The sequence below is a fragment of the Paenibacillus sp. 1001270B_150601_E10 genome (assembly GCF_015558675.1).
Taxonomy (GTDB): domain Bacteria; phylum Bacillota; class Bacilli; order Paenibacillales; family Paenibacillaceae; genus Paenibacillus_B.
The window spans coordinates 137,009-194,679 of the sequence record NZ_JADMOL010000007.1 but is presented as its reverse complement, the minus strand read 5'-3'; the positions used below and the strand labels follow the sequence as shown (position 1 = coordinate 194,679).

The window sequence follows — 57,671 nt, the reverse complement described above, 5'->3', positions numbered from 1 at the left end:
AATGGCTTCTTAGCTTAAGTGTAGCGGCATTGGGGATGTCTATCTCGCTGCCAGCATACGCTGCGGAATCAAAGACGGATTCCAATGTGACTAGCTTTGAGACAACTTCATTAGTGAAAACAGAAGGCACATTTTGGAACTGGGGGGATACAAAGCCTGTCCCGACACAGGTTGTGGCGTTATCCGATGTGGATCGGATCATTAGCGACAACTTTATTCAAAAAAAGGATGGAACGGTCTGGTTTTATCAGCCGACCTACAGATGGAGTCCGAATAAAGAGAAGCTGTTCCAGCTTGAGGGCGTCCGTGATTTGGTTGACATTGTCGGTGGAAGCCTTTTTTATGTAGCTGTGGGCAAGGAAGGGCATCTGTACATCATCCAAACCAAGAATGCCGAGGAAACGAGCGTTAAGCCGAGCGCTTTGCTGGACGAGGTGGCAGCTGTCAGTTATTACGATCAGACTATTCCTAGACTGGAGCCTCCGTTCGAAGATTATAAAGTGGAAGGAAAGTGGCTGTTCCTCCGGAAGGACGGCACGGTCTGGCAGAATGAAGGTGGAAAGCTCGACAAGGTGAAGCAGGTTCCTGGTCTGCCTAAGGTAAAAAGCTTATCAAACGAGCTTGCGCTGGCTGCTGACGGAACGGTGTGGAGATTCCCTACGCAGGTTGCTGCCGGACAATCCACTGCTCCTGCCAAGTGGAAAGGTATATCGAACATTCAAAAAATCTACTACAATGGTGTGACCACGCTTGCGATTGATGCGAATGCGAAGCTGTGGTTTCTAGGTGGGACGGTAACAGGCGTGTCGGATGGTACGCAGTATCATGAAGGGACCCCTGTACAAATCAAGAGCATCAATAAGGTGAAGGATGCTTTTGTTGTGGAGCGCAGCTTGATCGTTTGGACAACAGATAATAAGGTGTACAGCACTTCGATTGAAAATAAACAGATGTCAGCCAATCCGAAATTTGAGCTGCTTGCTTCAGATGTGGTGCAGATCGCTCCTTCATCTCGCCATTTCTTTATGGAAAAGAAAGATGGCTCCCTCTGGGGATGGGGTGTGAATAAGAATGCCGAGCTCGGCTACGGAGATTATGAATTCATGCACACGAAGCCGGTTCCGTTGCAAAAACCGATTACGGTGAATTTAAATGGAGAAACGCCGCAATTGACTAGCGGAGCGATGATACGCAATGGTCAGGCATTCGTACCTTTGCGTTCGATCTTCAGCAAGCTCGGTGCTGAGATCGGTTGGGATGACAACACGAAGACAGCCACTGTCGTGCAGAAGAAGGACGGCGAGGACAGCCTGATGATTACGATCGACATGAAGACAGGTACAACGAAGCTGGACGGTAAGCCAGTGGAGCTTCAGAATGCACCGTTTACCGTAGCGGGAACCGCTTATTTGCCGCTTCGCTTTATCAGCGAATCGTTGGGAGCGAAGGTTGATTGGCAGCAGGCCAATAACCATATTTCGATTACGATGAAATAAGTACAGTTTGTATGACGAAGAGGGCAGGAGGATCCTGAAGGACTTTCTGCCCCTTTTTAGTTCCAAAACGTGTAGAAGTGGGGAGAATCGCTTTATAGAAAGCTATCATCCTACTTCTCCTGATACACCTCACGATACACTGCTGGCGTAATCCGCTCAAATCGCTTAAACGTCTTGATGAAGTAGCTTGGCTCGCTGAAGCCGAGCTCATTGCTGATTGCCGTGATCGACATATCCGATGTTTCCAGAAGCTGCTTGGCCCATTCCATCTTCAAGCGGGGAAGGAAGATCGAGAAATTCTCGCCTGTTTCCTTCTTGAACATACGGCTGAAGTAGCTTGGACTGACATGGCAAATTTCCGCCATATCTTCAAGCTTGTGATTCGCATTTTTATGCGCATAAATATAGTCAAATGCCGGCTGAAGCATGGAATTCTTGGCGACTCTTCTTTGGCTCGTCATGTGATGAAGCTTGCTGTCAATCAGCGTGTTTTCAAGCTCCTTCTTCAGTGACTCCATCTGGCGGAAGGACTGATCGGTAAGTGACAATGAGCCTGCAAGAGGTTTGTCTACCGCTAGCGCCTGTTTGTACATATCGATCGTTGCATTTTTTTGAATCGCTTCTTCGACGATATAATTGCATAAATGATAGAGCATCTCTGATATAGTGTTGATCTCCTCGTAGGACAACTCGGGGATAGCAGCATATTCATGAGTAAGACTTTGCACGGTTTGATCCGCGCTTGCATGAGGAGGTCGAGTGACGATCTGCTCAAGCTCCATTAACGGCTCCTTAAGCTTGACCTGTCCGGCCATAATCGCCCCAATATATTGATTTTGAACAATGATGGGAATGGCAATGTCAATGATATTAAAGTGACACAAGTACAGATAAGGCTTATTCAGCCTTACCGCCTCAAGGCCGCCGCGTGCATCGCACTTTTGGCAGTACTGTGATAAGACGCTGTCTTTTCGCACGGCCTGACAGAAGCTTTGGCATTTGCTGTGCTTCGTCACGGGGACGCCTTTATAATCTGTCGTAATGATGGCCATGTTCGTGACCAGGGATAGGGAGTCCTGCAGCTTCTGCCACTTTTCCAGATCGATAATGGTGTCCAACTTAAAGTGTGAGCTCATTCATGTTCCCCCTTATATGAAGTGTAGACTCTTAATGACCAACAATCTCAAGCCTCGTAAAAGGCTATCCTGTTTGTTATAGCCATACCTCTATCTGCCGCCATTATAGCATAATCCTATGATCGAAGGACAAGATATTCCTATTCGGCTTGAAAAAGACAATATATTACGATCAGAAAGCGCTTTATATAGCACTCAACGTTCCATGACCTTTGGGCAAGGGCTTCCTATAATGGAGATATAACGACACAGAGGAGGACAATGAAATGAGAAGAGCATTTATTAGTCCATCGAAATATGTACAAGGTGAAAATGAGCTTTTGAACCTCGGATACTTTATTAAGACGTTTGGCGATTCCGCCCTATTGATTGCACATAAAGATGACGCAGCACGCGTGAAAGACAAGCTCGAACATACGATGAAGCAGTTCAATGTCACAATCGTTGAGAGCGGTTTCAACGGAGAGTGTTCCCGCGTAGAAGTTGCAAGACTGCAAGAGCTTGCGAAACAGCATAACTGCGCCTGCACGATTGGCCTTGGTGGAGGGAAAGCTATTGATACGGCAAAATGCGTAGCGCAAGGCGATGCCTTGATCATCGTGCCGACCATTGCGGCAACGGATGCGCCGACCAGCCATTCCGCGGTATTGTATACGCCAGAAGGCGAATTCGACGACTATGCGTACTTCAAGCAAAGTCCTAGCGTCGTCATGATCGATACGAACGTGATTGCCAATGCGCCTACGCGCTTCCTGGTTGCAGGCATGGGAGATGCGATGTCGACATACTTTGAAGCTCGCGCGACAGCCGCATCGTACTCCAATGTCAACGCGGGAATTCCTTGCGGCAGAAATGCAGGCGTTGGCGAACCCGCAAAAGGAACGAAGGCTGCGCTTGGCCTTGCGAAGCTGTGCTATGAAACGCTGCTGGAAGACGGGTTGAAGGCGAAGCTTGCTTGCGATGCGAACCTTGTAACGCCAGCGCTTGAGAATATTATCGAAACGAATATTTTGCTTTCTGGATTAGGCTTTGAAAGCGCGGGTCTTGCGGCCGCTCATGCCATCCATGATGGTTTAACGGTGCTTGAAGGAACCCATCATTATTATCATGGGGAAAAAGTTGCGTTTACGACGATCGTGCAGCTTGTGCTTGAGAATGCGAGCAAGGAAGAAATGCATGAAGTGCTTGGCTTCTGCTTGTCCGTAGGATTGCCTGTATGCCTTGCGGATCTCGGCGTGACCGAGGTGACGAGAGAGGAACTGTTCCAGGTTGCGGCGAAAGCCTGCATCCCAGAAGAATCGATTCATTCCATGCCATTCCCGGTTAAAGAAGAAGACGTCGTGGCAGCGATTATCGTAGCCGACCAGATCGGGCGACAATTTAAAGAGCAGCACACCGTATAGAACCTCTGTAAGGAAAGGATGAGCACGATGAAAAAAATCATGAACAAGCCAGAAACATTAGTAAGGGAAATGTGCAGAGGGCTTGTCCTGGCGCATCCAGAGCTTGAGTTCAACAGCAAGTATAAGATTATCAAGAAAAAAGAAATCAATCCGAACAAAGTGACCCTGATCAGCGGCGGCGGCAGCGGACATGAGCCTGCCCATGCGGGATTCGTTGGCAAGGGAATGCTTGATGCTGCGGTATGCGGAGATGTATTCGCCTCCCCATCTCAGATTCAGGTGTATCAAGGACTCAAGGCATCGGCTAGTCAAAAAGGAACGCTGATGATCATTAAAAATTACAGCGGCGACATCATGAACTTCAAAAACGCGGCACATCTGGCCAGCGAAGATGGCCTGCTTGTTGACTATGTCAAAGTCGATGACGATATTGCAGTGGAGGATAGCCTGTATACGGTAGGCAGACGAGGCGTTGCGGGTACCGTGCTTATTCACAAGATTGCAGGAGCGGCGGCGGAGGAAGGCAAAGAGCTGGCTGAAGTAAAGGCTGTGGCACAGAAGGCCATCGACAACACGAGAAGCATCGGCTTCGCCCTGACCTCCTGTACCGTGCCAGCCAAAGGCACGCCTACGTTTGAGCTGGGCGAAGATGAGCTTGAATACGGGGTTGGCATCCATGGCGAGCCAGGCATTCGCAGAGAGAAGATGGCCTCTGCCGATGAATTGGCGCACAAGATGGTGAACGATCTCCTTCGCGACATGAATCTGCTGGAAGGCTCGACACTGGAGATTGCGCTTCTGATTAACGGTTTCGGAGGATCGCCACTGCAGGAATTGTACCTGCTCGCGAATGCAGTAGTCGCAGCGCTGAAAGACAAGCCGGTGTCGATCGTCAAAGTATTCGTCGGCAACTACATGACGAGCATTGATATGGACGGCGCTTCCGTTACGATCATGAAGCTCGACGAGGAATTAAAGCATTATTTGTCAGCGAACTGTGATACGCCTGCGCTTCAGGTGTCAGGTCCATTTCTGCCGCTTTCTGTGGAAGAATTGATCGCAGAAGAAGCCGTGAACCATAAAGTATCGTATCAGACGGAAACAGATCCTAAGCATGCGGTGATCTCCAATAATACCTTTACCCTTCATAATCTGATCTATCTTGTGGACAAGATGAGTGAGGTTATTATTGAAAATGAGGTGCCGTTCTGCGAGCTGGATTCGCATGCTGGCGACGGGGACTTTGGCATGAGCGTGGCAAAAGGCTTTAAGCAATTGAAGTGCGAATGGGCGGAGATTATGGAACATCATACGGCCTCCATTGGGGACTTCCTGAACGCCTGCTCTCTAGTCATCATGGAGTATTGCGGCGGCGCCTCCGGTCCGATCTGGGGCTCTGCGTTCCGCGCGGCAAGCAAAGCCGCAGGTGAGAAGGTGGAAGTCAGCGTCAGCGAATTCGCAAGCATGATGCAAGCCGTGGTCAAAGGCATTCAGGATACAGGCGAGCGCTCCTTCGGCAGAGGCGCTGTCGTTGGCGATAAGACGCTTGTTGATGCGTTGGCGCCATTTGCGGATCGCTGGGTGCAAAGTGCGAAGGAAGGCGAAGACATCAAGACGGCGGCTGCTAAAGCCGCAGAAGCAGCCGTACAAGGCGCGAAGTACACCGAGACGATCGTGGCAAGAATGGGACGCGCCGGTACCGTAGGCGAACGCAGCCTGGGTTACCCAGATGCAGGAGCCTATGCCTTGGGCGTTATCTTTACAACGCTTGCGCAAGCGATGAAATAAATGCATATTTCCTTCTCGTTTCTCTTTAAATAATGAATAACAAAAACACTCTCTGACAGTATCGTTGGAGAGTGTTTTTTTACCCATTAAAGAAAATGGCCGTGTGCTAAGATAGAATATGATAAACCGTCAAATAAAATCGAACAGCGCGAAGCCTGTTAGGAATAGGATAAGTAAAAGTTAGGTCAGGGGTGTACAGTGTGTGTGAATCAAAAGAAACAAGAAAATCGTTCGCAGCGGGCCATACAAAGCTGCCGATCTTGATCGAACCCTTGGGAGACCAAGCGCTTGTCATCGATTGGGGTGGCGGCATTGCGCTGGAAACCCATCGCCGCATCCACGCTTTTTGTACAGGGTTAGAGAAGAGGAAGCTTCCTGAAATGATCGAGATTATCCCTGCGTACACAACCGTCACGGTGATCTATGATCCGCTGAAGATCTTGTCATTATACGGCAGAGCTTCATTGCATCAGAATCCCGAACATGCCTTCATCTCTCCTTTTGAATACATAAAGATGATATTGGAAGAGCTGCTTGCGAGTTTGGAAGCTCTAGATGATAAAGAACAGAGCGTTATTGATATTCCTGTATGCTATGGCGGTAAGTATGGTCCAGATCTTGATTCCGTTGCAGCGCATGCCGGGCTTTCGGTTGGAGAGGTCATTCACCTGCACACCAAGCAGGATTACCTTGTTCATATGGTAGGCTTTGCTCCGGGCTTCCCTTATCTAGGCGGCATGTCGGAACGGCTTGAGGTTCCAAGAAGGAGCACCCCTAGAGTAAGCATTGCGCCAGGCTCAGTCGGAATTGGCGGCAAGCAGACCGGCATCTATCCCCTATCTACACCAGGCGGGTGGAATCTGATTGGAAGAACACCAAGAAGGCTGTTTCGTCCTGAGTGTCAAACGCCTAGTCTCATCCAAATGGGAGATATCGTTCGTTTTCGATCTATAACAGCAGAAGAATATGCGGAATGGAAAGAGGAGGAGTTATGAGCTTAACGATCATAAAGCCAGGCCTGCTTACGACGGTTCAGGATCTAGGCAGGTGCGGTTACCAGCAGCAAGGCGTCGTTGCCAGTGGGGCTATGGACAGCTATGCACTTCGAACGGCCAACTTGTTGACGGCCAATCCTCAAGGATCGGCAGCCTTAGAGATGACCATGTGGGGACCGACGATACAATTCGAACAAGATATGCTCATTGCGATATGCGGGGCTCCTTTTGAGCCGAAGGTAAATGGGAAGACGGTTCCTTTATGGCGGCCTGTATTGGTACAAGCAGGCGAGATAATGGAGTTTGGTTCCTGTTCTTCCGGGGCACGTGCCTATTTAGCCGTAGCGGGAGGCGTGGATGTGCCCTTGGTGCTGGGAAGCAGAAGCACCTACTTACGAGCGCAGATAGGAGGATTCGAAGGGAGGGCGCTTGCGGCAGGGGATGTTATTCCTGTTGGCAAAGCTGCGAATCTAGCTGTGTCCTACATGGCAAGCCTCTGGCAAGAGCTTGATGCAAAGCCATTTAGCGCAGCTTCATGGTTTGTAGGGGAACGGAATCGTCCTGCCTACCGTGGTGATCCGGTGATTCGTTTTATGCGAGGAAGGGAGTATCATCAATTTACAGAAGGGAGCAGAGAAGAATTTGTGAGTCATCGATTCCGAGTGTCGTCCCAATCGGATCGAATGGGATATCGCTTGGAGGGTCCAGAGATGCAGAGGGAGAGCCAGATAGAGCAGCTGTCTAGTGCGGTCGTGTTCGGAACCGTTCAGGTTCCGCCTGATGGCAGTCCAATTATCCTGATGGCAGATCGCCAGACCGTTGGCGGTTATCCGAGAATCGCTCAAGTAGCCAGCGCGGATCTCTCTGTCTTGGCGCAGGTGAGACCAGGGGATTGGATGCGATTTGAGGAAATATCGCTGCAGGAAGCGGAACGGATCTATCAATCAGTAGAACAGTCTTTTGGAAGACTAGAGCAGGCAATTGGATTCTATTTGAAGCAAGGAGGCTTGTAGGACATGGTATCGGTAGACTTGAACTGCGATATGGGAGAGAGCTTTGGCGTTTATTCGATGGGCAATGATGAAGCGATTCTTGAGCTTGTTACATCGGTAAACATTGCTTGCGGATACCATGCGGGTGATCCAAGTACGATGAGAAAAACAGTAGCTAGTGCGCTTGAGAAAAGGGTTGCCATTGGTGCGCATCCCGGTCTTCCCGATCTGGCGGGCTTCGGCAGACGCAATATGAGCATTGCGCCTGATGAGGCTTATGAGATGACCGTGTACCAGATCGGAGCACTGGGTGGCTTTGTTCGTGCTGAAGGGGGACAGATGCACCACGTGAAGCCTCATGGTGCTCTGTACAATATGGCCGCTCAGCAGGACAAGCTTGCGGAAGCCATTGCGGAAGCGGTGTACAGGGTGAATCCCGAGCTTGTGCTCTATGGCTTATCCGGCAGCAAGCTGATTGAGGCTGGCGCGCGGATCGGCCTTCGAACGGCAAGCGAAGTGTTTGCGGATCGCACGTATTGCCGGGATGGCAGTCTGACGCCAAGACAGGAATCGGACGCGCTCATTCACGATCCTGCTGTCGCGGCAGCGCAGATCCTCCAGATGGTCAAGTCAGGTACCGTCATCTCCCGAGATCAGGTAAAGGTCAAGCTGAAGGCCGAGACCATTTGCATCCATGGCGATGGCGCACATGCGCTGGCATTAGCACGCCAGATTCGAGAGCTGCTGCAGAAGGAAGGCGTACAACTGGCAGTAGTATAACGTGTTGCTATTTTTTTAAAATGAGGTCTGGATGTCATATATGCCTTTGTAAACGAATCTTAAATCAAGATTGATCAAGTGCTAGATTCGTTTCAAATGTCCCTTTACCTCATGGCACGACCAGTGTGCGAATTCATGATAACGAAATGATTGATTCTAAATACAAGGAAGCCGCGATTATCCCTCCGAGCGAGTAATGAGATATAGACTCGAGGGTTAAGAGGCTTTCTTTTTTATATATACGAATGAAAAAAGTGATATTAATATGTTGGAACGATGCCTCTGATCATTGAAGCCTTCAAGACTATTATTTGTATACCTATGCTCCATGTGAAAGGGAATGATTTATACCAATACCATGTAGGCCGACATATAACAATCATATGTGCCATCAGCAACGGTTTGTCTTTCTTATGATCGCAACAACCGCCAAGCGGCACGAAGACGGGGGCGCTTCAAGTGCTTCTCCACATAGCGATAGTCGGCCAATACAACGCCAGCGTCTTGCATCGCATAGGTGAAATCCTCGTCCATCAGCAGACGATATTCCCATACGCGCTTCTCCCAGCTTGGGAGATGGGCCTGCATCCACGGGTCATCAGCGCCAGGATGGAAGTAGGTCTCGCTTATTCCTTCAGGCAAGCGATACAGCCTTGAGAGAATCCACGCTTTGAATGAATCATAGGTTTCCTGCTCCTGCACGTGATAGGGATGGGACAGCAGATAATCCGGAATGGGCACGCCCAAGGCATCCGCTAAAGCAGAGGCCTTTCTTACCGGCTGCTCTAGATTTGGGATTGTGCTAAGAAGCGGGTCGGTATGATCGATGTATCGAAACAGGCGTGCAGGCAGCTTCCAGCGTCGTGCCTTCCACAGCATATGCGGAATATGGCTGCGTCCTGTAGCCATGCCATAAAGACTGCCCATATGATTATCGACATGGCTGAGATTCATTCTATGCTTCAGAGCGCGCTCGTATTGTGCCTCCATTTCTTTAACGATCGCTTGAGTTGATGCCTTCCGTTCAAATTGCTCCACATTCTCATGCAAATACCCTTGCTCATCGTGAAGAGAAGGATGCTCCGTCACGCTTTTCCAGCGCAAATGCAGCGCTTCGCTGTTAAAGGTCAGATGCAGCCCGACATTTGGCTGCCTGCGCTTGGCGCACCACTGGGCGGCCTCCTCAAATCCTGGGGCCGGCACCATGATGGTGGCAGAGGATACTTTGCTCTCCTCCAGCAGATGCATAATGGCTTGATTGGCTGCCTTGCTTTGACCAAAGTCGTCGCAGTTAATAATGAGCCCTTTTCTAATCGTCATGGAAGACGCTCACCTCCGCCAGGCTTTGGAAAATGGAATCGATCCGCATAGGACAACAGGAAGGAAATCAATAACAAGCAGAAGGGGACGACACTCATCAGTACTCGGAACGTCCATTCTGGATAAGGGCCGGGCTCGCTGCCGCTGACATAGCCGAACAGCATGCCGACGACAAAGAAAGCAAGTGCAGAGATCAGACCGCTGGAGCGGGTAATGAATCCGCCAACCGCCGTGTAGATGCCCTCTCTTCGCTGCCCTGTCAGCATCGCATCCTCATCAATAATGCTTCCGCCTAGAACCGGAGGAGTGACAAGGAACCCAGCTAGCCCAAAACCAACGCATATGCCAGCCAAAATGCCGCTGATAAGATCATGGCCGAACCAGAGCGGAATGACTGACAACCCATATACAGCCAGTGAAAGTCTCCAAGCAACCACACCCCGCAAGCGACGAACGATCGGATACCAGACGAACACTAATGGAATGACCGATACAAATACTGATGCGAGCAGGATCGATACCGTTTCTTCAGACAGATGCAGCACGTATTTGGCATAAAACGGGATGATGGAGCTGATAAGTCCATTTACCGTTTGTGCAAAGGAGTTGGACAGGTTGAAGATCCAGAACTTTTTGTTTTTGAGTGTGATTCGGAAGGCTTCGACCAGCCTAAGCGATTCTCCTTCATGCTGAGGGGGCTGTTCTTGTACGGCAAGCATGCATAACAGCATGCAAAGGCCAAACAGCAGGGCAAAGATGATCGCCATCCATGAGAAGCTAAACCAGCTGACAAGCAGGGGGGCAAGCACAGAGGCGAGCAGCAGAGCGACCATTTGATACGATTGCTGAATCGCAGATGCCTTTGCACGAATACGGTCGCCGCGGTACAGTTCGGGAAATAAAGCGCCGTAGTTCACCCACAGTACTGTAGCTACTGCCTCAAAGGCAAGCAGTGAGAGCAGGAACCAGGTAAACAGCCCATGCTGAGACAACTCAGTGGGAGGAGTGAATACCAGCACGAAGGCAATCATAAACAGCGGGATTGCGCCAAATATCCAAGGCCGTCGCCTGCCATAGCGCGACTTCGTGGAGTCTGACCAATAGCCGAACAATGGATTGTTGATCGCATCCCAGATCAGAAACAGCGTACGGGCGAGCGTAGCAAGACCAATGCCGAGCCCCAGCTTCTCCACATAATAATAGCTGTAAAACGTACTGAAAGCCTGACTCGGCACCATCATGGCAAACATCCCGAGCGAATAGCTGTATGGCGAGTTGATCCAGCTTCGCTTCACAACAGACTCCTCCTCAATTAAAAAGTGTGGCTGCCTGGCGACACGCTCGCATGCAATGGTGAACGCTTACACACAAGTGGAGCGAGATACGGTCGGTTATTCTACCTTATTGTTTTAAATTTGAAATCATGTAAGTTCGATATCGATTTACCAAATGGAAAGACAGATCTATCTAAAATGGAGATGTCTTGTATGAGGTTTGGGAGAGATGACTTTAGTGCCTTGAAATGGGTCTTTGCCCGAATACATATTCGTTCAAAGGGAGAATATCATGTCCAGTGATTAGGTGGAACAAAATGTAAACCTTATACGTCTAGAGCGTAAAGGAGGGGTTCAATGAAGAGGGGCATGTTCGGGATGAGCATCGTCATGGTCATCCTGATTCTAAGCGGCTGTGGTGCGGTTGACAAGATCATAGGATCATCACCGCCTCAGCCTAGCATACAGGCGAATGGGAAAACCATTGCTGTTTACCAAAGCTCTTATTGCTGGGGAAATACATGCGCGGACTATGCCGATCCTGAGATGTTGCTGAAGGATAAAGAAGCCGATCAGGTCACAGCTCAAGCAGCGATCACGTTTAAATTCAAAGGCAAGCAGCCGACGGAGACAAGCCTATCCACCTTTCGTGATGGAATCCCATCAGAAGTGAAGATTACGGATCAAGCATTTGAGGCACCTAAAGAAGAAGGAACCTATTATTACGGACTTTCTGCCACTTGGCTGAAAGATAAAGAACAGAGAATTTCGGAAGGAAGCTCCAGCTATGTGTTTGCTCTTAAGGTAAAAGGAACCAAATAGGTTGTCCATTTAGCTGGGCCACTGAAAAGACAAATAAGAACAAAAAGCTAAACCAAGGGATTTAAAGCTGCAATATATGCCGCTATCGCGATCACAATCCACCCAAATGCGTATCGTCTTTCATAAAAGCTGTCTCTGACATGTCGTTAGAGCCGGCTTTTTTTATATCTATCTTACCCCAACTCTCTCCATAGAGAGAGGAATCCCATTTTTGATATAATAGATAGAACAGACTTTACAGCAGGAACAATAGGACTGTACGTGACCATATCTGCTGTATTCATAAATGAAATGAAAAGATGATAGATGCTGTAATGACCAGATTTAAGATAGAAAAGCAAAGCGCTTCGGGGCATGCATAGCTGTTTTTGGAAGCGAAGTATTCAATCATTTTAATAGAGTTGTAACTAGAATATGGAGAGAAAGGGGCGAACATCCATGAAAATCTTCCATACAGCCGATTGGCACCTCGGTAAACTGGTACAAGGTGTGTATATGACGGAGGATCAGGAATATGTGCTCGAGCATTTCATCCATGACATCGAGCAGGACCGGCCGGATGTGGTCATCGTTGCAGGGGATTTGTACGATCGCGCCGTGCCTCCGACAGAGGCCGTACAGCTATTGGATCGGATTCTGGTGAAATTAGTTATGGAGATGGGAATCCCCGTTGTAGCGGTAGCAGGCAACCACGACAGCCCGAGCCGATTGGAATTTGGGAGCAGCCTGATGAGGGCAGCAGGGCTGCATATTGCCGGGGAAATGAACGATCCTTGTGAAACGGTCGTGCTGAGCGATGAGCATGGAGAGGTGCACTTCCATCTCGTGCCGTATGCCGAGCCGGGGAAGGTGCGTCATGTGCTGCAGGATGAGGAGATTCGAACGCATGATGACGCGATGCGCAAGATTACGGAGCAAATTCGAAGCAGCATGAATCCACAGGCAAGGCATGTGCTGGTTGGACATGCCTTCGTAACGCCAACAGGCGAGCCTGAGCGCAATACGAGCGATTCCGAGCGGCCGCTGTCTATCGGTGGAGCGGAGCATGTGAGCGCTAAGCACTTTACAGGCTTTCATTATACGGCGCTTGGTCATCTTCATCAGGCTCATCATGTTGCAAATGAGACGATTCGTTATGCGGGCTCGCCGCTCAAATACTCCATTTCAGAAGAGAATCATCGAAAAGGCTATCTTGTTGTTGAGCTTGATGCTGAAGGCAAGGCGACCGTTGAGAAAAGGGAGCTGAAACCGCGCCGTGATATGAGAAGAGTGGAGGGGTATATCGCAGATATCGAGCGGCAGGAGATCAATGAAGACTATGTATTTGTGCGCTTGCTGGATGAAGCAGCTGTGCTGTCGCCAATGGAGCGTATTCGCACGGTGTACCCGAACGCGATGCATGTGGAGCGGAAGCTGTCAGTCATTGAGAATCACGGAGAAGAGAAGACGAACGAAAGTCGTGCGAAAATGGACGATTTATCTCTCTTCCGCGCCTTTTATAAAGAAGTTCGGGGCAAAGATTTGTCTGAAGATACAGAGCAGCTGTTCATGAAGGTGCTGCATGATATTAACGCGAAGGAGGGAGAGCGACTTGAGACCGCTAAAGCTTAAAATGATAGCCTTCGGGCCGTATAAGGACGAGGAGACGATTGACTTTACGGAGCTTAAAGAGAATCGCCTCTTCGTGGTGTCCGGGCAGACGGGAGCGGGCAAGACCTCGATCTTCGATGCGATCAGCTTTGCTTTGTACGGAGAAGCGAGCGGCGAGGATCGCAATGACAGCAGGCTGCTGCGAAGCCATTTTGCGGATGATCAGGTGCATACGTCCGTTGATTTTGAGTTTGAGCTAAAAGGGCGCGCATACCGCGTATTCCGGCAGATCCCGCACGTGAAGGCAGGCAACAAGGTGGCAACAGGAGAGCGATATGAGCTGTATGAGCTGGTGGACGGCAAAGAAGTACCGCTTACCGATCGTTTTATTGTGACGCAAGTAAACGATAAGATACGTGACTTGATCGGACTGACCAAAGAGCAGTTCAGTCAGATCGTGATGCTGCCTCAAGGCGAATTCCGCAAGCTTCTAACCTCAGAGACGGAGAACAAAGAGGAGATTCTGCGGCGTCTATTCAAGACAGGGCTTTATAAATATGTGGCAGATGCCTTAAATGAGCAGCGAAAGGAGAAGCAGCAAGCCTGCTCCAAGCTGTTCGACATCCGCACCTATCAGCTTCATCAGGTTCGGGATGAGCTTGGCGCTCGCGTAGGCTCTCTGCTCCAAGAGGTATTCGCGCAAGAGCAGTACAACGCCTATCAGGTGATGGGGGCGCTGGTGAAGGAACTCGAGTATACGGATCAGCTGCTTCATCGGGAGCAGGAGCTTCGGGAGCAGGAACTGACGAAGCTTCAGCAGATTACAACGGCTTACCACGAGGCAAGGAACTTAAACGAGCAGTTTGATCAGTTGGAGCAGCATAAGGCAGAAGCCGCAAGGCTTCTTGCCGAGCATCCTGTGATGGAGGAGCAGACGGAGCTGCTCGCCCAAGCCGAGAAGGCGGTCACGATTCAAGTGCACGAGGAGCATGTCGAGAAGCAGGTGCAAGAGCTGCTGCGAAAGCGCGAGCAGTGGAACGCTGCGCAGCATGAGCATGAGCTCGCGAATACAACCCTGCAAGCCGCTGATCAGCAGTACAAGCAGGAGGAGGCCTTGCAGGGACGACGCGATCAGGCGCTCAAGGATCATGATCGCCTCCACGGCTATGTTCCGCTCGTGAAGGAGCTCGCCGCGAAAGAGCAGCAGGTGGAGAAGCTGCGGCGGGAGGCATCGGCACGGCTAAGCAGCCAGGAGGCGTTGACCGCCAAGCTTCAGGCGCATGAAGAGAACCGCCTGAAGTTTGCTCAGAATGTTCGCGAGCTGGAAGGAAGCGTTGCCGGGCTCCCTGCGAAGACGGAGCGACTCAGCTTGCTTCGCCAGCAGGCGCAAAGCATGAAGCATTACTTGCGGCTGCAGGAGGAGCGCACGGCGTTGATGGCACAGGAGGAGAAGCTGCGAGCGGCTTATCAGAAGCTCGAGCGGGAGCTTGTGCATTTCGAGGAGCAATGGATCGAGGGACAAGCCGGCCTGCTCGCGAGCCATCTTCATGATGGGGAGGCTTGTCCTGTATGCGGCAGCAGCGAGCATCCGAAGAAGGCGAAGCTGCAAGATGAGCTTCCAACGAAGGAAGCACTCGACCACATGCGCAAGCAGAAGTCGGCAGCGGAGAAGGCTCATCTTGAGCTTGTAGCCGAGCTGCGCACGAATGCAGCGCAGCAAAAGGAGCGAGAAGCCGAGCTGCTCGAATATGGCTTCGAGCTGGAACATTGCGCGGAGCGCTTCGTCCAGCTTGTTGCTGAAGGCAAGCAGCTGAACGAGGAAGAAGCGAAGCTGAAGCAGTTGGCGGCAAGCTTGGCGCCGCTGAAGGAGGAGCTTGCAGGGCTTGAGCGCGAATGCGAGGAGCTCCGCAAGCAGAAGGAGCTTGCGAGTGCCGCGCTGCTGGAGACAAAGGAAGCCTTTGCTGCGGCAAAAGCTGGCTATGATCAAGCTGTGGCGACGGTGCCGGAGGAGCTTCGAGGGCTTGAACGGCTGGAGCAGGAGCTTCGGGCGTCTGAGCAGCTAAAGGCGAAGCTTGAGGCAGCTTGGAAGCAAGCGCAGGAGGAATACCGCAAGGCAAATGAACGGATGATTGAAGCGTCTGCGAGCCTTCGCAGCACGGAGACGCAGGCGAAAGAAGCTGAGCAGCTGCTCGCGCAGGCACAGGAGCGTTATCTTGAGGCGCTGCGTGAGGGTGGATTTGGCACAGAGGAAGCCTATCGAAGCGCCAAGCTGTCTGTATCTGAGCGCGAACAGTTGAAAGCGAGAATCGAGCAGTATCGCACGGCCTGTGCGGCGGTCGAGAAGCGCGTGGAAGAGCTGACGCAAAGGCTCCAGGGCAAGGAAAGACAAGAGCTCAGCCAGCTGTTCCTGCAATTAGAAGAGCAGGAGCGCATCGTGGAAAAGCAGCGGGAAACGAGCCTTGAAGCGGAAGGCAGATACAAGAAGGGATGCAAGCTTCAGGCCGAGCTTGAGCGAATCGAGCAGGAGTGGCAGCAGGCCGAGCATGAATATGCGCAGGTCAAGGATCTATACGATGTCGTGCGGGGCGAGAATGAGAAGAAGATCTCCTTTGAACGCTATCTTCAGATTGAATTCCTGGAGCAGATTATTCATGCTGCGAACCAGCGGCTGCATAAGATGTCCGGCGGCCAATTCTATTTGGTGCGAAGCGACCGCATGGAGAAGCGGGGACGCCAGAGCGGGCTTGGCTTTGATGTTTATGACAATTACACGGGACAGTTCCGTGATGTGAAGACCTTGTCCGGCGGGGAGAAATTCAACGCGTCGTTATGTCTTGCGCTCGGGATGGCGGATGTCATTCAGGCCTATGAGGGCGGCATCTCCTTAGAAACGATGTTTATCGATGAAGGCTTTGGCTCATTGGATGAAGAGTCGCTCAATAAGGCCATCGATACGCTGATTGATCTTCAGCAAACGGGCCGTATGATCGGCGTCATTTCCCACGTGCAGGAACTGAAGGCGGCCATTCCTGCGGTGCTTGAGGTGAAGAAGACGAAGGAAGGCTACAGCTATACACGTTTCCATGTGAGTTAACGAGGGTAGAATTGAGATTGTAAATGACATACAGATATTCTGTGGAATCTTCAGGGAGTGAGTGAACATGGCGCATGTACACAGATTAGAGCCGGGTATCCGTCGACTGGTCGAGGATTTTATCGAGAGTGGATGTCCATCAGCAAGAAAGCAGAGTATCGAAGAGCGCAGGCAAGGCTATTTGAATACCATTGACTTAGCGGGTGAAGCAGTCCCCGTAAGAGAAATTTTTGAACAAACCATTAAAGGCATACGTCTTCGCCTGTACAAGCCATCGGAACAGACGAACCTCCCTGTTATGATCTATTATCACGGAGGCTGCTTTGTCAGCGGCGACTTTGACACGCACGATCGTCAGCTGCGCCAGTTGGCGAATCTGGGCAACGCGTTAATCATTGCTGTTGATTATCGCCTGGCGCCAGAATACGTATATCCGGCTGCTCATGACGATGCTTTCAAGGCGGCTAACCTTATCCGTGAATATGCTCTGTCTTGGGGAGGGGACCCTGGCCAGATCACGATCGCGGGCGACAGCGCAGGCGGACATCTTGCCATGGTCACTTGTCTGCGGCTGAAGGAGCAGGGAGATTGGCTGCCTAAGCGACAGATTCTCATCTATCCCATGCTAGATGCATCAGGTGCAAGCAGCAGCTACGTTACCAACGGTGATGATTATGTTGTTACTCGGGATACGTTATTAAGCGGGTATGAGGCTTATTTATCGGATCTGCCTGTGGATCATCCTGAGGCGAGTCCCTTGTGCCGCGATGACTTGGAAGGGCTGCCCGAAACCCACATTATTACGGCAGAGTTTGATCCTCTTGTGGATGAGGGGGAGACGCTGTATCGCCGTTTGTTGGAGGCAGGGGTTGAGGCGCAGTGCAGAAGATATCTAGGTGTAAACCATGGCTTCTTCCAGCTTGCCGGAATCAGCCATGCAGGCAAAAAAGCGGTTCAGGATGTTGCCTCTATTCTCTCTCATTAAAGGCTGTCACAAAACGTTCTTATGATCATTTTCAGCTTGCATGCGAGTTGCCGAAGCTAAGGTAAGCCTAAGAGTGACAGGAATCAAAGGCTCATTTTAGCGTCTGACTGAGTAAGGGAGCAAGGTGTGGTTTCATGTTGACAAATGAGAGAATCATATTGCGTCAGGCTTCATTTGTGCTATAATGATGTCGAATGGACGACCATTCAAGCAATAAACAACAGAAGAAGTTATAGGTAATGGAAGTTTGGTGCAATTCCAACACGGTCCCGCCACTGTGATAGATCGCTCCCGCGATCTTAAGTCAGGTCTTTTGCCTAGTAACTTTGCTGGATCAGCCGCTTCGAGGCGAAAGTGGCTGGTTTTTAAGTCTAGTGGATTGCTTTGCGCCTCACTAGGCTTTTTTTTATTGTCAGAATGGCAGCCGACAAGGATGTCGGCATGGCCAGGTGCTCGCCGCCGAACTCATACGACGACGTATCATGCATGCAAGTAGGGAAGCTCTTCGATGCTGAAGATCAAGGTGCACAGTGACGTGTACATCCCTTCTTTTAATCCAATCGAATGCATAAGTTCCGTCTTAGATGGAATCAACTTTCGTTATTGGTGACGGAATCCACCATTATACTTGATCGCTCATCTTGGATTGGTCTCGATAGAGGTTTTCATAAGATGCGGTTGACGTGCATCGGGAGTGCGGTGTACAGTAGAGTGGACAATTACATTCAATCAAGTGCACAATGGCGTGCACTATCGATATGAAGCAAAGAGGCTTTTTAAGGGAATCGTTCTTACGTTTCCTTTGGAAGGCCTCTTTTTTGTTTTCACCCGGTTGTCCTCACATGGACAATCGATTGTTCAACATATCTATATTATCCTTTGGAGGTGTCTTACATGGACAAACTATCCATCAAAACTGATCTCTATATGGGACAGGGTGCCATGGATCGTCTCACAGAATGGAAGAACAAAAGGATTTTTATTGTAACCGACCCGTTTATGGTAAAGTCGGGCATGATCAATCTCGTATTTGATCGACTGCATGAGAGCAACGAACAGTATATTTTCAGCAACATCGTGCCTGACCCTCCCGTCGAAGTCGTGACAGAAGGGGTGCAAGCACTGGCATCCTTCCAGGCTGACATGATCTTGGCAATCGGAGGCGGCTCTGCTATTGATGCAGCGAAGGCGATGAAGCTGTTCGCTGGCAAATTGCTCGATCAATCAGACCTGCCATTCATTGCGATTCCAACCACAAGCGGAACAGGCTCTGAAGTAACTTCCTTCTCTGTCATTAGCGACAAACAGAAAAACATCAAGTATCCGCTCGTTTCGGATGAAATGCTGCCGCAGGAAGCCATTTTGGATCCTGAGCTTGTGAAGAGCGTACCTGACTTCATTACGGCTGATACGGGGATGGACGTATTGACGCATGCCATCGAAGCTTATGTCTCTACGAAGGCCAATGATATTTCCGACGCGCTGGCAGAGAAGGCGATCAAGATGGTCTTTGCTTATTTGCCAAGAGCCTATAAGAATGGCAACGATCTAGAAGCACGGGAGAAGATGCATAATGCCTCCTGCCTAGCTGGATTGGCATTCAACATTACGTCCCTTGGACTTAATCATGGGATCGCGCATGTGGCAGGAGCAAAGTTCAAGATCGCACACGGCCGCATGAATGCACTGCTCTTGCCTTATGTTATTGCCTTCAACGCAGACTACAAGCCTGGCTACGGCAAGGATGGTTGCAATGCGACCGCGGCAAGATATGCGGAGATTGCGAAGAGTCTTGGACTGACAGCTCCTAATGCGAAGAGCGGAGTAAGAAGCCTTATACAAGCGATCAAGCAGCTTCAGAAGGAGCTGAATATGCCGAAGACGCTCAAGGAGTGCGGCGTAGAGCTTGCCCTGCTGGAAGAAATGAGATCTTCCATTGCCGAAGGCGCACTGCTTGACGGCTGTACTGCGACGAATCCTCGCGTTCCGACAGCAGGCGATGTTGCTGAAATTTTGAACAAAATGTTTCAATCATAAGGGTTGATTCGATTTTCCATGTTATGCTGTTGACAACGTTTGCAGGTTAAAATATAGTAAAGGTAACACAACGGCGTGTTGCATACGAATAAAGCGATGAGGCTTCTTAAATTTTCCATGCGAATCTTTAAGGGGTCTTTATGTTTTTTTATGGCTATTTATCGTGTTTTTCACATGAGAGTGGGATGATAACTTGGAACAACAAAACGAAAAACAACGTGTCATACAGGAGTATGTACCTGGTAAACAGGTCACGCTGGCTCACATTATTGCAAATCCAAATCCAGATATTTACAAGAAGCTTGGCTTGGGAAGCGATGCACGGGATGCCATCGGAGTGATGACCATTACGCCAAGCGAAGCCTCAATCATTGCTGCGGATATCGCGACGAAAGCGGCAGGCGTTCAGATCGGCTTTGTCGATCGGTTCAGCGGCTCGCTCGTGATTACGGGGGATGTATCCTCTGTAGAATCCGCGATCAGTGAAGTGCTGCTTGGTTTGCAAAATATTCTCGGCTTCTCTGCTGCTGCGAACATTACACGAACGTAGGAGATAGAAGCGATGAAAACAATCATTCTAGCCGGGAGCACCGGATCAGGCAAAACCACGCTCTGTCAGAAGCTGCATGGACAAGAGATTGCTTATAAGAAGACGCAAGCGATCGAAAGCTTCGAGCATTCCATTGACACGCCTGGAGAATGCATCGAGAATCGATATTTGTACAAGATGCTGCTCGTATCCAGTGTAGATGCTGACGTAATCGGGTTAGTGCAAGATTGCACAAAGGAAGACAGCTTCTTCCCGCCCGCCTTTGCTACGATGTTCGCGAAGCCCGTTATCGGGATCGTAACGAAGATCGAGCTCGCAGAGGGACAAGCAGCAGTGGAGCGTGCGAGAGAACAGCTGCAGGCGGCAGGTGCAGAGCGAATATTTGAAGTCTCAACGATAGAAAATGTGGGAGTGGAGGCGCTCCAAGCTTACTTGGAGACGTAACGCGATAATCCCGAGACGGCCTAACCATCAAGCTGTGAAGCTTCCCAAACGATACAAGCAAATAACGGCAAACAATGAGGTGCATGACACATGAATGGAAAAATTGTAATAGTCGACGATGAACCTATTACAAGAATGGATATTCGTGAGATGCTGGAGGAAGCGAACTACAATGTAGTAGGCGAAGCTTCCGATGGTTTTGAAGCCATCGAATGTTGTAAAAAGCATCTGCCTGACCTTGTCATCATGGATGTGCAAATGCCTATTCTTGATGGACTGAAAGCAGGTAAACGAATCATTTCAGAACAGCTCGCGGGAGGCATTATTCTGTTAACCGCCTTCAGCGACAAACAAACGGTTGAAAAAGCAACCTCAGTCGGTGCGCTTGGTTATTTGGTGAAGCCGCTTGACGAAAAGTCGTTCATTCCTATGGTGGAAGTAACGATCGCCAAAGGCAGGGAAATCCGCAAGCTTGAGCAGAATCTATCGAAGATGACACAGAAGATGGAAGAGCGTAAAGCAGTGGAGAAAGCGAAAGGCATACTGATGAAAGAGAATGGCTACACCGAAGAGGAAGCCTATCAGACCTTGCGCAAATTAAGCATGGATCGTCGATGTCCAATGATTGAGATCGCGACGACGATTGTGATCTCCTATGATTGATTATAAAAAGCAAATTGAGGAGCTTTGTCTCCTTCATACCGGATTAAGCGAGCAGGATATCGAGAGAATCGTCGAGTTGGCGGAGTCCTTTCAGCAATCCGAGGTGCAAGATGACGTATTTATCGATGTGCTGTCGAGCGTCTCTGATGAGGCGATCGTTGTGTACCATCGTCGTCCAAGCAAGCAGGAGTCGCTGTATAAGCGGCCCGTTGCAGGAGAACGAGCACTTCGAGAGAATGAGCCAGGCGTCCTAAGAACACTTGAGACAGGGATCATGACGCAGGGGCTTATCGCGAACACGCAGGAGAATCATCTCGTCAGACAGACCGTGTATCCGATCAAAAATGAAGCTGGCGTTATAGCCGTCGTGATCTATGAAAAAAACGTGAGCGACAATATTCAAGCCCACTTCAATATGATGGGAACGCAGTGCGAGGACAGCGAGATGTCCTCGATGCTGACGGCGATGCTTCGGTTCAAAGACTCGATCATCAATCAGCTCGAGGATGCGGTGCTGGTATTTGATAAGCATGGCTTCCTGAAGCTTAAAAATAAGCAAGCGGATGTTTACTATAAGCAGCTTGGCTACCTAGAAGACATCGAAGGGCTGCATTATGATAATTTGTCGCTTGATCAGACGACCTTTTCTGATGTCATTAAGCAGCATACGCTCTCTCCGTGCTATCCGTCCACGACGGACGTGAAGGCAGCGGAGCGATACTATCAAGTGAAGCGGCTGTTTATCTCAGAAGAGGACTTGTCCGTGGGCGTCATTCTCCATGATGTCACCGAGATCAAGAAGAAGGAAGCGGAGATCGTATCCAAGTCCGTTGCGATCCGCGAGATTCACCATCGGGTGAAAAACAACTTGCAGACCGTTGCTTCGCTCCTGCGCATTCAAGCGCGGCAATGCGAAAGTCCTGAGGCCAAGAAGAGCCTGAATGACAGCGTGAGCAGGGTGCTTGCGATTGCCGCAACCCATGAATTGCTCTCGACCGAGATTGACGCGCAAGTGGATTTGATGGATGTTATTCGACTGATCGCTTCGAATATTAGTCGTTGCTTTGTTCACGATTCCGTGCAGATGGACATCAACTCAACTGAGAGCATTTGTCTCGATAGCGACCGTACGGTGGCCATCGCGCTGATTGTGAGCGAGCTGATTCACAACAGCTATGAGCATGCTTTTGATGATGCGGCCCAAGGCCACATCACCATTAAAGCAACGCTGAAAGACGAACTGGTTACGGTTGTTGTTGCAGACAATGGAGCAGGCTTCTCTGTTGAAGAGGCCTCGCAAAAGAGCCTGGGCTTGTCGATTGTTCGCAGCTATGTGAAGGACAAGCTGATGGGCAAGCTTAATATCGTGTCCAATCAAGACGGTACAACCGTTACGTTTACGTTCAAAAAATAAATATTCCGGCTACAAGGATGTAGTCCCGTAAGCAATGAGGCTTAAAGTAGACCATTTCGGGTGAACCCGAAGGGTTATTACTTTAAGCCTTTTTGCGTCAATAGGGACTTGAACTCAAGCGATAGGGGATGAGAAAAGTGAACGAGCAATTGCTGAGTGTTGGCATAGATATGGGAACCTCGACGACGCAATTGGTGCTGTCGAAGCTCTACATTCAAAACCTAGCCTCCTCTTTCTCGGTGCCGCGCTTAGTCATTACGGACAAGGAAGTCGTATACCGAAGCGATATCTGCTTCACGCCTGTGCTGCCAGACAATCGGATCGATATGCAGCAGATTCAGAAGTTTGTCGAGGAGCAGTATGTGAAGGCAGGGATCTCGAAGGACGACATACAGACCGGAGCGGTTATTATCACAGGCGAAACAGCAAGAAAGGAAAATGCCAATGAGGCGGTGTTGTCGCTTAGCGGCTTTGCCGGAGACTTTGTTGTTGCGACAGCAGGACCGGATCTCGAGAGCATCATTGCCGCAAAAGGGGCAGGAGCGCATACGTACTCGAAGGATCATTCCACTTCCATCGTCAATATCGATATCGGTGGCGGAACGAGCAACCTAGCGCTATTTCACCATGGAGAGCTTATTGATACGGGATGTTTGGATATAGGTGGACGTTTGATCAAGGTGGACCAGCAATCCCATGAGATCACCTATATTGCACCAAAGATCAGACAACTGGCAGAGCGAAGAGGAATCGAGCTTGTGCTTGGGCAGCGGGTAACACCGGAAACGCTCAAGCCGATTATCGGAGAAATGGTCAAGCTGCTTGAGGAAAGCGTCGGACTTCGTCCACTGGGTGACTTTTACGACACGATCGTCACGAATAAGGGCTTGAAGCTGGAACAAACGATTCCATGCATCTCATTTTCTGGCGGGGTTGCGGATTACATTTACCAAGAAGCCGAAGGAGATGTATTCCAATACGGAGATATCGGCATCTTGCTGGGACGGGCGATTGCAGAGTCGCCACTTGTGAAGCAGATGACCGTAGCGCGTTCTGCAGAAACGATCCGAGCGACCGTGGTTGGCGCGGGCTCTCATACAACGGAAATAAGCGGAAGCACGATTACGTATACGGAAGAGAGCTTCCCGATTAAGAACATTCCGATTCTAAAGCTTGCATCTGTTGATGAGGCGGGCGACAGCAGCCAGCTTGCTCAAGCCATTACCGACAAGCTCAGCTGGTTCAAGCTGAACAATGATTTGCAGCGGGTTGCGATCGCGATTGAAGGCAAGAACAGTCCAAGCTTCGCGGAAGTTCAAAAGTATGCCCAAGGGCTGTATCAAGGCATGTCAGAGCTAATAGAGCGAGAATATCCGCTCATTGTGATCGTCCATCACGATATGGCGAAGGTGCTGGGGCAGACGCTGTACGCTCTGCTTGATTACAAGAAGGATGTTGTTTGTATCGACAGTGTTCAAGTGGACAATGGAGATTACATCGATATCGGTAAGCCGATTGCTGAAGGCAAGGTGCTGCCAGTCGTGATCAAGACGCTTGTATTTCACTAATTTATATATAGATCAGCCTAGAGGTTGGAAGGAGGAGCTTTTGTGATTCTAAAAACGAAATTGTTTGGCCGAGTCTACCAGTTTAATTCCCTCATGGAAGTCATGGCAAAAGCAAACGAAGAAAAATCAGGGGATATGCTAGCTGGACTCGCAGCTACTTCATCCGAAGAGCGTGTGGCAGCAAAGGTTGTGCTGGCTCAGATTACGCTAGAGGATTTGCGCAATAACCCAGCGGTTCCTTATGAAGTCGATGAGGTTACGCGAATCATTCAAGACCAGGTTAACGAGCGCATTTATAGCGAGATCAAGAATTGGACGGTTGAAGAGCTTCGGGAGTGGATCTTGAACGAAAACACAACAGAAGCAGACATCAAGCGCGTATCCCGCGGACTAACCGCTGAGATGGTAGCTGCGGTTGCGAAGATTATGTCCAACCTTGACTTGATGTATGGGGCAAAGAAGATCCGTATTACAGCGACTGCGAATACTACAATTGGCCGTTCAGGCACGCTGTCGGCACGGCTTCAGCCGAACCATCCGACTGATGATCCGGATGGCATCATGGCCTCTCTCATGGAAGGCTTGACCTTTGGGATCGGAGATGCTGTGCTTGGCCTTAACCCGGTAGATGATTCGGTAGAAAGTGTAACGCGCGTCTTGAAGCGCTTCGAGGAATTCCGCCAGAAGTGGGAGATCCCTACCCAAACTTGCGTACTCGCTCACGTTACAACCCAAATGGAAGCCGTGAAGCGCGGAGCGCCAACAGGCCTCATCTTCCAATCGATCGCAGGTTCTGAGAAGGGCAATGCGGCCTTTGGCTTCAATGCCGCTACGATCGAGGAAGCCCAGCAGCTTGTTCTGCAGCATGGACAAGTAGCCGGTCCTGACGTGATGTATTTTGAGACAGGCCAAGGCTCGGAGCTATCTTCCGAAGCACATCATGGGATTGACCAAGTCACGATGGAAGCTCGCTGCTATGGCTTTGCTAAGAAATACAATCCGTTCCTTGTGAATACAGTGGTTGGCTTTATTGGCCCTGAGTATCTCTACGATGCGAAGCAGGTTATCCGCGCAGGCCTCGAGGATCACTTCATGGGTAAGCTGACCGGTATTTCGATGGGCTGCGATGCTTGCTATACGAACCATATGAAGGCTGATCAGAATGACCTTGAGAACTTGGCTGTTCTGTTGTCCGCAGCAGGCTGCAACTTCTTCATGGGTATCCCGCACGGCGATGATGTCATGCTGAACTACCAAACAACAGGTTATCACGAAACAGCGACTCTTCGCGAGCTGCTTGGATTGCGTCCGATCCGCGAGTTTGAACAGTGGATGGAGAAGATGGGCTTTATCGAGAATGGCAAGCTGACTAAAAAAGCAGGGGACGCATCAGTGTTTCTCAAGTAAGGGAAGGAGGAAGCTCGTATGAATGAAAAAGATCTAAAATCGATGATTGAATCGATTCTAAATGAGATGGTTGGTACGCCAGCATCTGAATCAGCAGGGGCAACAACTGGGGCTCCATCCGCAAGCGCTGCAGCAGCAGAAGTGGAAACAAAGCAGACTGCGGTCGAGAAAAGGCCTGCGGCAGAAGCGTTTATCGCTCATGCTCAGCATGCAGCAGCGTCGACAACGGCAGAGGGTATTCATGCAACGGAAGCATCCGATGATGAAGGCGAATGCCTTGATGATATCACGGAGATCGACCTTCGCAAGCAGCTGCTTGTGCCAGAGCCTGCGGATCGCGAAGGCTACTTGAAAATGAAGGAAAAGACTCCGGCTCGCCTTGGCGTATGGCGTGCTGGCCCACGATACATGACGATTACGTCGCTTCGATTCCGTGCTGACCATGCGGCAGCGCAGGATGCGGTGTTCTCCTACGTATCAGAGGATTTCGTTAAGGAAATGAATCTTGTTCCAATCGAAACGATGTGCCGGGACAAGGATGAATACATTACTCGCCCGGACTTGGGACGCCAATTCTCCCAAGACACGGTTGAATTCATTAAGCAGCATACCGTGAAGCAGGCGAAGGTCCAAATCATGGTCGGAGACGGACTGAGCTCCGCTGCGATCGAGGCGAATCTTCGCGATATCATCCCTGCGATTACGCAAGGTCTTAAAATGTATGGCATTGAGGTTGGCGAGATTCTGTTCGTTAAGCACTGCCGTGTTCCATCGATGGATGTTATCGGGGATGTGACAGGCTCAGATGTCATCTGCCTGTTGGTCGGCGAGCGTCCAGGACTCGTTACGGCGGAGTCGATGAGTGCTTATATTGCTTACAAGCCAACGGTAGGAATGCCGGAAGCGAAGCGCACCGTGATTTCCAACATCCATTCTGGAGGAACACCAGCTGTAGAAGCTGGCGCTCATATCGCTGAATTGATCAAGACTATGATTGATCGCAAGGCGTCTGGTATTGATTTGAAACTATAAGGATCACAAGGAGGCACGTATGAGAAACGAACCGATTCATGCACAAGTGCTCGGCATGAAGCTCATTTCCAACGTAAGCCTGGATATGGCTAATAAGCTGGAGCTTAAGCCGCACCATAAAAGCTTGGGGATCATTACGGCAGATATTGATGATGTGACCTATGCTGCGCTTGATGAAGCAACGAAATCAGCTGTGGTAGACGTTGTCTATGCGAAAAGCATGTATGCTGGCTCTGCCAATGCATCCACAAAGCTGGCAGGCGAGGTCATCGGCATTCTAGCCGGACCTACCCCTGAGGAAGTGCGCAGCGGCTTGAACGCTGTCGTTGACTTCATTGAGAACGGCGCGCACTTTGTAAGCGCCAATGAGGATAACAGCATTACGTATTTTGCGCATTGCGTATCCCGCACAGGCACGTATTTGTCCGAGACGGCCAATATTCAAGAAGGCGAGGCTCTTGCCTATCTGATTGCACCGCCGCTTGAAGCGATGTATGCCCTTGATGCCGCTCTCAAGGCTGCGGATGTTACAATCGCCACCTTCTTCGGTCCGCCGTCCGAGACGAACTTCGGCGGTGCGCTGCTAACGGGCAGTCAATCGGCCTGCAAGGCTGCTTGTGACGCCTTCGCTGATGCTGTCCAGTTCGTAGCGGATAACCCGACGAGTTATTAAGGTAGCCGCTTATGAGACATCAAGCATTAGGATTAGTGGAGGTAAGAGGCTATCTTGGCGCTGTTGCCGTCGCAGATGCTGCCTTGAAGGCGGCTGCCGTCACCTGTATCGGAGTCGAAGTGATCAAGGGCGGACTTGTTACCGTTAAGCTTGGCGGTGACGTTGGCGCTGTACAAGCGGCAGTAGATGCAGGAGCCGAGCAGGCAGTGCAGCTGGACGTGCTCGTTGCGCGCCATGTCATTGCACGACTCCATGAGGAGACAGCCGCCTTGGTAGCAGGCAAGGAAGAGGCGCAGCCAGAAGCCGAGCAGACGAAAAAGGCAGAGATGCCTCAAGCAGAATCTAAGGCAGAGCTGAAGGCGGATGAGAAGGAAGAAGCAAAGCTAGAGGCTGCGATTGAGGCGAAGGCTCATGATAAGAACGAAAGCATGGCTGAAGATAAAGCTGAAGGCAAGGCCATACTCGAATCCACGGCGAAATCGCCAGCTTCTTCGGAAGTAAGCAGCAATCAAGCGGTGGAAACGAAGATGCCTGCAGATGCTGCAAAGTCCGCAATGGATGCGATGCAGCGAGTTGCCAAAGAGGCGGCAAAGCTTGTCGAAGAGGCACGGAAAGCAGATCAGGAAGCGAAAGCAGCAAAGGATGAAGGCAGCAAGCCTCGTGTGAAACCGCCGAAGGCGCCATCTTCAGCAAAGAAACGCAGCAAAGGCACAAAGAAAGCTTAGCTTGAAAATAACGAAGTAGAGAGAAGGAATATTGATGGAAGCATTGGATAAAGACCTAAGATCCATTCAAGAAGTCCGCGACCTGATTAAAAAGGCGAAGGAAGCGCAAGCGAAGCTCGCTGTTATGACACAAGAGCAAATTGACGCTATCGTCAAAGCAGTCGCTGATGCGGGCTATGCGAATCGCGAGAAGCTCGCAAAGATGGCCAATGAGGAAACGGGCTTTGGCCGCTGGCAGGACAAGATCATCAAGAATGCCTTTGCCTCGAAGCAAGTATATGAATCGATCAAGGACATGAAGACGGTCGGCATCCTTAAGGACGATAAAGCACATAAAGTGATGGAGGTCGGTGTTCCTGTTGGAGTCATTGCCGGTTTGATTCCGTCCACCAACCCAACTTCGACTGTCATCTACAAAGCGCTGATTGCGCTTAAGGCTGGGAACAGCATTGTGTTCTCTCCGCATCCAAACGCGCTGAAGTGCATATTGGAAACGGTGAAAGTCATTAGTGAAGCAGCCGTTCAAGCAGGATGCCCTGAGGGCGCAATCAGCGTCATGACGGTACCAACGATCCAAGGTACAGATCAATTGATGAAGCATAATGATGTAGCTCTTATTCTTGCAACGGGTGGAACCGCGATGGTTAAAGCGGCTTATTCTTCCGGCACGCCAGCAATTGGCGTAGGCCCAGGCAATGGCCCAGCCTTCATCGAGAAGAGCGCGAACATTCCGCTTGCGGTGAAGCGCATCATGGACTCCAAGACGTTCGATAACGGCACGATCTGTGCTTCTGAGCAGTCCGTCGTCGTGGAAGCATGCAGCAAGGAAGCGGTCGTTTCTGAATTCAAAAAGCAGGGCGCGTACTTCTTAACAAAAGAGCAATCCGCTCAGCTAGGCAAATTCATTATGCGTGCCAATGGCACAATGAACCCGCAAATCGTCGGCCGCAGCGTGGAGCATATCGCGAAGCTTGCGAACCTCGATATTCCAGCTGGCACTCGCGTGCTGATTGCGGAAGAGACAAAAGTTGGACCGAAGGTTCCATATTCTCGCGAGAAGCTTGCGCCAATTCTCGCCTTCTATACCGAAGACAGCTGGGAAGCGGCATGCGAGCGCTGCATCGAAATCCTAAATGGCGAGGGCGCTGGGCATACGATGGTCATTCACTCTGAGAATGAAGAAATCGTGCGCCAGTTCGCACTTAAGAAGCCAGTATCCCGCTTGCTTGTGAATACGCCGGGTACCCTTGGCGGCATCGGCGCAACTACAGCCATTGCACCAGCTCTAACGCTTGGATGCGGCGCAGTAGGCGGAAGCTCCACTTCCGATAATATCGGTCCATTCAACCTGCTGAATATTCGCAGAGTTGCTTATGGTCTCAGAGAAATGGAAGATTTGGCAGAGCCAACAGAAGCGGCACAAGCATCAAGCATCAATATTGGGGACAAAGAGGAACTGATCAATATGATCGTTGCTCGTATCCTTGAAAAAATGTAAGTGAGCAATCATCGCTAACTAATCATTCTTTCAACTAATCTAGCAATTTTTTATTACTAACGGGTATTATCCAAAATTCACATATAACTTAGGAGGAATTATATCATGGCAAACGCAAACGCATTGGGAATGGTAGAAACAAAAGGTTTGGTAGGAGCAATCGAAGCAGCAGACGCAATGGTGAAAGCAGCTAACGTTACTTTGATCGGTAAAGAGCAAATCGGTGCAGGTCTCGTAACCGTAATGGTTCGCGGCGACGTAGGTGCAGTTAAGGCAGCTACAGATGCAGGCGCAGCAGCAGCAGAACGTGTTGGCGAATTGTTGTCCGTTCATGTAATCCCAAGACCACACACTGAAGTAGACGCAATCTTGCCTAAAACAAAGATCGCTGAATAATAGCGGTTTCCGAACAAGCCTAACGATCAGGAGAGAGGCAGGGTGAGGGCGGTTATCCCGCCCCCTTCTCTCTGACTGTTGTCAATGCCCCACCCGAAAGCGGACGTATCGGACGCGTGCAAAAGGATGTGAGAATATGGCTTTGATTACGGAAAGTGATCTGCGCAAGCACTTTCGCAATCAGAATCTGAAAGAGGTTGCGGTTTATGAGGTAGCAGAAGGCACGATATTGACGCCATCGGCCAAAAGCTTTTTGACCGATCATCAGATCGAGCTTCGTTATGTGCACGCTGCAGATTTAATAGCTTCAACGACAGAGAGCGGGACACCGGAGCTTAAGCCGAAGGAAGTCAAGCTTCAAATCACAAGAAATCTGGACGTGGAGAAGCCGTCCAAAGGGATTAAAAGATTTCATACGCTGTATGGCGGTTTTTTGGAAACGAAGCCTGAGCATATGACGCATTTGTATGGAAACACGCTTGTATTTAAAGATCATCCTCGGATCATCTTCCGGGGCAAGCTGGATTCACTAGAATCAAAACTGATGGAAGCACAAATGTGCTGCTTCAAGCTGAACATGACCAAGCTGGTCGAGGACTTGGAAGAAATCCTGCAATTTGTACGACGGATCGTACGCTGTGAAGTACTTAATGAAAGCATTGAAGATTTTCATTTGCTAGGGCTTACGCCAAAGGAATTGCGAGCACAGTCTCATTTTCCTAAGAAATACTTTGGATTGGAACATTTTCAACCCAGCTATGATATGGGCGAAGCGGTTGTTGCTATAAATGCGTTACGCACGTTGACGAGGGAAGCGGAGCTGTTGGCTTATCAAGCCTTTAAGAAGGAGCATGGAGAAGCGGATCGTGGAGATATTATTCTGTCATTGAACCGATTGTCTTCCTTGTTCTGGATTATCATGTTCCGAATCCGTGCTGGACAGTACAACTCATGAGGTGAGCATGGTGGATAATCAATTGGTTGAAAGCATTGTGAATGAAGTAGTAAAGCGTGTGCAGGAAGAAGCCTTGATTGAAATTGAGGCATCCGGCAAGCACGTGCATTTGAACCGCGAAGCGATTGATGCCTTGTTTGGCGAAGGCTATCAATTGACGAAGGCGAAGGATCTCTCCCAGCCGGGGCAATTCGCTTGCAAGGAGCGCGTGACGCTGATCGGGCCGAAGGGAGCCTTGCATAACGTCGTGGTGCTTGGGCCAGAGCGCAAGGAGTCGCAGGTGGAAGTGTCGCAAACCGATGCGGTGGTACTGGGTATTCCCGTACCTGTTCGGGAGAGCGGCAAGCTGGAAGGCACGCCAGGCATCGTGATTGCTGCTGGAAGCAAGATGATTCGATTGGAACGCGGCTTAATCGCAGCTCAGCGCCATATTCACGTTAAGGCAGAGGATGCGGCAAAGTATAAGGTGGAGAACGGCGAGATCGTTCAAGTGAAAGTGTTCGGCAAGCGCCCGCTCATTTTTGACGATGTGCTCGTTCGGGTTAGCCCTAATTTCGAGACCTACATGCATATCGACTATGACGAAGCGAATGCTTGCGGCTTTACGAAAGGGACGAAAGGCAAGATTATGAAGAAGGGCAACTAGGGTTAGGAGTGTGAAAAAATGAACACAGAAGCTCTAGACCGGGCGGCAATCGTCGATGCCGTCACGAAAGAGGTAATGAGAAGGCTGGCGGCTGCGTCAACAGCAGAATCCTCTGTGCGAACAGCAGATATGAAGCAAGCCGTGATCCTCGCTACAGAGCCTGTACCTGCTGTTGAGCAAGTGCTGGCTCCTCATTACCAAGTCCGGTATTACGAGGAAGCATTAAGAGATTGCGATGTGCTCATTATTCCCAAGGTGTGCATTCAGCTCTTAGCCAATCTTGCGAATGCAATCAGCGCTGGACCACGCGAGCGGTTTGTCATGACGATGCTGCTCAAGGGAAAATCGGTAATTGCACTGGAAGAAGGACTGCAATACCGAAAGTACAAGGCGTCAGCGCCTGTCCTGCTTTACAAGCAGTATGATGGCTATGTCGACAAACTGATGAGCTATGGCGTTCGGATGATGAAGGAATCAGAGCTTCAATTTGGCAGCCTTGATCAAGCTGTATCTTCTGAGGCCTTGGCTCACGGGAAGCTGACAGGACCAGCAGCAGTGGATGCAGAGGGGCAGGCTTCAGAGGCTATGAGCTTCAGCCAATCGACACAACAGGAATGCTCTAATGATCGCTGTTCCTTGTCAACCCCTAATGATGGGAATCGGGATCTAGAAGTGTGGACTCGCAAGGTGTTGACCGAAGCCGAGCTGAAGAAGCTGGTGCTCCAGCGCAAGAAAGAAATTGTGATTGATCGTCATTGCATCATTACGCCGCTTGCTCAGGACTATTTGCGCATGCAGCGGATGCACGTACACAGAAGATAACTGGCGGGGTGAAGCTATGATCGTAGGACAAGTGATGGGAAGCCTATGGGCGACTCGTAAGGACAACAAGCTGAATGGTCTGACCTTTCTGGTCGTGAAGCCGATCTCGTATACGGACAAGCCTACTGAGCGTGATTGCTTTGTTGCCGCAGACAACGCGGGCGCAGGGATCGGAGATACGGTTCTCGTAACGACAGGAAGCGCTGCCCGGACATCCATAGCGACACCTGACGCGCCTGTTGATGCCGTGATTGTAGGCATTGTGGACTCTATAGAGGTCGCCCATGAGTAGTGCGATCGGTGTTGTGGAGCTGCGCAGCATAAGCAAGGGATACGAGACTGCAGATCGAATGCTGAAGACCTCACCTGTTGAGGTACATCATCTGAAGCCGATATGTCCAGGCAAGTTCCTTATTATTATGAGCGGCGACACGGCAGATGTGCTGGAAGCGATGGATACCGCTAAGGCAGAAGCGCAGGAATACCGAATCAGTGATTATGTGCTGAATGGCGTTCATCCTGACATCATTGGAGGATTGAAGAAGCGATATTCGCCTCAATCTGTGGATGCAGTAGGCATCGTGGAGACTTCGACAGTATCCTCCGGCATATTTGCATTGAATGAAGCCTTGAAGCAGTGCGACATTTATGTCAAAAGAATGAATCTCGGGATGGCGATTGGAGGCAAGTTCTTCGCCGTATTTACGGGAAGCGTAAGCGACGTCGAGCAAGGAATGAAGGTATTCGTATCCGCTATGGATCCTAAGCGAATGATCCATCATACCGTGCTGCGTTCCCCTACGGATGAAATAAAGCAACATTTCAAATAGCCCGCTTTAGCTCGCTAATGCTGTGCTTTTGATTACAATCGAATATAGGAAAGAATGGAGGAGCACGTTCGTGGAGATTAACGAAATCATCATTTACGGCATGGTTATTTTCATGATTCTTGGGGCCATCGACAAGTGCATTGGGTACAAATTCGGTTTGGGTCATCAATTTGATGAGGGGATCATGGCCATGGGCTCGCTTACGCTGGCAATGGTGGGGATCATCTCATTGTCTCCGGTACTAGCGAAGCTGCTTAGCCCAATTGTCGTTCCGCTATACAGTGCGCTGGGAGCGGATCCTGCTATGTTTGCAACGACACTCCTTGCCAATGATATGGGTGGATACTCGCTTGCGATGGAGCTGGCAAAGACGCCTGAGGCGGGCTTGTTCGCAGGGACAATTCTAGGAGCAATGCTTGGACCGACGATTGTATTTATCATTCCCGTTGCACTTGGCATTATCAAGAAGGAAGATCATAAATACTTGGCCACAGGAGTATTGGCCGGTATTGTCACGATTCCGATCGGCTGCTTGATTGGCGGCTTGGTTGCTGGTTATTCTCTAACGATGATCTTGTCTAACCTAGTGCCAATTCTGCTATTTGCTGTACTGATCGTGCTTGGCTTGTGGAGATTCCCGCAAGGCATGATCAAGGGCTTTACCATCTTCGGCAAGTTTATCGTGATTGTCGCAACCTTAGGTCTTGCTGCAGGCATTACGCAGCAGCTTACCGATATCACGATCATTCCTGGCCTTGCGCCGATTCATGAAGGTATTGAGATTGTTGGCGACATCTCCATTGTATTAGCAGGAGCTTTTGCGATGGTATTTGTTATTACCAAGTTGTTCAATAAGCCGCTAATGAAGCTAGGCAAGCTGCTTGGCATGAATGAGGTTGCTGCGGCAGGCATGGTGGCTACACTTGCAAACGTTATCCCGATGTTTGGCATGATGAAGGATATGGATGCAAGAGGCAAGGTGATCAACGTTGCCTTCGCTGTATCTGCAGCCTTTGTATTTGGCGACCATCTTGGGTTTACGGCTGGGGTAGCGAAGGAAATGATCTTCCCGATGATTGTCGGCAAGCTTGTAGGCGGAATTACCGCTATCTTTGTCGCCATTTATCTGGCAAAGAAAATGGCTCCAGAGCCTAATGAACAGCCGTCTGAATCGGCATAATCAATCTTCACTTTATTTTTCTAATACAACTACGCAAGTTACGCAATTGTGAAACTCTCTAACTCCTATTAGGGTTCTATTTTCTATATTATGTTGATTGCTGCTTTCGGATAGATTCCGAGAGCAGCTTTTTTTATTTCGTGCGCTGTCTGATGAACAGACTGAGTTCGATAGAACGGAATGATCTCCAATAGAATGGATCTCAATGAAATGATAGATTGAGCCTCCTCACATTAAGGGAAATGGCATGAACGGCGTTATTTTATCAGCTATAAAGAGAAAATATTTCTATTAAAATATGGTAAATTATATCAGATATGGTATAGTTAATTTAAAGCGTTTTCAGTAAGGAGGGAGAGCTTTTATCGAACCCCATCAAGAGGTATAACATTATAAGTTGGAGGGAATGACATGATCCATCAGGAACTTTCTATTTTAGTAATTGGTGCCCATCCGGACGAGCCTGATATCTATGCGGGAGGAATTGCGGCATGGTTTGCAGAGCAGGGGGCTAGGGTGCAGTTTCTGACGCTAACAGATGGTCGCTGCGGACATTACAAGGAAAGTGGAGCTGCATTAATTGAACGCAGACGTCATGAGGCAGAGATTGCGAGACAACAGCTTGGGATTGAAGCTTATACGGTGCTTGATACGCCGGATGGAGAGCTGCTTCCGAGCATTGAGGTTCGTCAAGAGGTGATTCGCAATATTTGTCGTGCAAAAGCAGATATCGTCATTACGTTCCACCCTGAAGGCTGCGCTCATGCTGATAATCGTTATACAGGAGTGGTTGTAAGAGACGCGGCGTCCTTTATAGCACGAACACCGAATGCAGTCCCAGAAGTGCCTACTTTGCCGCAATCGCCAGTATTCTTGCTTATGCCTGATTACTCGATGAAGCCGACCTATCGTGCAGATGTAGCGATCGATATCGGGTCTGTACTGGGGAAGAAGCTGCAAGCATGGCATGCTCACGCTTCTCAGTTCTATGAATTTGCTCCATGGCAGATGGGGATTCTGAATCAGGTTCCAGATGAAGTTGAGGGGAGAATGGAGTTTTTACGTCAGTACTGGGGAAGCTACATACACGTTTCGGAGGAAATGAAGCCCGCCCTTAAGAAATTCTACGGCGAAGAGAAAGCATCGCAGATCCGCTATGCCGAATGCTTCGAGATCGCAAACTACGGCAGAAGACCAAGCGATGAGGAATGGCGGGAATGGCTGGGTATATCATTGAATAAATAATTAAAAATTTTTCGCTATAGATTATCATGAGGGCAAACGAAAAATACGGTCATCATAAGGTATAAGTGACATCCTCCATAAGTTATAAGAAAAGGAGACGCGGGCAGCCAGAGTAAGAAAGCGGTTTAATTTATAAGTGTATTTCTATGCTTCTTTTTAACGTTATCCCATTGTTTGCGTGATATTCATTCATCCAAGACCCTGCATATGCGTAATAAATTGTTCATATGAGGAGGATAAAGATGAGAGGTATTCGATCATGGAAGCTGCTAGGCATGCTCAGCGTAGTTGTCATCATGCTTATCGTTATAGGCGGTTGTTCCAAGGAAGAGGTAAAAGAAACGAAAAAAACAGAACCCGTCGCTCAGGAGGAAGCCAAGCCCAAACTTCGCATCATGGCGCATTCGGAGGAGTTTTTTAATCAGCAGTATGGAGGCTATCTAGCAATTAAGTATCCTGAACTAGAATACGAACTTGTTACTACTGAAAGTATTCGCAGCGACACCTCCCCTGAGAAGGCGCCGGGAGATAAGTTAATCAGTCTCATCGAAAAAGAGAACCCTGATCTGATTCTGCTTAATCCAGAGGAAGTCATCCCGTTGGTAGATAAAGGGAAGCTCCTTTCGCTGGAGCCGATGATGGAGCAATCTCAATTTGACACCAACGGAATCGATCCGGCCATCATGGATTACTTCCGCAAGCTAGGGAATGGCGCGATGTACGCTCTGTCTCCTAGTTACAATACATCGGTTGTTTACTATAACAAATCCATGTTCAAGGAAAACGGAATTGAGGAACCAAAAGATCAGATGACATGGGAGGAGTTATACAATCTTGGCGCCCGCATCGCTCAGTTAGGCACGGAAGAGAAGCCGATGTACGGGCTGTCGGACAGCTTCTTCCCTCGGCTTCAGGATTCAATCTTACAGGTAGCCAGTACCTATGGATTGCGTATTATTGATGCGAGACAGGAGAAGATTTTGTTTGATGCAGAAGGCTGGCAGAAGGTCTATCAGACGGTTGCGGATGCCATCCAATCGAAGGCGCTTCACATGGTAAAGGAAGAGGTTAGCATGCGGTCTTCGAGTGAAAATCCGTTTACGCAGCAGGAGATTGGGATGCAGGTGGGAGGCCTTGTGAGCGCGAATGGTATAAAAGGAAATGCTTCCTTTGAAGTCGGCGTTATTACGATGCCGGTTGATCCTGCACGGCCAGATGTATCGCCGTTTGTTACCTTTGGCTCTTTGTACGGTATCCATGCTCAATCTGCTCAGCAAGAGGAAGCGTGGAAAGTGCTATCTTATTTGATGAGCGAGGAAGTAGCTAACAAACTAGCGCTCACTAGCCAATTACCGGTACGGAACATGGGATTAAAGAATATTTCAGATTGGGATGCTGCGCCATTCACACGTCTGAAGCCTGCAACCGACACGAAGTTCATCTGGGACCTGATCCCGAACGTATACCCGAATCAAGGGGAAGAGATGGCTAGAGCGATGACAGACATTCTTGAGCGGGATGTGCCCGTGAAGGACGCGTTAGCCAATATGCAGCAGGTGCTTCAGAAGAAGCTGGATCAGGCGCGGGCGGAGCAATAGGAAGATGAACAGAGAAACCTTGAACGGCGCAAAGCTGCTCAAGGTTTTTTTATTTATTACTATTTTTGTTTGAATAGAAGAGTATTGCTTGCTGCTCCTTTCGCTTTCCCTTCTATGAATATGGTATTCTTTAGTAACGGAACGAGAAATATGATAGGTGAAGGAGAGGTTCGATGAGCCAGCAACCCTTTTATGATATGGATTTAAATGCTTTCTGGGATGACAGCCAATATGCCCATGATGAATATGAGAGCGATCCGCCGACGGATGAGCTCATCCAATCGATGGAGGAGGAGCTTGGTTACAAGCTGCCTGAATCGTACATAGCCTTAATGAAGCATCGCAATGGCGGCGTGCCAGTAAATGCTTGCTTTCCGACGGATGAGCCAACCTCTTGGTCAGAGGAACATATCGCGATTAGCGGGATCCTTGGCATTGGGAGAGAAAAGGCGAATTCTCTAGGCGGGGAGTTTGGCAGTCTATTCATGATCGAGGAGTGGGGCTATCCGAATATTGGAGTCGTGATCTGTGACTGTCCTTCGGCAGGCCATGACGTCGTTATGCTGGATTATCGCAAGTGCGGTCCTACAGGAGAACCAGAGGTAATCCACGTCGATCAAGAGGCGGACTATGAGATCACCTTTCTTGCCAAAGACTTTGAAACGTTTATCAGAGGCTTGGTCCATGAGGATACCTATGATACGTCAGAAGAAGACTTAGCCAGAGATTTGGAGCGGGTCGCTCAAGGAGCCTTTTCCCCACTGTTAAAAGAGCTGTGTGGGAAGGTTGCTGAGATTGACGGCATTGAAGCAAAGATTCGCAGCATTTGCACACGCATTACGAATGCGAAGGGCTACTTCGCCCTTCATGCGGACGAGCTGTCCATGCTCATGTATGATGTTCAGTTCTGGCTGTATGAACATCGTGGCCAAGCGGTAACAAGAGAACAGTATCTTGCGGATTATCCGAGTATGATCGCTTTCGGCGGCGAATTCAGCACAGGAGGATATGCGCCAAGCTTAATCACGGACTGGCTGGATCTTCGTATCCAACAGGGAATGATTGTTGTTCATGACCAGCAGATCCGCCTAACGGATGAGGCCCGACAAGCTCTGATGGAGAAACTGCAAGGGCAGTAGCCGAGTGTGGCTTGGTTTACTGCGTTTAGATCCTGCTATTTTTCGTTATTATAATGGAGGATAGGAATGACACAGAGAGAAGGGAACAACCGATCATGAATGAGATTATTGAAAAAATATTAGATCATCGCTCCGTGCGAGCCTTTCAAGATAAAGAGCTGACAAAGGAAGAGATCCATACGATTGTAAAGGCTGCTCAGGCGGCCTCTACATCCAGCTTTCTTCAGGCCTACACCATTCTCGGCATTACGGATAAAGAAAAGAAGGCAGCACTAGCTCAGCTTGCTGGCAACCAAGGCTATGTGGAGCATAACGGGCATTTATTTATCTTCTGTGCGGATGCCCATCGCTTGGAGATTGCGGCTCAAATGGAGGGGATCGATCTTGGGGATACCCTGTCCTCTACAGAGAACTTTATGATTGCGCTCATTGATGCAGCACTCGCTGCACAGAATGCCTCCATTGCGGCAGAGTCGATGGGTCTTGGCATCTGCTATATTGGCGGACTTCGCAATAATTTATACGAGGTCTCGGAGCTGCTTAACATTCCGAAGCATGTTATCCCGCTCTTTGCCTTGGTCGTGGGACATCCTGCTCAGGCAGCCGATAAGAAGCCGAGAATGCCGCTTGAACTTGTTTACCATGAGAACGGCTATCAGTCAAACGAAGAGGAGTACCGCAAGCAGCTCGAGGCATACAATGAGACGATATCCGCCTATTATCAAGAACGCACGAAGGGAAAGAGAGCAGATCGTTGGACTGCGCAGGTAGCACAGATGCTTACGCAGAAGAGCCGTTCTTATATGAAGGATTATGTCAAGGCCAAGGCATGGATACAAAATAAGGACTCATACCAGCAGCATACTGAAAAATAAAATCCTCTCCTCTTCTAATTAGAGGGAGGATTTTTTTATATGGAATCATGGCTCGTGCAATTACATGTTCCTGTAGAAGGAATCTTACCTCCAATATCGAATACAGCATAATAGAGACAACTCCAGAAAGAGACCGGCAGCTCCCTTTGTTAGCAAGTGTGATGGCATGATCAGACTATACGACAAGGGAGCTTTTGCTATGTATGGTTTACATTGACGAGAAGGAGAGAGCGAAGTGGCTCTTCTGCGCAAGCTGACTATCCGTTCACAGCTGATGATTATAGCGCTGGCACTAGCATTGGTTGTTCTAGCGATCTTATCTGCAAGCTATCTCCAGATGACGAAGATCATACAATCCAACAATAATAAGGCTGCCAATGATCTCATTTTCCAAATGAAGCAGACGATATACGCGAACAAGGATGTTCTTGAGCGGCTTATGACGAATATTGCCTTCAACTTGGATGTTCAAAACTTTCTTATCGAGGAAGATAAAGTACAGCGATTTATGCTTAGTAAGCGTGTGGAGAGCTTACTCATCAACTCCATGACCTTAAAGGAAGGAATTCTCGATATTCTTGTACTTGGCAAAGAGGGGCGTTGGGTAGATATTGCTGGAAGCAGAAGAATGACTGAGCCCTACCAAGCCCAGCTAGCGGAAGGAGAGGCTTTTCAGTATTTCACCGTGCATCATGCAGGAGACCAATATTCGACGTCAAGCGTATTTCTAATCGGTTTTAATATCAAATATGCGCAGCCTGGTGAACCGTTTAATGCTTCTATCGGCACGCTGTTCTTCGTGGTCTCACCAAAGGCGCTTATGGGGGGAATCAGCAGCATCTCGCAGGAGATGGTTTCTCAAGCTTTCTTTATGGACCAGAAAGAGCAAATTATCGCCAGCGGGGATATTCTAGGCGCAGACAGCCAGCTTGAAGCCGTATACAGCAATCGCAGGCTTAATGATTCAGATAAGGAAGAGCTGGAGTGGAACGGAAGGGCCTATATGGCGAAGGCAGAGTATCTACCAGAGCTGAACAGCTCGATTGTCAGCATGATTCCGAAGGATGTGCTTATGCGGGATCTTGCGGATATTCAATTCTTTTTCAGCATTATCTTCGTGCTGGGCGGGCTGGTGATGCTGGTGCTGTTCGCTGTTCTAACGAACAACATTTTGCTGCCGCTAAAGAAGCTCATGCTCTACATGAATACAGTAAAGCATGGCAATCTCGACAGATTGAAGCAAGGCATCGATCTCGATGGCTATGTCGAAATTACGGTCATGGCTAATGAGTTCAATAAGATGATGAATCAAATTGACACGCTGACCAAGGAACTGCTGGATGCCAATACGGCGCTGCTTGGAGCAGAGCTGGAGAAGAAGCAGGCAGAGCTCTCCTATCTTCGCAGCCAGATTAATCCTCATTTTCTGTACAATACCCTTGAGATGATAAAGGGAATGGCAGTGGTTAAGGGGGCACAGGAGATTCGTGCTTCAACAGCTGCTCTTGCGAGTATTTTTAGATACAGCATTAAGGGCGATGGCATGGTTCCGCTACGAGTAGAGCTGTCGATTATTGAAGCCTATCTTCACATTCAGAAGCTGCGATTTGGCAATAGATTCAGGGTGAAGATGGAAGTTGATGAGAGAGTAAAGGATTGTTTCATTCCTAAAATGATCCTTCAGCCGATTGTAGAGAATGCGGTATACCACGGCCTTGAACTCAAAGAGGAGCAGGGCTTGCTTCGCATTCAAGCGTTGCTGCGTGATGAAGCAACGCTGCTATTGACGGTCGAGGATGATGGTATAGGCATGGAGCAAGGACGTCTAGAATGGCTCGAGTCTATGCTTCATGACTCTTCTAAAGGCTTCCTGACAGGTGAAGGCAGAGGAAGCATCGGCTTTGCCAATGTTCATGCGAGGATCAAGCTTATTTATGGAGCAAAGTATGGGCTTGCGATTCAGAGTGAGCCAGGCGCAGGGACAAAGGTACAGCTATCACTTTCAACAAAGGGCGGAGGAGCATCATGAGTATAACGGTACTGCTGGTAGACGACGAGTCTTGGGTCATCGAGAGTTTTAAGGCGAGCATCGATTGGACAGCTCATGGCTTCGAGATCATCGGCACGGCAAACAGCGGTGTGGAGGCTTTGTCTTACATGGATACATGCAAGCCAGCTGTCGTCTTCACGGATATAAGAATGCCTGGGATGAATGGGCTAGAACTTATTAAGAGAGGAAAAGAAATCTTACCGGATACGGACTTTGTTGTGGTCAGCGGTTATGCTGAATTTGCTTATGCCCAGAAGGCTCTTACCTACGGAGCGATCGCATACTGCTTAAAGCCATTTGAGGAAGAGGAGATAGAGTCCATCCTTTGCAGGATTAAAGGGAAGCGGGCTTCCAACTCCATACATTCCACTACTATTGAAACGCTGCTTCTAAGCTACATGGAAGAGCCGAGTATGGCTCATGAGACAGAACTGCTGGAGATGCTGCATAGGCTGGGTGTGATAGAATCACATTCATCGCCGATAGGCGTGCTGGTTTGTTCCACTTCAAGTCTTGAGCCGCCAATCGTCTCTGCTGAACTGCCCTATGCAAAGATTGGCAGGATGAAGCATGCCTTTCTCGTTCCGCATGATCAATTAGAACCGCTTCGAATAAGCCTTGAAACACTGCACCAAACACATACGCAGGGAGAACATCCAAAGCGCATGGAAGGGATTCGAGGCATTGGCGTGAGTGAGCGCTCGATAGAGCAGCTTGATCTAAGAAGAGCCATTAAAGAAGCGAATGAGCTGGCTGATCAGTACTTTATAGCAGGGCGATTTGTTATTGCTAGAAAGCAGACGAGCTTAACGGAATCCTTTAAAGGAGAGTTGAAGCAGTTGGATGAGGCCATGCGCACTGGAGATGTTGCAGGCGCCCATCATAGCTTTGATCGCATGCTCTCTCTTTTTGAGCAAGGCGTGTTGACCGTGCTGCATGCCCTGCAGCTGTATCATGTCGTGCACGCCTTCCTATACTGCATCAATCAGGATCATGAGGACATGGTGCTTTTTAATCGCGAGCAGCTGATCGCTAACTATGGTTCCGTTCAAGCGATGATTCATGAGCTTCGGCAAAGCGCAGCAAGAAGCATCCTGGATGCTCAGGAAATCGATCTTGCCATGACAAGCAACGAGACCTTTCGATCGATCCTGCAGTATGTCAATCAGCATTTTACTGAGGATATCTCACTACAATCGCTGTCACAGCTGTTCTATACGAATCCAAGCTATATCAGCCAGTTATTCAAGAAGGAGATCGGAGAGACGTTCACGGCCTATATCGCCAAGCTCCGCATGACATATGCCTGCGAGCTTCTCGGGAGCACGGATCTTATGGTTGGAGAAATTGCGGAGAGGTCAGGATATATGGATTACTTTTATTTTACAAAAATGTTTAAAAAACTAATTGGCAAGACACCCTCCCAGTTTAGGACGGAAATGAGATAAGAGGTATGTGTTTTCTTTAGCATTCGTATGGAAAGTTTTTAGATCAAGTCAATTATGAGTATAGGCCCCGGTGCAGGGGCTTTTTTTATGGAGAGAAAAAATGATGATACCTAAATATGCGGAGAATAAACAATCTTCTAAAATGGGAAGTGTTCAGTTTAGAAAGCGGTTACATCGCAAAGCAGTCGAAAGTAGCAATGGAATTTATTCGAGTGATAGGGGGAACTGACATGAAGCGCAAGTGGCTTGCGAAACTGCTGATGATCACGATGATTGTTCTACTGGCAGCTTGTTCATCAGGGAACTCGGGCAATCAGGCCAATCCAGAATCGAAGCCGGCCGTAACCGAGAACAAGGAAGGCACGAAGGAAGATCCGAAGGGTGAGGAGAAGAGCGATCCAGCAGTGGCTCCTGTGAATGAGAAGATCGACCTGAAGGGAAGAACGATACGCATCGGTCAGTGGTGGGGCATGGAGAACTACTTGTCGGAGGAAGAAAAGGAGCTTCAGCGTAAGGCGGAGGAGAAGTTCAACGTAAAGATTGAATACGTGACTGTACCGTTTAACGAGATTCAGTCTCGAATCATTACAACCTCCGTTGCGGGTCAGCCGTTTGCGGATATCATCATGATTCCGCTGGAGTGGTCCATCCCAAAGATGGTTAGCGAGGGGTATATTCGCAATATTGATGACCTCGTCGATCTGAACGATCCGAATTGGAACAAGATTATGCTGAGCTATGGCAAGTATAACGGCAAACAATACAGCTTTACGTATAACGATAACAACGGCAACGGCTTCTACTATAACAAGACGCTTATTCAGAAAAATGGACTCGAGGATCCATATGAGCTGCAGGAAAAAGGCGAGTGGACCTGGGACAAATTTTTAGAGATCTCCAAGGCGGTTACGAAGGACGGCGTTTATGGTGTAACGCCATATGACACGCCGCTGTCGCTAACCCTGCCGTTTATCTACTCGAACAATGGATTCGTGACGAAGGACGACAAGATTACCTACGACGCTCCAGAATCGATGGAGGCAATCCAATTCGTCTCCGACCTGTATAACGTCCACAAGGTCGTAGGTGGCAACTTCGCAGAGGGCACTGCGTTATTCTATCCTGGTTATCGCTGGGCAGCTTATGACTTCAATGGCGGAATGGCAGATGACTGGGGATATGTGTTCTTCCCGAAAGGACCAAAAGCAAGTGAATTCGTGGTGCCAACAACGGTAAACATGTGGCATCTCATGAGCGATGTGGAGAGTCCGAAGGAAGTGATGGCTGTATGGATGGAGCTCTACGAGCGGGATCAGGAGAAAGGCTTTGATCAAGTTATTCGTGGAGAAGAAGCCAACTTCCGTAATCAAGAAGGCTTGAATTCGCTTAGAAAAATGCTTGGAAATGGCACAGTCATGCAATTCTACGCGTACGAGGGCTTCAGCAATTATTTCAGCGAGGCGATCGATAATATTATGAACGGCAAAGGAACGCCTGCAAGTGAATTGGCTCGAATTAAGCCATTAACTCAAGCAGCCATAGATGTAACCGTGAAGAAATAACGACGGAATCATAGCGTGACACCCCAAAGGCGCTTGCGGTATTTGGGGTGTCACTCTTAGATGGGAAGGAGGATGGCAGGTGGCCTCTGATCAGCGCAATTCAGTCTTTAAAGCCCAGTGGCTTAAGCTTGTACTCGTTGCAGCAATAGGAGCAGGTAGTATGCTTCCTGGTGCATTCTATCCCGCGAGAAGTACTCAGGTTGAAGCGGCAGCCCCCACCTCAAGCGACTTGACGGCATCCTTGTCCGGTCACTTTCAAGAAGGCGGATATGACCAATATGCAGCGAGATATAAGGATGCGCCTAAGCCGAATGTGGAGGTGCTTATCGAGGGAGAACGCTTTGCGAGCGCGGAAGGAATGGTTCCACGCATCGTGCAAGAAGCTCCTCACCTAGTAGGACATGCGGTTGAGACAGGTGAGGAAGGAAGCATCACATGGAGCTTTGAAGTCGAGCAGGAAGGTTTGTACCTGATCGCGATTCGATATTATCAGCTCGAAGGCAAAAGTGCGGATATCGACCGAGAACTTAGAATTGATGGCAAACTTCCTTTTTCAGAGAGCAAGAACCTCATGTTTCGCCGAGTATGGGCAGGCGAAGGAGAGACGCTGCGGGATGCGCGCGGCAACGATTTGTATCAGAAGCAGGTGGAGAATCCGATCTGGCTTGACGCCTATGTTCAGAGCTCAGACGGACGTCACACGGAGCCGTACTTCTATCACTTCACGAAAGGGAAGCATACGCTGACCCTGATCTCAGCGAAAGAGAAAATGCTGATCGATTCGATTAAGCTGAAACAGCCGGATGCGATTCAGGATTATGAAAGGTTGTCTGCTGATTATGCCGAACAGGGCTATAAGAAAGCATCGGATGTTGCGGTGAAGATACAAGGTGAGGATGCGGTGCTGAAGTCAAGCCAAGTGCTCTATCCCATGATGGATCGGAGCAGCCCTGCAACCGAGCCCTATCATATCTCTCAGATTCGATTGAACACGATTGGCGGCTACAACTGGTCTTTGGCTGGCCAATGGATGACTTGGGAAATCGAGGTTCCGGATGACGGACTTTATCATATCGGGATTAAGGCGAAGCAGAGCTTCCAGCGCGGCATGACCTCCTATCGCAAGCTCTATATTGATGGAAAGGTTCCTTTTGCAGAGATGAACAGCATTCCTTTTCCATTCTCAGCCGATTGGGAAATGCATGCGTTGGGTGGAAGACAGAATGGTTCGAAAGCGGAGCCTTATCAATTCTATCTGACAAAGGGCAAGCACGAGATCAAGCTTGAGGTCACCTTAGGGGAAATGGCTGCTCTTCTTCGCACGGTGGAGTCGAGCGTATTGGAGCTTAATCGAATCTACCGCCGCATCATTATGATTACAGGCACTGTGCCGGATGAATATCGGGATTATCAGCTTGATAAGAAGATTCCTGAGCTTGTGAAGGTCATGACAGAGCAAGCGGATGTGCTTGAAGAAGTCGCCAAGCATGCAGAGCGTCTATCAGGCGGCGGGGACCGGACAGCTTCCCTTACACGTCTGATGGTTCAGCTTCGGGACATGGCGAATCAGCCTGACACGATTCCAAGACGCTTAGAAACCTTTAAGTCGAATACAAGCTCGCTTGGAGATTGGATCTATTCAATCAATAATATGCCGCTGTCCATCGACTATCTAGTCGTGGCTTCTCCTGACCAGAAGCTGCCTTCTGCAACTGCCGGCTTCTGGAATAAGGTCAAGCACAGCACGGGAACGTTCATGCTATCGTTCTTTACGGACTACAATATGCTTGGTGCTGGCGAGGACAGCAAGAAGAAGATCACGCTATGGATGACGCAAGGGATGGATCAGGCCAAGATCGCCAAACGTTTGATTGAGGAGTCGTTTACAAGCGAGACAGGGATTGCGGTTGATATTCAGGTCGTAAGCGAGGGCGTCCTGCTGCAGGCTATGCTGGCTGGCCGAGGACCTGATGTTGCCTTTTCACTGCCTGACGATAAGCCTGTGAACTATGCGCTTCGCCATGCGGTGGAGGATCTGTCCGCATATCCTCAGTTCGATCAGGTCAAGCAGCAGTTCCATGAGAGCGCAATGGTTCCTTATCAATTTAATGGCGGAACGTATGGTCTGCCTATTGACCAATCCTTCCCTGTGCTTTATTACCGCAAGGATATCTTAGAGGAGCTGAACTTGAAGGTGCCGGATACATGGGAAGACGTGTTTGCCATGATTCCAGAGCTTCAGAAGCATAATCTGTTGTTCGGCTTCCCCATTCAGGTGCTGGTTCGCCTCGGGTCGAATGTGCAGGACAGCTCGTCGCTCCCTGTAAATGCCACCTTTGGCACTATGCTGTATCAGAACGGCGGAGAGCTGTACCGCGAGGGGGGCAAGGCAAGTGCACTCGATACAGAGATTGCGATCAAGACATTTATGGATTGGACGGACTTATATACGACCTATAAGCTTCCGCTCACGACGGACTTCGTCAATCGCTTCCGAAGCGGAGAGATGCCGATTGCCATTGCAGATTACACGAGGTTCAACGTGATCAGCATTACGGCCCCTGAGCTTAAAGGATTATGGGACTTCACGGTTGTGCCTGGAACGAAGCAGGCTGATGGGCAGATTCGCCGCGATGTGCCTACAAGCGGAACGGCAGCGGTCATGCTTGCAGCGAGTGAGCATAAGGACGAGGCGTGGGCATTCCTCAAGTGGTGGACCAGCACCGAGATTCAAGCCAAGTATAGTCTTGAGTTAGAGGGTGTGTTCGGACCAGCCGGCCGCAATGCGACAGCCAATCTGGAGGCGGTTGCCCGTATTCCGTGGCAGATCCAGCATTATAAGACGCTTATGGAGCAGTGGAAATGGGCTAAGGGGATTCCTGAGGTCGCGGGAGGCTACTTTACCGGCCGTCATTTGGATAATGCATTCCGAAGCGTTGTGATCTCGAATGAGGACCCACGCGAGGCTATCGACTTATACACCCGCTTTATCAATGACGAGATAAAGAAAAAGCGCAAGGAGTTTGGACTGCCATACTAGAGAAAGGAGGCGATACCTGCATGTCTCTATCGAATCAAGGAGTTCAAGAGCAGATGACAGATTCAAGCCTGCATCGATTAGGGCCCGGGAAGGGGAGAGTGTCGCTATTCCTGCGTGAAATGAAGATTAAGCGTCATGGTTATATGCTGCTTGCTCCTTACTTTACGCTGTTTCTGATCTTTACAGCCTTTCCAGTGTTCATGGCCTTTGCACTTAGTTTTACGAACTTTAATATTCTAGAGCCCCCAAGTTTCATTGGCTGGGAGAATTACGCGAATTTGTTCATCAAGGATGAAGTGTTTTTGATCGCCTTGAAAAATACGCTTTTGTTCGCCGCCGTTACGGGACCGCTCAGCTATATCGCCTGCTTCTTTTTAGCATGGCTGATCAACGAGCTATCACCGGTCATTCGCTCGGTCATCACCTTATTGTTCTATGCGCCGTCCATCTCAGGCAATGTGTATCTGATCTGGCAGGTTGCGTTCTCTGGCGACTCCTTCGGCTACATTAATGCCTTTTTAATGAAATGGGGATTTATTCTGGAGCCGATTCAATGGCTCCAGGACCCGAAGTATATGCTGATTATTCTAATGCTGGTCCAGCTATGGCTTAGCTTGGGAACCGCCTTCCTTGCCTTCATCGCAGGGCTTCAAGGCATGGATATGTCTCTGATTGAAGCAGGGGCTATTGACGGCATCCGCAATCGCTGGCAGGAGCTATGGTTCATCACGCTTCCATCGCTAAGGCCGATGCTGATGTTCGGGGCGGTCATGCAGATTACATCTTCCTTTGCTGTCGCTGACGTCGCAACGAATATGGTTGGCTTTCCTAGCCCGCAGTATGCAGGACATACCATTGTTACGCACTTGAACGACTTTGGCTCGATTCGCTTCGAGATGGGTTATGCCAGCGCAATCGCGACGGTGCTGTTCGTTATGATGCTAGGATCCAATCTTATTGTTCAAAAGCTCTTGAGGAAGGTGGGTGACTAGCGTTCATGAGATGGACGATTCAATGGCGATGGCGGAGGCAGAAGAAGCTGAACCGTTCCTTTGCAATGGATGTTGCGCTGTTTCTCATCTTGGCTGCTGCGGGCGTATTCATGGCTGTTCCGTTTGTCTTTATGATCAGTACGGCCTTGAAGCCTCTCGATGAACTGTTTTTATTTCCACCTACCTTCTTTGTGCGTTCGCCAACCTTGGATAACTTCTATGATCTTGCACTCATTTTCTCCAACACCTGGGTACCGCTCTCACGATATATGTTTAATACGATCTTTGTCGCACTAACAGGGACAGTCGGCCATGTCATCCTGGCTTCAATGGCCGCTTATCCGCTTGCGAAGCTTAAGCTTCCAGGCGGCAACATTCTATTCATGACGGTCGTTCTTTCTTTAATGTTTGCGCCGCAGGTAACGGCCATCCCGAACTATTTGACCGTCTCGTGGCTTGGCTTATTGGATTCATACTGGGCACTTATATTTCCAGCCTTTGCGACATCGCTCGGCTTGTTCCTTATGAAGCAGTTTATGGAGCAGATCCCCGATGCCTTGATCGAAGCGGCGAAGATTGATGGTGCAAGCGAGTTTCGTATCTTCTGGAGCATTGTGATGCCAATGGTAAAGCCAGCTTGGCTGACGCTGATCATCTTCTCCTTTAAGGGCTTATGGGGAACAGGAAGCGGAGGACAGGGCGCCTCCTTTGTATACAGTGAACAGCTAAAGACCATGGATTATGCTTTCAGCCAGATCCTAGCAGGGGGCTTTTATCGATCAGGACCAATGGCTGCGGCAGCGCTCATTATGATGCTGGTACCCGTATTGATTTTTATTTTGACACAGAGCAGTGTCATTCAGACCATGTCCACTTCAGGGTTAAAAGACTAATTAGAGAAAGGAGGAGCTATCCTTGGCTTTCATTCGAAGCATCACCTCCATTCTAATGCTTCTATGCATGATGGCAGGCCTCGCGTCATCAGCTTATGCGCTGCCAGATTACAGCTATAACTATTCGTACTGGGGAGAAGCTGAACCTGCCCCATATCCGTATGCGGCTGAACAGCATATTTATGGCACGGATCTAGGCATAGGAGCACTTAAGACCCCGCAGGATGTATTCGTGTCTGATGATCAACGCATGTACATTGTGGATACAGGCAACAACCGAATTGTGGTGTTGGACGGGAAGGGGCAACTGATACGTACGATTGATCATGTCGTAGGCGATGGAGGGAAGGGCAGCTTTAATAAGCCCTCCGGGATCTATGTTGACCTCGATAAAAATATGTATGTCGCGGATACGCAAAATCAGCGCATTGTAAAAGTGAATGAAGAGGGTCGCCTGCTTCAAGTGATTGAATCGCCGGAATCAAGCATCCTTCCTGATGGATTTCAATTTTTCCCGAACAAGATCTATGTGGATCAGGCCAATCGCATCTACGTGATTGCTCAGGGAGCCTATGAAGGGATCATGGAATTCGACGCAATGGGAGGCTTTAAGGGGTACGTAGGAACGAATAAGGTGCGATTCAGCCCCGTCGATCTCTTATGGAAACGTTTATCCACCAAGCAGCAATCGGAACAGATGGAGCTGTTCTTGCCCATTGAATTCAGCAACTTGGATGTTGATGAGCGCGGCTTTATTTATGCGGTATCCTCAGAAATCAACTCGGATACGCCCATCAAACGCTTTAATCCGAGTGGAGAAGATATTTTACGAAGAGAAGGTTATTTTCATCCGATGGGTGACATCTCGGTTGTACAGATTGACTCGACAGAAGAGGCTTCGGCTGCTTTGCAGAACGCCGGCAGCTCCAGATTCATCGACGTCGTTGCAGATGTAAACGGCATGTACAGCGGCTTGGATTCGACTCGCAACCGGATCTTCACCTATGATCGGGACGGCAACCTGCTGTACCAGTTTGGGGGCATTGGCACCCAATGGAATAACTTTCAGAAGCCTGTCGCGATTGCAATGCAGGGAGAACGGATAGTGGTGCTTGACCAAGAGATGAACCGTCTGACCGTCTTCGCCCCAACCCGATATGGTGCGCTCATCCGTGAAGCGGTAAAGGCACATGACACCGGAAGGGCGGATGAAGCTTCGCGTGCATGGAATGAGGTGCTTCAATTAAACGCCAATTTTGATATCGCCTATATTGGCATCGGCAAAGCTCTGATGAAGAAGGATCAGAACGAGCTTGCCATGGAATATTTCAAGAATGGAAACAATCGCAAGTATTATTCCGAGGCGTTCAAGCGTTATCGCAAAGAGCTGCTCTGGGAGCATTTCGGTTCCATTATGACAGGCGTGCTAGCGGCTGCGGGCTTAGCGGTTGCAGGCAGAGTCATCTGGGTCAGGCAGCGAGCGAAGGCATTCTATGTAGATACAGGAGTGGCAAGCGCTCCTTTCTATACGATATTCCGACCGTTCAATGGATTCTGGGAGATGAAGTATGAGCAGAAGGGGCGGATGAAGATCGCGCTTATGATCCTGCTTGCGCTTATGATCACGATGATGATGAAGCGTCAATATGCAGGCTTCATTGTGAACTTCAATCGGCTGAGCGAGCTAAACAGCATTGACGAGCTCAGCTATATCCTGCTGCCCTTCCTCTTGTTCTGTGTGGCGAATTGGTCGCTTACAACCTTAATGAATGGAGAAGGAAAGTTCCGAGACATTGTGATGGCGGTCGGCTATGCGCTCTTGCCGCTGGTTATCGTCTACGTGCCTCAGATCGTGTTCAGCAACATGATTACACAGGAGGAAGCTCCATTCTATTACCTAATGGAAACGATTGCAGTCATATGGTGCTTGTGGCTGCTGTTCGTTGGCATGATGACGGTCCATCAATACAGCATCTTCAAGACATTCTTGACGCTGTTTCTAACCGTGATTGTCATGATCTTTATCGTATTCCTAGGCATTCTTTGCTTTAGCTTGCTGCAGCAAATGATTGCTTTTGCCCTATCCGTCTTTACAGAGATTCGGGCAAGGGCGTAAGGAGGGGCGGACATGCGCAAGAGTAAGATAGGAGCCGTTCTGCTGTGCTGCGGCCTGATCCTGACTGTAGGGATAAATGAAGGGCTGACGGGTACAGCAATCATGGCTTATGAGAAAGCAGGAACTGGCGATTGGACAGCACATCGTGCAAAGCTGGCAGCCATTCCAGAGTTAACTGCCGAGACACGAAAGCAAGGAGAAGGGGATTCTTCTGCGGCAGCAGTGGAGAGTCCAGCAGCTAAAGCGATCTCGCCTGCACAGCCGAAGGCAGGCGAAGTCGCAGCGGCTTCAATCCCGTTTGATCCCCCTCAGGGGATGGTCAAGGCTGCGGAGAACACGTACTTGCAATTGTTTCATAATAGAAAAACGACTGAGATTCTAGTCCGCGATAAGCGCACGGGGGAGCTGTGGAGCAGCAACCCCGCTGATCGCGATCAGGATAAGATTGCAAAGGCCACGAACAAGAGCGATCTGGATTCGCAGTTCATCCTTTCGTACTACAATGATCGCGGACATGAGGCGATGATGAATAATGCAGCTGAGAGCGTGCAGAAGGGCCAGTTCGAGATCAAGGAGATCGATGGCGGCGTCAAGATCATCTATGAGATTGGCAGTTCCGAAGAAGGATTAGGTGCAATCCCTAAGGTCATCAGCAAGGAGAGATTCGAAGAACGAATCCTCAACCAGATCGAGGATGAGTCAGCACGCGGACGACTGCGAAGCCGTTTCTTCTTCAATGAGGAGAAGCAGCAATATGAACGCAAGGAGATGCAGGACTACATCGTAAAGGATGTCGCAGCTATTCTGGAGTCGATTGGATACACAGCTGAGGAGGCGATGCAGGACAGCGCATCTGCGAATGGGGATTCGTCTATTAAGGAAAGTGCTGCTCCTCGCTTCACCATTCCCATTCGGTATGAGCTTGATGATGAGCAGCTGCTGGTCAGCATCGATACCGAGGAGGTTCAGGATACGGAAGCTTTTCCTCTGCATACGATTCAACTGCTTCCCTTCTTCGGTGCGGCAGGACTTCAAGAGGAAGGGTATATGTTTGTTCCTGATGGCTCAGGCGCCTTAATTGAGCTGAATCAGGACCATATTGGAGCAAGAGCGTATGAGCTGCCGCTGTATGGCGAGGATGCGACACCTATCGCCAATACCCAAATTCAGCTGCAGCCAACGGAAACGTCAAGACTGCCTGTATTCGGCCTAAAGCGAGGAGAGCAGGCGATGCTCGCGATCGTAGAAGCTGGAGATGCTCAGGCATCGATCATGGCAGATATCAGCGGAAGACTGAACAGCTATAACCGTGTCAATGCCTCATTTCGCATGAAGGATATGGAATCGGTTCAATTTCGGGCAGGATCAGTTACACGGCACATTCCAAAGTATTCGGAAATGTACAACCAAGGGATTGCGGTACGCTATGGCTTCCTTCATGGAGATGAGGCCAATTATGTTGGCATGGCGCGGTTGTATCGGGAGCACTTAATCGAAAGCCAACAGCTTACCCCCATTCAGGATACAGGAGATCTGCCATTTATACTGGAGTTGGTTGGCGGGATTCCGGTTAGAAAGACATTTCTAGGGATTCCCTATGAATCGGTGGAGTCTGTTACCACCTATAGAGAAGCGACAGCTATCCTTGAACAGCTGCAGCAAAAGGGTGTTCAGCATATCCAGCTGAAATATTCTGGCTGGTTCAATGAAGGCTATTATCACACGCTGCCTACCCGCGTTAAGCCTGACAGCATCTTAGGCGGAACGAAGGGGCTGCAGTCCTTGATCCAATTTGCTCGCGAGCGTCAGATCGAACTGTATCCAGATGTGGCATTTCAAGAGGTATATGAGAATGGAAAGGGCTTCAAGGCTCAGCGAGACGGTGCTAGATTTCTGAACCGCAAAGGCGCTTCACGCACAGCAACGGACTTGGTGACGACCAATCCAGGGGAGCGGCTGTATTATTTGCTCGCCCCGGACAAATTAAGAGGCATCGTTGACGCATTCGTGAACAGCTATCGTCCTCTCGAACTGCCGTCCGTTTCCCTTCGTGATCTTGGGGATGAATTAAACAGCAGCGTCTCACCGCAGGTGACGACGACAAGACAAGAAGCGCTGGCGATGGCTTCTGATAGCCTGAATGTGATGAATGCCGAGATTGGGGATCTCATGATTAGTGGGGGAAATGCGTATGCACTCCCTTACGCGAAGACGATTGTTCACGCGCCGTTGTCGAGCAGCCGTTTCAATATCGAAAGTGAAGAGATTCCGTTCTACTCCATCGTGCTACATGGGTACATCGACCATGCCGGCAAGCCTATCAATATGGAGCGGGATCAGGATCCTAGAACGTCTCTGCTAAAAACGCTTGAGACCGGCACGCTTCCATTCTATCAGTGGTTCTATGAGAAGCCTTCAGCTGTTCGCGACACCAAGCTGAGCCATCTGTACTCTGCTTCTTACGAGAATTGGATTGATGAAGCGGCCGAGCTTTATCAAGAGGCTAACAGCCTGCTTCAGCAGGTGCGCAATCAGCCCATTACCGGGCATCGCAAGCTGCTGGATAAAGTGTACGAGACGACTTTTGACAAGGGACTGCGTATCATCGTGAATTACAATCGGGAGGCAGTTACCGTGGACGGCATGTCCATTGAGGCCCTAGGGTACCGGGCAGCAGGAGGTGGAGCATGAGTAAGGCAGCACAGATGCGTGAGTGGATCAATCGAAGAAGGCCGATAAAGACTTTCAATAGAGGGAAACTGTCGCTGCAAGAAAAGAAGGCCGCTCTCGGCTTGGTGTTTGTCGCGCCTTGGTTTCTTGGCTTCGTCTTTTTATTTCTCGTTCCGCTCTACCAATCGTTTATCTACAGCCTCAACAAGCTTACGCTTGGCAAAGGCGGGTTTGATACAAGCTATGAGGGCTTCAGCTTCTATCGGGAGCTGTTTACGAATCATCCGACCTTTACCCGCACGCTAGTGGAGTCCATTACGGATATCGTCATCAGCGTTCCTTCCATCACGATATTCAGCTTGTTTGTCGCGACACTGATTAATCAGAGGTTCAAGGGAAGGGTATTTGCGAGAGCTATTTTCTTCTTGCCAGTGCTGCTGGCAGCCCCTGTTCTGTCGCTGGAGAACAGCTCGCAGATGACCTCGATCGCGGCCTCGGTTACGGGAGCCGCCGAGGATGGAGGCTTCGTCTTCACAAGCTTTGAGCTGAAGAGAATGCTGCTAGAGGCAGGAGTAGGCAATGGTATTGTCACTTACATTACGGGATCTGTAGATCGCATCTATGAAGTGATCAGTTCGTCCGGGGTACAAATACTGATCTTTCTTGCAGCCCTTCAATCAATCTCCCCATCCCTTTATGAAGCGGCGAAGATTGAGGGAACAACAGGCTATGAGGCTTTTTGGAAAATCACATTTCCGATGATCAGCCCAATCCTGCTTACAAATGTGGTATACACGGTTGTCGATTCATACAGCCGCAACCAGCTCAGTCAAATGATAAAGGATACCGCCTTCCAATCCTTGAACTTTAGCCTGAGCGCGGCGATGGCTTGGGTCTACTTTCTGATTGTATCCATCATCCTCTTGGTCACGACGACGCTGATCTCGCGGAAAGTGTTCTACTATGATTAACGAGCGAAGGGGTGAATCCGAATGAAGATACAGGCTGAAGCGAGAGCTGCGGCTTGGAGGGCGCGCAGAAGAACACGGACAATATCGCCCCTTCAGCGAGCGAAGCATTGGAGTTGGGTTCTTGTTCGTACCGTCCTTATTGCGGGCTTTTGCTTTGTCATTTTGTATCCGCTCTTTTTCAAATTGTCCGTCTCCTTTAAGGATCGCTTGGACGTATACGATACGACCGTGCTCTGGATTCCAAAGCACTTCACCTTGGAAACGATTAAGATTGCCTTCGAGGCGCTGAACTATCCGAAGACCGCCCTGCATTCCTTAATGATTGCAGGCGTCTCCACCATTCTGCAGGTCATCTCCTGCTCCCTTGCTGCCTTCGCCTTTGCACGACTGCGCTTCAAGGGCAGTGGGTTGTTGTTTGCAGGCGTCATCTTCACGATCATCGTTCCAGTCCAGACATTGATGGTCACGACGTATTTAAACTATCGTTATTTTGATATCTTTGGCTTAATCGAGTGGATTACAGGACAGAGGGGCTTGAATCTGCTTGACAGCTACTGGCCATTTATTCTGCAGTCCATCACCGGCATGGGGATCAAAAGCGGTTTATTTATCTTTATCTTCCGGCAATTCTTTCGAGGGATTCCTGTTGAGCTGGAGGAAGCGTCTTACATCGACGGCTGCTCCGTCCTTCAATCGTTTACGCGCATTATGCTGCCGAACGCCATTCCTGCTATTGTGACAGTGGTTCTGTTCTCCTTCGTATGGCAATGGAATGATAATTATTATGTATCCCTCTTCCTGACTTCGACTGATGTATTATCGACGAAGCTTCCTGTCATGTGGGCATCATTCTCATTGAATGACCCGCTGTATGCTTATCTTGTGAAGAATGCGGGAGAGCTTTTATTTATTGCACCGATTGTGATCCTGTACATCTTTGCTCAGCGCTACTTTGTGGAGAGCGTGGAACGAAGCGGACTGATAGGGTGATGGATTGCATGTGATGCCGTTAAATAGAGCAATAAAAGCCTCTATCTTCTGTTAGTCGCAGCTATCTGCTTCTGGAGAAGGGAGGCTTTTCTACTGTGCGAGCTATTGCTTCTGACGCTGCTGCAGCGCTGTATTCACTTCAGTTATCGCTTTGTTCAGGCCAAGGCTCTCGTATCGTTCCACCATTCGATGCCACATCGCCACAGGGTCTTCACTGCTGATGGTTACCTTAATTAGATCCTCCAGCGGATTAATAAGAGTTCCGAGCTTATCTTTAGCTGGGGTAGAGAGGGAGTTGATCTTAGGATAGGTCGGAGTAGCAGTTGCGTGATTGAATTGCCATTCCATCTCATCCAAGCTTTTTTCAATATTATGATCTCCAAATTTAATCCGGTTGGTTTGGTCAAATCGGAAGTTTCGATCCTTGCCCCAAGAAGCCAATGAACGAAGAATAGCAATGGACGGATAGGTCTTATCCAGATCAACCAGCTTTCTTCGCTGCTCATCATAAGGACGCGTAATAATGATACTCCCATCCTCCACTTTATAATCTTTCCCTTCCATTCCGTAGCTTGTCAGCATTTGACCTTCAGGAGAGAGCAAGTAGTCATATAAGCGCAGAATACGATCCATCTTCTCATCACTGATCTTCGCATTGAAGAACGTCTCGGACCAATAGGTCTGTGCAGCGTAAAAATAACGATGTCCATCCTCAGTTGGCCATACGTGCAAAATATCAACCGCATCATAAAAACTCTTGTCTGGATGAGCGGCTTTCCATCGTTCCTCCAACTCGCTTAAGCTGTCAGGCGTAGCGCGATATACAAGCGCGCCTGCTTGTCCGTTCACAAACTTAAGGACAGCATCCTCTTCTTTTATATAGTAGAACTCCGGATCGAGGGTTCCATTTCGATACAGTTCCCTCAGCTGAACAACGACTTTGTCCATTTTTTTAGAAGCATAGAAGGGAATCCATTGGTTATGCTCAAATACCCACTGTTCAGTAGCAAATTGCGGAAAAGTGGAGCTGAACGCCCAGGAGAGCATGTTCATGCCTGAAGCAGTGAGTCCTACCATCTGGGATGGCTTACTTTTTGACGTTCGATTTTTGAAGGCGGCAAGCATGTTTGAGAATTGCTCGTAGCTAGCAATGTCATGAAGCAATAGATCGTTCATCCAGTCCTTGCGAACAAAGAGGACCCGCTCAAGCATCCATAAGCGATTCGTGGGGTAGCCGATTCTAGGCAGCATATACAGTTTGTTATCCTTCTTTAACAGTCGAATATCCGGAATCTGTGCAATTTGATCAACATAGGGGTAGGGTGTTAGATCCTCAGGCAATGGCTTAATTAATCGGTGCTTCATCCATTCGTTATAAATGCCTGGTGAATCGCTTGCGATGGAATGAGCAAACACATCGGGAAGCTTGTCCGAGGTGGCCCACATCTGCAGCTTCTGCATGTAATCAGAGGAGGTAATGTTCACAGGCTGAATGGTAAGGTTGAATTGCTTCTCTAGCTGCTGAAGGATAGGATCCTTTCTCTCGAAGGCGGTACCGATATCCCAA

The 57,671-nt window shown here is 49.3% G+C and carries 45 protein-coding genes, 1 pseudogene and 1 riboswitch (1 of these 47 cut by a window edge); of the genes and pseudogenes, 42 read left to right on the top strand and 4 right to left on the bottom strand.

All coding sequences use genetic code 11. The features are described 5' to 3' along the window. Positions 1–1,496, top strand: the 3' portion of a protein-coding gene (locus tag I2H74_RS16975; RefSeq protein WP_195575414.1) for a stalk domain-containing protein. Its footprint begins 13 nt before the window's first position; only the last 1,496 of its 1,509 coding nucleotides appear in the window; the start codon falls outside the window, past its left edge; it ends in the stop codon at positions 1,494–1,496. 110 nt (positions 1,497–1,606) lie between these two features. On the opposite strand, the gene I2H74_RS16970 is transcribed toward I2H74_RS16975, so the two are convergent. Next, on the bottom strand, positions 1,607–2,632 hold the full coding sequence (locus I2H74_RS16970) for a PocR ligand-binding domain-containing protein (protein ID WP_195575413.1): 1,026 nt from the start codon (positions 2,630–2,632) through the stop codon (positions 1,607–1,609). A gap of 266 nt (positions 2,633–2,898) precedes the next feature. Between I2H74_RS16970 and I2H74_RS16965 the strand changes: the two genes are divergently transcribed. The 5 genes from I2H74_RS16965 to I2H74_RS16945 all read left to right on the top strand — a co-directional run bounded on the left by I2H74_RS16965 (position 2,899) and on the right by I2H74_RS16945 (position 8,590). Next, positions 2,899–4,035 (top strand): glycerol dehydrogenase, encoded by a 1,137-nt coding sequence (locus I2H74_RS16965; RefSeq protein WP_195575412.1) that lies wholly within the window; start codon positions 2,899–2,901, stop codon positions 4,033–4,035. A 27-nt stretch (positions 4,036–4,062) separates the two neighbouring features. After that, positions 4,063–5,823 carry a dihydroxyacetone kinase subunit DhaK gene (dhaK, locus tag I2H74_RS16960; RefSeq protein ID WP_195575411.1) on the top strand — a complete coding sequence of 587 codons (1,761 nt, stop codon included), beginning with the start codon at positions 4,063–4,065 and terminating at the stop codon, positions 5,821–5,823. A 200-nt stretch (positions 5,824–6,023) separates the two neighbouring features. Then, positions 6,024–6,818, top strand: coding sequence for a 5-oxoprolinase subunit PxpB (gene pxpB / locus I2H74_RS16955; RefSeq protein ID WP_324254091.1), 795 nt, complete (start codon positions 6,024–6,026; stop codon positions 6,816–6,818). Beyond that, positions 6,815–7,831 (top strand): biotin-dependent carboxyltransferase family protein, encoded by a 1,017-nt coding sequence (locus tag I2H74_RS16950; RefSeq protein WP_195575410.1) that lies wholly within the window; start codon positions 6,815–6,817, stop codon positions 7,829–7,831. Before pxpB ends, I2H74_RS16950 begins: the two co-directional genes overlap by 4 nt. A 3-nt stretch (positions 7,832–7,834) precedes the next feature. Continuing rightward, on the top strand, positions 7,835–8,590 hold the full coding sequence (locus tag I2H74_RS16945; protein ID WP_195575409.1) for a LamB/YcsF family protein: 756 nt from the start codon (positions 7,835–7,837) through the stop codon (positions 8,588–8,590). A gap of 411 nt (positions 8,591–9,001) precedes the next feature. Here I2H74_RS16945 and I2H74_RS16940 read toward each other — a convergent pair whose 3' ends face one another. Together I2H74_RS16940 and I2H74_RS16935 are read right to left on the bottom strand one after the other, a co-directional pair. Beyond that, positions 9,002–9,910, bottom strand: a complete 909-nt coding sequence (locus tag I2H74_RS16940) for a polysaccharide deacetylase family protein (protein WP_195575408.1) — start codon at positions 9,908–9,910, stop codon at positions 9,002–9,004. Further along, positions 9,907–11,205 carry an MFS transporter gene (locus I2H74_RS16935; RefSeq protein WP_195575407.1) on the bottom strand — a complete coding sequence of 433 codons (1,299 nt, stop codon included), beginning with the start codon at positions 11,203–11,205 and terminating at the stop codon, positions 9,907–9,909. The genes I2H74_RS16940 and I2H74_RS16935 overlap by 4 nt, the downstream gene beginning before the upstream one ends. 336 nt (positions 11,206–11,541) lie before the next feature. Here I2H74_RS16935 and I2H74_RS16930 point away from each other — a divergent pair, with 336 nt between their 5' ends. From I2H74_RS16930 to I2H74_RS16755, 36 genes and pseudogenes are all read left to right on the top strand, one after another. Next, positions 11,542–12,006, top strand: coding sequence for a hypothetical protein (locus I2H74_RS16930; protein ID WP_195575406.1), 465 nt, complete (start codon positions 11,542–11,544; stop codon positions 12,004–12,006). A 438-nt stretch (positions 12,007–12,444) separates the two neighbouring features. Next, a complete protein-coding gene (locus I2H74_RS16925) occupies positions 12,445–13,617 on the top strand; it encodes an exonuclease SbcCD subunit D (protein WP_195575405.1) in 1,173 nt (390 codons plus the stop codon). After that, positions 13,598–16,690, top strand: a complete 3,093-nt coding sequence (locus I2H74_RS16920) for an AAA family ATPase (protein WP_195575404.1) — start codon at positions 13,598–13,600, stop codon at positions 16,688–16,690. The genes I2H74_RS16925 and I2H74_RS16920 overlap by 20 nt, the downstream gene beginning before the upstream one ends. Before the next feature lie 67 nt (positions 16,691–16,757). Further along, positions 16,758–17,675 (top strand): alpha/beta hydrolase, encoded by a 918-nt coding sequence (locus tag I2H74_RS16915; RefSeq protein WP_195575403.1) that lies wholly within the window; start codon positions 16,758–16,760, stop codon positions 17,673–17,675. Positions 17,676–17,890: 215 nt separating this feature from the next. After that, positions 17,891–18,043: riboswitch (adenosylcobalamin (AdoCbl) riboswitch) on the top strand. 526 nt (positions 18,044–18,569) lie between these two features. Then, on the top strand, positions 18,570–19,712 hold the full coding sequence (locus I2H74_RS16910) for a 1-propanol dehydrogenase PduQ (protein WP_195575402.1): 1,143 nt from the start codon (positions 18,570–18,572) through the stop codon (positions 19,710–19,712). 193 nt (positions 19,713–19,905) lie between these two features. After that, positions 19,906–20,262 carry a BMC domain-containing protein gene (locus I2H74_RS16905; protein WP_195575401.1) on the top strand — a complete coding sequence of 119 codons (357 nt, stop codon included), beginning with the start codon at positions 19,906–19,908 and terminating at the stop codon, positions 20,260–20,262. 12 nt (positions 20,263–20,274) lie between these two features. Then, complete coding sequence (locus tag I2H74_RS16900; protein WP_195575400.1) at positions 20,275–20,706, top strand: EutP/PduV family microcompartment system protein; 432 nt, start codon at positions 20,275–20,277, stop codon at positions 20,704–20,706. Between the two features lie 90 nt (positions 20,707–20,796). Continuing rightward, a complete protein-coding gene (locus tag I2H74_RS16895) occupies positions 20,797–21,369 on the top strand; it encodes an ANTAR domain-containing response regulator (protein WP_195575399.1) in 573 nt (190 codons plus the stop codon). Beyond that, the gene (locus I2H74_RS16890; RefSeq protein ID WP_195575398.1) at positions 21,362–22,783 is read left to right on the top strand and encodes a sensor histidine kinase; all 1,422 of its coding nucleotides are present in this window, start codon (positions 21,362–21,364) and stop codon (positions 22,781–22,783) included. Before I2H74_RS16895 ends, I2H74_RS16890 begins: the two co-directional genes overlap by 8 nt. A 137-nt stretch (positions 22,784–22,920) precedes the next feature. Beyond that, positions 22,921–24,351 carry an ethanolamine ammonia-lyase reactivating factor EutA gene (gene eutA, locus I2H74_RS16885; RefSeq protein ID WP_195575397.1) on the top strand — a complete coding sequence of 477 codons (1,431 nt, stop codon included), beginning with the start codon at positions 22,921–22,923 and terminating at the stop codon, positions 24,349–24,351. Positions 24,352–24,393: 42 nt separating this feature from the next. Then, positions 24,394–25,758, top strand: coding sequence for an ethanolamine ammonia-lyase subunit EutB (locus I2H74_RS16880; protein WP_195575396.1), 1,365 nt, complete (start codon positions 24,394–24,396; stop codon positions 25,756–25,758). A gap of 18 nt (positions 25,759–25,776) precedes the next feature. Beyond that, the gene (gene eutC / locus I2H74_RS16875) at positions 25,777–26,790 is read left to right on the top strand and encodes an ethanolamine ammonia-lyase subunit EutC (RefSeq protein ID WP_195575395.1); all 1,014 of its coding nucleotides are present in this window, start codon (positions 25,777–25,779) and stop codon (positions 26,788–26,790) included. Between the two features lie 19 nt (positions 26,791–26,809). Beyond that, complete coding sequence (gene eutL, locus I2H74_RS16870; protein WP_195575394.1) at positions 26,810–27,463, top strand: ethanolamine utilization microcompartment protein EutL; 654 nt, start codon at positions 26,810–26,812, stop codon at positions 27,461–27,463. Between the two features lie 11 nt (positions 27,464–27,474). After that, positions 27,475–28,188 (top strand): BMC domain-containing protein, encoded by a 714-nt coding sequence (locus I2H74_RS16865; protein WP_195575393.1) that lies wholly within the window; start codon positions 27,475–27,477, stop codon positions 28,186–28,188. Positions 28,189–28,222: 34 nt separating this feature from the next. Continuing rightward, the gene (locus tag I2H74_RS16860) at positions 28,223–29,686 is read left to right on the top strand and encodes an acetaldehyde dehydrogenase (acetylating) (protein ID WP_195575392.1); all 1,464 of its coding nucleotides are present in this window, start codon (positions 28,223–28,225) and stop codon (positions 29,684–29,686) included. 105 nt (positions 29,687–29,791) lie between these two features. Continuing rightward, positions 29,792–30,082, top strand: a complete 291-nt coding sequence (gene pduA / locus I2H74_RS16855; RefSeq protein ID WP_106766209.1) for a propanediol utilization microcompartment protein PduA — start codon at positions 29,792–29,794, stop codon at positions 30,080–30,082. Between the two features lie 136 nt (positions 30,083–30,218). Then, positions 30,219–31,037 (top strand): cobalamin adenosyltransferase, encoded by an 819-nt coding sequence (locus tag I2H74_RS16850; protein WP_195575391.1) that lies wholly within the window; start codon positions 30,219–30,221, stop codon positions 31,035–31,037. 10 nt (positions 31,038–31,047) lie between these two features. Then, positions 31,048–31,683, top strand: a complete 636-nt coding sequence (eutD, locus tag I2H74_RS16845; protein WP_324254093.1) for an ethanolamine utilization phosphate acetyltransferase EutD — start codon at positions 31,048–31,050, stop codon at positions 31,681–31,683. Positions 31,684–31,701: 18 nt separating this feature from the next. Next, a complete protein-coding gene (locus I2H74_RS16840; protein WP_195575390.1) occupies positions 31,702–32,505 on the top strand; it encodes an ethanolamine utilization protein in 804 nt (267 codons plus the stop codon). A 16-nt stretch (positions 32,506–32,521) separates the two neighbouring features. After that, positions 32,522–32,797: a EutN/CcmL family microcompartment protein gene (locus tag I2H74_RS16835; RefSeq protein WP_195575389.1), complete on the top strand. Its 276-nt coding sequence runs from the start codon at positions 32,522–32,524 to the stop codon at positions 32,795–32,797. Continuing rightward, the gene (locus I2H74_RS16830) at positions 32,790–33,335 is read left to right on the top strand and encodes a BMC domain-containing protein (RefSeq protein WP_195575388.1); all 546 of its coding nucleotides are present in this window, start codon (positions 32,790–32,792) and stop codon (positions 33,333–33,335) included. Before I2H74_RS16835 ends, I2H74_RS16830 begins: the two co-directional genes overlap by 8 nt. A 70-nt stretch (positions 33,336–33,405) precedes the next feature. Beyond that, positions 33,406–34,515 (top strand): ethanolamine utilization protein EutH, encoded by a 1,110-nt coding sequence (gene eutH / locus I2H74_RS16825; RefSeq protein WP_195575387.1) that lies wholly within the window; start codon positions 33,406–33,408, stop codon positions 34,513–34,515. Positions 34,516–34,926: 411 nt separating this feature from the next. Then, positions 34,927–35,760 (top strand): PIG-L deacetylase family protein, encoded by an 834-nt coding sequence (locus I2H74_RS16820; protein WP_229106765.1) that lies wholly within the window; start codon positions 34,927–34,929, stop codon positions 35,758–35,760. A gap of 242 nt (positions 35,761–36,002) precedes the next feature. Then, the gene (locus I2H74_RS16815) at positions 36,003–37,358 is read left to right on the top strand and encodes an ABC transporter substrate-binding protein (RefSeq protein ID WP_195575386.1); all 1,356 of its coding nucleotides are present in this window, start codon (positions 36,003–36,005) and stop codon (positions 37,356–37,358) included. Between the two features lie 167 nt (positions 37,359–37,525). Next, a pseudogene (locus I2H74_RS16810) lies at positions 37,526–38,497 on the top strand (SMI1/KNR4 family protein); the annotation flags it as partial. 95 nt (positions 38,498–38,592) lie between these two features. Then, positions 38,593–39,372, top strand: a complete 780-nt coding sequence (gene nfsA / locus I2H74_RS16805) for an oxygen-insensitive NADPH nitroreductase (protein WP_195575384.1) — start codon at positions 38,593–38,595, stop codon at positions 39,370–39,372. Positions 39,373–39,607: 235 nt separating this feature from the next. Continuing rightward, positions 39,608–41,401 carry a cache domain-containing sensor histidine kinase gene (locus I2H74_RS16800; protein WP_195575383.1) on the top strand — a complete coding sequence of 598 codons (1,794 nt, stop codon included), beginning with the start codon at positions 39,608–39,610 and terminating at the stop codon, positions 41,399–41,401. Then, on the top strand, positions 41,398–42,870 hold the full coding sequence (locus I2H74_RS16795; RefSeq protein ID WP_195575382.1) for a response regulator transcription factor: 1,473 nt from the start codon (positions 41,398–41,400) through the stop codon (positions 42,868–42,870). The genes I2H74_RS16800 and I2H74_RS16795 overlap by 4 nt, the downstream gene beginning before the upstream one ends. A gap of 230 nt (positions 42,871–43,100) precedes the next feature. Continuing rightward, positions 43,101–44,432: an ABC transporter substrate-binding protein gene (locus I2H74_RS16790; protein ID WP_195575381.1), complete on the top strand. Its 1,332-nt coding sequence runs from the start codon at positions 43,101–43,103 to the stop codon at positions 44,430–44,432. Positions 44,433–44,511: 79 nt separating this feature from the next. Next, positions 44,512–47,472, top strand: a complete 2,961-nt coding sequence (locus tag I2H74_RS16785) for an extracellular solute-binding protein (RefSeq protein WP_324254090.1) — start codon at positions 44,512–44,514, stop codon at positions 47,470–47,472. 53 nt (positions 47,473–47,525) lie between these two features. Beyond that, complete coding sequence (locus I2H74_RS16780; RefSeq protein WP_195575503.1) at positions 47,526–48,464, top strand: carbohydrate ABC transporter permease; 939 nt, start codon at positions 47,526–47,528, stop codon at positions 48,462–48,464. 5 nt (positions 48,465–48,469) lie between these two features. Then, a complete protein-coding gene (locus I2H74_RS16775; RefSeq protein WP_195575380.1) occupies positions 48,470–49,357 on the top strand; it encodes a carbohydrate ABC transporter permease in 888 nt (295 codons plus the stop codon). 22 nt (positions 49,358–49,379) lie between these two features. Next, entirely contained in the window at positions 49,380–51,473 is a 2,094-nt protein-coding gene (locus tag I2H74_RS16770) for a YIP1 family protein (protein ID WP_229106764.1), read from the top strand. 12 nt (positions 51,474–51,485) lie between these two features. After that, positions 51,486–54,164, top strand: a complete 2,679-nt coding sequence (locus I2H74_RS16765) for a DUF5696 domain-containing protein (RefSeq protein ID WP_195575379.1) — start codon at positions 51,486–51,488, stop codon at positions 54,162–54,164. Further along, a complete protein-coding gene (locus I2H74_RS16760; RefSeq protein ID WP_229106763.1) occupies positions 54,161–55,114 on the top strand; it encodes a carbohydrate ABC transporter permease in 954 nt (317 codons plus the stop codon). Before I2H74_RS16765 ends, I2H74_RS16760 begins: the two co-directional genes overlap by 4 nt. 21 nt (positions 55,115–55,135) lie before the next feature. After that, entirely contained in the window at positions 55,136–56,104 is a 969-nt protein-coding gene (locus tag I2H74_RS16755; RefSeq protein WP_195575378.1) for a carbohydrate ABC transporter permease, read from the top strand. A gap of 102 nt (positions 56,105–56,206) precedes the next feature. Here the strand turns inward: I2H74_RS16755 and I2H74_RS16750 are convergent. Continuing rightward, positions 56,207–57,671: extracellular solute-binding protein (locus I2H74_RS16750; protein ID WP_195575377.1), on the bottom strand; the 1,465-nt coding region annotated here is incomplete at its 5' end.

What these genes read in the sequence shown, in the direction of transcription:
- I2H74_RS16970 (WP_195575413.1), bottom strand. Translation starts at nt 2,632, where the DNA reads ATGAGCTCACACTTTAAGTTGGACACCATTATCGATCTGGAAAAGTGG.
- I2H74_RS16965 (WP_195575412.1), top strand. Translation starts at nt 2,899, where the DNA reads ATGAGAAGAGCATTTATTAGTCCATCGAAATATGTACAAGGTGAAAAT.
- dhaK (WP_195575411.1), top strand. Translation starts at nt 4,063, where the DNA reads ATGAAAAAAATCATGAACAAGCCAGAAACATTAGTAAGGGAAATGTGC.
- I2H74_RS16950 (WP_195575410.1), top strand. Translation starts at nt 6,815, where the DNA reads ATGAGCTTAACGATCATAAAGCCAGGCCTGCTTACGACGGTTCAGGAT.
- I2H74_RS16945 (WP_195575409.1), top strand. Translation starts at nt 7,835, where the DNA reads ATGGTATCGGTAGACTTGAACTGCGATATGGGAGAGAGCTTTGGCGTT.
- I2H74_RS16940 (WP_195575408.1), bottom strand. Translation starts at nt 9,910, where the DNA reads ATGACGATTAGAAAAGGGCTCATTATTAACTGCGACGACTTTGGTCAA.
- I2H74_RS16930 (WP_195575406.1), top strand. Translation starts at nt 11,542, where the DNA reads ATGAAGAGGGGCATGTTCGGGATGAGCATCGTCATGGTCATCCTGATT.
- I2H74_RS16925 (WP_195575405.1), top strand. Translation starts at nt 12,445, where the DNA reads ATGAAAATCTTCCATACAGCCGATTGGCACCTCGGTAAACTGGTACAA.
- I2H74_RS16915 (WP_195575403.1), top strand. Translation starts at nt 16,758, where the DNA reads ATGGCGCATGTACACAGATTAGAGCCGGGTATCCGTCGACTGGTCGAG.
- I2H74_RS16910 (WP_195575402.1), top strand. Translation starts at nt 18,570, where the DNA reads ATGGACAAACTATCCATCAAAACTGATCTCTATATGGGACAGGGTGCC.
- I2H74_RS16900 (WP_195575400.1), top strand. Translation starts at nt 20,275, where the DNA reads ATGAAAACAATCATTCTAGCCGGGAGCACCGGATCAGGCAAAACCACG.
- I2H74_RS16895 (WP_195575399.1), top strand. Translation starts at nt 20,797, where the DNA reads ATGAATGGAAAAATTGTAATAGTCGACGATGAACCTATTACAAGAATG.
- I2H74_RS16890 (WP_195575398.1), top strand. Translation starts at nt 21,362, where the DNA reads ATGATTGATTATAAAAAGCAAATTGAGGAGCTTTGTCTCCTTCATACC.
- eutC (WP_195575395.1), top strand. Translation starts at nt 25,777, where the DNA reads ATGAATGAAAAAGATCTAAAATCGATGATTGAATCGATTCTAAATGAG.
- eutL (WP_195575394.1), top strand. Translation starts at nt 26,810, where the DNA reads ATGAGAAACGAACCGATTCATGCACAAGTGCTCGGCATGAAGCTCATT.
- I2H74_RS16865 (WP_195575393.1), top strand. Translation starts at nt 27,475, where the DNA reads ATGAGACATCAAGCATTAGGATTAGTGGAGGTAAGAGGCTATCTTGGC.
- I2H74_RS16860 (WP_195575392.1), top strand. Translation starts at nt 28,223, where the DNA reads ATGGAAGCATTGGATAAAGACCTAAGATCCATTCAAGAAGTCCGCGAC.
- pduA (WP_106766209.1), top strand. Translation starts at nt 29,792, where the DNA reads ATGGCAAACGCAAACGCATTGGGAATGGTAGAAACAAAAGGTTTGGTA.
- I2H74_RS16850 (WP_195575391.1), top strand. Translation starts at nt 30,219, where the DNA reads ATGGCTTTGATTACGGAAAGTGATCTGCGCAAGCACTTTCGCAATCAG.
- I2H74_RS16840 (WP_195575390.1), top strand. Translation starts at nt 31,702, where the DNA reads ATGAACACAGAAGCTCTAGACCGGGCGGCAATCGTCGATGCCGTCACG.
- I2H74_RS16835 (WP_195575389.1), top strand. Translation starts at nt 32,522, where the DNA reads ATGATCGTAGGACAAGTGATGGGAAGCCTATGGGCGACTCGTAAGGAC.
- I2H74_RS16830 (WP_195575388.1), top strand. Translation starts at nt 32,790, where the DNA reads ATGAGTAGTGCGATCGGTGTTGTGGAGCTGCGCAGCATAAGCAAGGGA.
- I2H74_RS16820 (WP_229106765.1), top strand. Translation starts at nt 34,927, where the DNA reads ATGATCCATCAGGAACTTTCTATTTTAGTAATTGGTGCCCATCCGGAC.
- I2H74_RS16815 (WP_195575386.1), top strand. Translation starts at nt 36,003, where the DNA reads ATGAGAGGTATTCGATCATGGAAGCTGCTAGGCATGCTCAGCGTAGTT.
- nfsA (WP_195575384.1), top strand. Translation starts at nt 38,593, where the DNA reads ATGAATGAGATTATTGAAAAAATATTAGATCATCGCTCCGTGCGAGCC.
- I2H74_RS16795 (WP_195575382.1), top strand. Translation starts at nt 41,398, where the DNA reads ATGAGTATAACGGTACTGCTGGTAGACGACGAGTCTTGGGTCATCGAG.
- I2H74_RS16790 (WP_195575381.1), top strand. Translation starts at nt 43,101, where the DNA reads ATGAAGCGCAAGTGGCTTGCGAAACTGCTGATGATCACGATGATTGTT.
- I2H74_RS16780 (WP_195575503.1), top strand. Translation starts at nt 47,526, where the DNA reads ATGACAGATTCAAGCCTGCATCGATTAGGGCCCGGGAAGGGGAGAGTG.
- I2H74_RS16775 (WP_195575380.1), top strand. Translation starts at nt 48,470, where the DNA reads ATGAGATGGACGATTCAATGGCGATGGCGGAGGCAGAAGAAGCTGAAC.
- I2H74_RS16765 (WP_195575379.1), top strand. Translation starts at nt 51,486, where the DNA reads ATGCGCAAGAGTAAGATAGGAGCCGTTCTGCTGTGCTGCGGCCTGATC.
- I2H74_RS16760 (WP_229106763.1), top strand. Translation starts at nt 54,161, where the DNA reads ATGAGTAAGGCAGCACAGATGCGTGAGTGGATCAATCGAAGAAGGCCG.
- I2H74_RS16755 (WP_195575378.1), top strand. Translation starts at nt 55,136, where the DNA reads ATGAAGATACAGGCTGAAGCGAGAGCTGCGGCTTGGAGGGCGCGCAGA.